General features: G+C 65.7%; 60 protein-coding genes and 1 tRNA gene (2 of these 61 cut by a window edge). 24 read left to right on the forward strand and 37 right to left on the reverse strand.

What is annotated here, in order from left to right; translation table 11 throughout:
- The 3 genes from AC1ROX_RS22205 to AC1ROX_RS22215 form a co-directional block, all read left to right on the forward strand.
- A protein-coding gene (locus AC1ROX_RS22205; protein ID WP_493129183.1) for an enoyl-CoA hydratase crosses the window boundary here: on the forward strand, positions 1-125 show its end. 673 nt of this gene lie to the left of the window's left edge; only the last 125 of its 798 coding nucleotides appear in the window; the start codon falls outside the window, past its left edge; the stop codon is at positions 123-125.
- Positions 126-259: 134 nt separating this feature from the next.
- Entirely contained in the window at positions 260-874 is a 615-nt protein-coding gene (locus AC1ROX_RS22210) for a hypothetical protein (RefSeq protein ID WP_493129185.1), read from the forward strand.
- 101 nt (positions 875-975) lie between these two features.
- Positions 976-1,944: a Bug family tripartite tricarboxylate transporter substrate binding protein gene (locus tag AC1ROX_RS22215; protein ID WP_493129187.1), complete on the forward strand. Its 969-nt coding sequence runs from the start codon at positions 976-978 to the stop codon at positions 1,942-1,944.
- Positions 1,945-2,017: 73 nt separating this feature from the next.
- Here the strand turns inward: AC1ROX_RS22215 and AC1ROX_RS22220 are convergent, their stop codons facing one another.
- On the reverse strand, positions 2,018-2,779 hold the full coding sequence (locus AC1ROX_RS22220) for a class II aldolase/adducin family protein (protein ID WP_493129189.1): 762 nt from the start codon (positions 2,777-2,779) through the stop codon (positions 2,018-2,020).
- Positions 2,780-2,945: 166 nt separating this feature from the next.
- Here AC1ROX_RS22220 and AC1ROX_RS22225 point away from each other — a divergent pair, with 166 nt between their 5' ends.
- Genes AC1ROX_RS22225 through AC1ROX_RS22245 form a run of 5 tightly spaced genes read left to right on the forward strand, consistent with a single transcriptional unit; the run spans position 2,946 to position 8,217 of the window.
- Positions 2,946-4,262: an NtaA/DmoA family FMN-dependent monooxygenase gene (locus tag AC1ROX_RS22225; protein ID WP_493129191.1), complete on the forward strand. Its 1,317-nt coding sequence runs from the start codon at positions 2,946-2,948 to the stop codon at positions 4,260-4,262.
- Positions 4,263-4,289: 27 nt separating this feature from the next.
- On the forward strand, positions 4,290-5,393 hold the full coding sequence (locus AC1ROX_RS22230; protein ID WP_493129193.1) for an ABC transporter substrate-binding protein: 1,104 nt from the start codon (positions 4,290-4,292) through the stop codon (positions 5,391-5,393).
- Between the two features lie 4 nt (positions 5,394-5,397).
- Positions 5,398-6,522: an ABC transporter ATP-binding protein gene (locus AC1ROX_RS22235; protein WP_493129195.1), complete on the forward strand. Its 1,125-nt coding sequence runs from the start codon at positions 5,398-5,400 to the stop codon at positions 6,520-6,522.
- Positions 6,515-7,411: an ABC transporter permease gene (locus tag AC1ROX_RS22240; protein WP_493129197.1), complete on the forward strand. Its 897-nt coding sequence runs from the start codon at positions 6,515-6,517 to the stop codon at positions 7,409-7,411. The genes AC1ROX_RS22235 and AC1ROX_RS22240 overlap by 8 nt, the downstream gene beginning before the upstream one ends.
- On the forward strand, positions 7,408-8,217 hold the full coding sequence (locus AC1ROX_RS22245; protein ID WP_493129199.1) for an ABC transporter permease: 810 nt from the start codon (positions 7,408-7,410) through the stop codon (positions 8,215-8,217). Before AC1ROX_RS22240 ends, AC1ROX_RS22245 begins: the two co-directional genes overlap by 4 nt.
- Here AC1ROX_RS22245 and AC1ROX_RS22250 read toward each other — a convergent pair.
- Together AC1ROX_RS22250 and AC1ROX_RS22255 are read right to left on the reverse strand one after the other, a co-directional pair.
- Positions 8,195-8,734 (reverse strand): peroxiredoxin, encoded by a 540-nt coding sequence (locus tag AC1ROX_RS22250; protein ID WP_493129201.1) that lies wholly within the window; start codon positions 8,732-8,734, stop codon positions 8,195-8,197. The genes AC1ROX_RS22245 and AC1ROX_RS22250 overlap by 23 nt on opposite strands.
- Positions 8,735-8,818: 84 nt before the next feature.
- Positions 8,819-9,979: an NADH:flavin oxidoreductase/NADH oxidase gene (locus AC1ROX_RS22255; RefSeq protein ID WP_493129203.1), complete on the reverse strand. Its 1,161-nt coding sequence runs from the start codon at positions 9,977-9,979 to the stop codon at positions 8,819-8,821.
- A 13-nt stretch (positions 9,980-9,992) separates the two neighbouring features.
- Between AC1ROX_RS22255 and AC1ROX_RS22260 the strand changes: the two genes are divergently transcribed.
- On the forward strand, positions 9,993-10,481 hold the full coding sequence (locus AC1ROX_RS22260) for a CoA-binding protein (protein WP_493129205.1): 489 nt from the start codon (positions 9,993-9,995) through the stop codon (positions 10,479-10,481).
- Positions 10,482-10,800: 319 nt separating this feature from the next.
- Here AC1ROX_RS22260 and AC1ROX_RS22265 read toward each other — a convergent pair whose 3' ends face one another.
- Positions 10,801-12,312: a DegQ family serine endoprotease gene (locus AC1ROX_RS22265; protein WP_493129207.1), complete on the reverse strand. Its 1,512-nt coding sequence runs from the start codon at positions 12,310-12,312 to the stop codon at positions 10,801-10,803.
- A 133-nt stretch (positions 12,313-12,445) separates the two neighbouring features.
- Between AC1ROX_RS22265 and AC1ROX_RS22270 the strand changes: the two genes are divergently transcribed.
- Complete coding sequence (locus AC1ROX_RS22270) at positions 12,446-13,120, forward strand: winged helix-turn-helix domain-containing protein (RefSeq protein ID WP_493129209.1); 675 nt, start codon at positions 12,446-12,448, stop codon at positions 13,118-13,120.
- The gene (locus tag AC1ROX_RS22275) at positions 13,098-14,477 is read left to right on the forward strand and encodes a sensor histidine kinase (RefSeq protein WP_493129211.1); all 1,380 of its coding nucleotides are present in this window, start codon (positions 13,098-13,100) and stop codon (positions 14,475-14,477) included. Before AC1ROX_RS22270 ends, AC1ROX_RS22275 begins: the two co-directional genes overlap by 23 nt.
- Before the next feature lie 134 nt (positions 14,478-14,611).
- Here AC1ROX_RS22275 and AC1ROX_RS22280 read toward each other — a convergent pair whose 3' ends face one another.
- From AC1ROX_RS22280 to AC1ROX_RS22300, 5 genes are read right to left on the reverse strand one after another with little or no spacing between them, the layout of a single operon-like run.
- On the reverse strand, positions 14,612-15,325 hold the full coding sequence (locus AC1ROX_RS22280) for an ABC transporter ATP-binding protein (RefSeq protein ID WP_493129213.1): 714 nt from the start codon (positions 15,323-15,325) through the stop codon (positions 14,612-14,614).
- Entirely contained in the window at positions 15,322-16,077 is a 756-nt protein-coding gene (locus AC1ROX_RS22285; RefSeq protein WP_493129215.1) for an ABC transporter ATP-binding protein, read from the reverse strand. The genes AC1ROX_RS22280 and AC1ROX_RS22285 overlap by 4 nt, the downstream gene beginning before the upstream one ends.
- A 1-nt stretch (position 16,078) precedes the next feature.
- Positions 16,079-17,086 (reverse strand): branched-chain amino acid ABC transporter permease, encoded by a 1,008-nt coding sequence (locus AC1ROX_RS22290; protein WP_493129216.1) that lies wholly within the window; start codon positions 17,084-17,086, stop codon positions 16,079-16,081.
- Positions 17,087-17,092: 6 nt separating this feature from the next.
- Entirely contained in the window at positions 17,093-17,995 is a 903-nt protein-coding gene (locus AC1ROX_RS22295) for a branched-chain amino acid ABC transporter permease (RefSeq protein WP_493129218.1), read from the reverse strand.
- A gap of 30 nt (positions 17,996-18,025) precedes the next feature.
- Positions 18,026-19,297 carry an ABC transporter substrate-binding protein gene (locus AC1ROX_RS22300; RefSeq protein ID WP_493129220.1) on the reverse strand — a complete coding sequence of 424 codons (1,272 nt, stop codon included), beginning with the start codon at positions 19,295-19,297 and terminating at the stop codon, positions 18,026-18,028.
- Positions 19,298-19,402: 105 nt separating this feature from the next.
- Between AC1ROX_RS22300 and AC1ROX_RS22305 the strand changes: the two genes are divergently transcribed.
- Both AC1ROX_RS22305 and AC1ROX_RS22310 read left to right on the forward strand, forming a co-directional pair.
- Positions 19,403-20,317 carry an EamA family transporter gene (locus AC1ROX_RS22305; RefSeq protein ID WP_493129222.1) on the forward strand — a complete coding sequence of 305 codons (915 nt, stop codon included), beginning with the start codon at positions 19,403-19,405 and terminating at the stop codon, positions 20,315-20,317.
- 32 nt (positions 20,318-20,349) lie between these two features.
- Positions 20,350-21,414: a lactonase family protein gene (locus AC1ROX_RS22310; RefSeq protein ID WP_493129224.1), complete on the forward strand. Its 1,065-nt coding sequence runs from the start codon at positions 20,350-20,352 to the stop codon at positions 21,412-21,414.
- A 6-nt stretch (positions 21,415-21,420) separates the two neighbouring features.
- Here the strand turns inward: AC1ROX_RS22310 and AC1ROX_RS22315 are convergent, their stop codons facing one another.
- Positions 21,421-22,923 carry a tripartite tricarboxylate transporter permease gene (locus AC1ROX_RS22315; RefSeq protein WP_493129226.1) on the reverse strand — a complete coding sequence of 501 codons (1,503 nt, stop codon included), beginning with the start codon at positions 22,921-22,923 and terminating at the stop codon, positions 21,421-21,423.
- Between the two features lies 1 nt (position 22,924).
- Complete coding sequence (locus AC1ROX_RS22320) at positions 22,925-23,374, reverse strand: tripartite tricarboxylate transporter TctB family protein (protein WP_493129228.1); 450 nt, start codon at positions 23,372-23,374, stop codon at positions 22,925-22,927.
- 260 nt (positions 23,375-23,634) lie between these two features.
- Here AC1ROX_RS22320 and AC1ROX_RS22325 point away from each other — a divergent pair, with 260 nt between their 5' ends.
- From AC1ROX_RS22325 to AC1ROX_RS22340, 4 genes are all read left to right on the forward strand, one after another.
- Complete coding sequence (locus AC1ROX_RS22325; RefSeq protein WP_493129230.1) at positions 23,635-24,927, forward strand: O-acetylhomoserine aminocarboxypropyltransferase; 1,293 nt, start codon at positions 23,635-23,637, stop codon at positions 24,925-24,927.
- A gap of 28 nt (positions 24,928-24,955) precedes the next feature.
- Positions 24,956-26,290 carry a Rieske 2Fe-2S domain-containing protein gene (locus AC1ROX_RS22330; protein WP_493129232.1) on the forward strand — a complete coding sequence of 445 codons (1,335 nt, stop codon included), beginning with the start codon at positions 24,956-24,958 and terminating at the stop codon, positions 26,288-26,290.
- Complete coding sequence (locus AC1ROX_RS22335; RefSeq protein WP_493129234.1) at positions 26,290-27,624, forward strand: Rieske 2Fe-2S domain-containing protein; 1,335 nt, start codon at positions 26,290-26,292, stop codon at positions 27,622-27,624. The genes AC1ROX_RS22330 and AC1ROX_RS22335 overlap by 1 nt, the downstream gene beginning before the upstream one ends.
- Positions 27,625-27,693: 69 nt before the next feature.
- Entirely contained in the window at positions 27,694-28,302 is a 609-nt protein-coding gene (locus AC1ROX_RS22340) for a glutathione S-transferase family protein (RefSeq protein ID WP_493129236.1), read from the forward strand.
- Between the two features lie 2 nt (positions 28,303-28,304).
- Here AC1ROX_RS22340 and AC1ROX_RS22345 read toward each other — a convergent pair whose 3' ends face one another.
- Complete coding sequence (locus tag AC1ROX_RS22345; protein ID WP_493129238.1) at positions 28,305-29,561, reverse strand: MFS transporter; 1,257 nt, start codon at positions 29,559-29,561, stop codon at positions 28,305-28,307.
- Positions 29,562-29,669: 108 nt separating this feature from the next.
- Here AC1ROX_RS22345 and AC1ROX_RS22350 point away from each other — a divergent pair.
- Positions 29,670-29,746: transfer RNA gene (locus tag AC1ROX_RS22350), tRNA-Pro, on the forward strand.
- 167 nt (positions 29,747-29,913) lie between these two features.
- Positions 29,914-30,288, forward strand: coding sequence for a hypothetical protein (locus AC1ROX_RS22355; protein WP_493129240.1), 375 nt, complete (start codon positions 29,914-29,916; stop codon positions 30,286-30,288).
- A gap of 16 nt (positions 30,289-30,304) precedes the next feature.
- Here AC1ROX_RS22355 and AC1ROX_RS22360 read toward each other — a convergent pair whose 3' ends face one another.
- The 8 genes from AC1ROX_RS22360 to AC1ROX_RS22395 all read right to left on the reverse strand — a co-directional run bounded on the left by AC1ROX_RS22360 (position 30,305) and on the right by AC1ROX_RS22395 (position 35,299).
- Positions 30,305-30,616, reverse strand: a complete 312-nt coding sequence (locus AC1ROX_RS22360) for a hypothetical protein (RefSeq protein ID WP_493129242.1) — start codon at positions 30,614-30,616, stop codon at positions 30,305-30,307.
- 185 nt (positions 30,617-30,801) lie between these two features.
- Entirely contained in the window at positions 30,802-31,332 is a 531-nt protein-coding gene (locus tag AC1ROX_RS22365; protein WP_493129244.1) for a MerR family transcriptional regulator, read from the reverse strand.
- A 23-nt stretch (positions 31,333-31,355) separates the two neighbouring features.
- Positions 31,356-31,667, reverse strand: coding sequence for an integration host factor subunit alpha (locus tag AC1ROX_RS22370; RefSeq protein WP_068193962.1), 312 nt, complete (start codon positions 31,665-31,667; stop codon positions 31,356-31,358).
- A gap of 123 nt (positions 31,668-31,790) precedes the next feature.
- Entirely contained in the window at positions 31,791-32,762 is a 972-nt protein-coding gene (locus tag AC1ROX_RS22375) for a beta-ketoacyl-ACP synthase III (RefSeq protein ID WP_493129246.1), read from the reverse strand.
- The gene (gene plsX, locus AC1ROX_RS22380; RefSeq protein ID WP_493129248.1) at positions 32,759-33,835 is read right to left on the reverse strand and encodes a phosphate acyltransferase PlsX; all 1,077 of its coding nucleotides are present in this window, start codon (positions 33,833-33,835) and stop codon (positions 32,759-32,761) included. The genes AC1ROX_RS22375 and plsX overlap by 4 nt, the downstream gene beginning before the upstream one ends.
- 52 nt (positions 33,836-33,887) lie before the next feature.
- Positions 33,888-34,106: a 50S ribosomal protein L32 gene (gene rpmF, locus AC1ROX_RS22385; protein ID WP_493129250.1), complete on the reverse strand. Its 219-nt coding sequence runs from the start codon at positions 34,104-34,106 to the stop codon at positions 33,888-33,890.
- Positions 34,107-34,210: 104 nt separating this feature from the next.
- Entirely contained in the window at positions 34,211-34,795 is a 585-nt protein-coding gene (locus tag AC1ROX_RS22390) for a YceD family protein (RefSeq protein ID WP_493129252.1), read from the reverse strand.
- Between the two features lie 9 nt (positions 34,796-34,804).
- Positions 34,805-35,299, reverse strand: coding sequence for a ubiquinol-cytochrome C chaperone family protein (locus tag AC1ROX_RS22395; protein ID WP_493129254.1), 495 nt, complete (start codon positions 35,297-35,299; stop codon positions 34,805-34,807).
- Positions 35,300-35,400: 101 nt separating this feature from the next.
- Between AC1ROX_RS22395 and AC1ROX_RS22400 the strand changes: the two genes are divergently transcribed.
- The gene (locus AC1ROX_RS22400; protein WP_493129256.1) at positions 35,401-35,892 is read left to right on the forward strand and encodes an outer membrane protein assembly factor BamE; all 492 of its coding nucleotides are present in this window, start codon (positions 35,401-35,403) and stop codon (positions 35,890-35,892) included.
- Between the two features lie 74 nt (positions 35,893-35,966).
- Here AC1ROX_RS22400 and AC1ROX_RS22405 read toward each other — a convergent pair whose 3' ends face one another.
- From AC1ROX_RS22405 to AC1ROX_RS22485, 17 genes are all read right to left on the reverse strand, one after another.
- Positions 35,967-38,072, reverse strand: coding sequence for a sodium-translocating pyrophosphatase (locus tag AC1ROX_RS22405; RefSeq protein ID WP_493129258.1), 2,106 nt, complete (start codon positions 38,070-38,072; stop codon positions 35,967-35,969).
- A gap of 150 nt (positions 38,073-38,222) precedes the next feature.
- The gene (locus AC1ROX_RS22410) at positions 38,223-39,404 is read right to left on the reverse strand and encodes an MFS transporter (RefSeq protein ID WP_493129260.1); all 1,182 of its coding nucleotides are present in this window, start codon (positions 39,402-39,404) and stop codon (positions 38,223-38,225) included.
- Positions 39,405-39,532: 128 nt separating this feature from the next.
- Positions 39,533-40,519, reverse strand: coding sequence for a thiamine-phosphate kinase (gene thiL, locus AC1ROX_RS22415; protein ID WP_493129262.1), 987 nt, complete (start codon positions 40,517-40,519; stop codon positions 39,533-39,535).
- 6 nt (positions 40,520-40,525) lie between these two features.
- The gene (gene nusB / locus AC1ROX_RS22420) at positions 40,526-40,996 is read right to left on the reverse strand and encodes a transcription antitermination factor NusB (RefSeq protein WP_493129264.1); all 471 of its coding nucleotides are present in this window, start codon (positions 40,994-40,996) and stop codon (positions 40,526-40,528) included.
- Entirely contained in the window at positions 40,993-41,481 is a 489-nt protein-coding gene (locus AC1ROX_RS22425; RefSeq protein ID WP_493129266.1) for a 6,7-dimethyl-8-ribityllumazine synthase, read from the reverse strand. Before AC1ROX_RS22425 ends, nusB begins: the two co-directional genes overlap by 4 nt.
- 2 nt (positions 41,482-41,483) lie before the next feature.
- Positions 41,484-42,638, reverse strand: a complete 1,155-nt coding sequence (gene ribB / locus AC1ROX_RS22430) for a 3,4-dihydroxy-2-butanone-4-phosphate synthase (RefSeq protein WP_493129268.1) — start codon at positions 42,636-42,638, stop codon at positions 41,484-41,486.
- Positions 42,635-43,237, reverse strand: coding sequence for a riboflavin synthase (locus AC1ROX_RS22435; RefSeq protein ID WP_493129270.1), 603 nt, complete (start codon positions 43,235-43,237; stop codon positions 42,635-42,637). Before AC1ROX_RS22435 ends, ribB begins: the two co-directional genes overlap by 4 nt.
- A 9-nt stretch (positions 43,238-43,246) precedes the next feature.
- Complete coding sequence (gene ribD / locus AC1ROX_RS22440) at positions 43,247-44,338, reverse strand: bifunctional diaminohydroxyphosphoribosylaminopyrimidine deaminase/5-amino-6-(5-phosphoribosylamino)uracil reductase RibD (RefSeq protein ID WP_493129271.1); 1,092 nt, start codon at positions 44,336-44,338, stop codon at positions 43,247-43,249.
- A 5-nt stretch (positions 44,339-44,343) separates the two neighbouring features.
- Positions 44,344-44,811: a transcriptional regulator NrdR gene (gene nrdR / locus AC1ROX_RS22445; protein ID WP_216966051.1), complete on the reverse strand. Its 468-nt coding sequence runs from the start codon at positions 44,809-44,811 to the stop codon at positions 44,344-44,346.
- A 32-nt stretch (positions 44,812-44,843) separates the two neighbouring features.
- Positions 44,844-46,151 (reverse strand): serine hydroxymethyltransferase, encoded by a 1,308-nt coding sequence (gene glyA / locus AC1ROX_RS22450; protein WP_493129274.1) that lies wholly within the window; start codon positions 46,149-46,151, stop codon positions 44,844-44,846.
- 5 nt (positions 46,152-46,156) lie between these two features.
- On the reverse strand, positions 46,157-46,597 hold the full coding sequence (gene rpiB, locus AC1ROX_RS22455) for a ribose 5-phosphate isomerase B (RefSeq protein WP_493129276.1): 441 nt from the start codon (positions 46,595-46,597) through the stop codon (positions 46,157-46,159).
- 458 nt (positions 46,598-47,055) lie between these two features.
- On the reverse strand, positions 47,056-48,168 hold the full coding sequence (locus AC1ROX_RS22460; RefSeq protein ID WP_493129278.1) for a branched-chain amino acid ABC transporter substrate-binding protein: 1,113 nt from the start codon (positions 48,166-48,168) through the stop codon (positions 47,056-47,058).
- A gap of 57 nt (positions 48,169-48,225) precedes the next feature.
- The gene (locus AC1ROX_RS22465; RefSeq protein WP_493129280.1) at positions 48,226-48,588 is read right to left on the reverse strand and encodes a DUF6867 family protein; all 363 of its coding nucleotides are present in this window, start codon (positions 48,586-48,588) and stop codon (positions 48,226-48,228) included.
- Positions 48,585-49,313 (reverse strand): ABC transporter ATP-binding protein, encoded by a 729-nt coding sequence (locus AC1ROX_RS22470; RefSeq protein WP_493129282.1) that lies wholly within the window; start codon positions 49,311-49,313, stop codon positions 48,585-48,587. Before AC1ROX_RS22470 ends, AC1ROX_RS22465 begins: the two co-directional genes overlap by 4 nt.
- A complete protein-coding gene (locus tag AC1ROX_RS22475) occupies positions 49,306-50,124 on the reverse strand; it encodes an ABC transporter ATP-binding protein (protein ID WP_493129284.1) in 819 nt (272 codons plus the stop codon). The genes AC1ROX_RS22470 and AC1ROX_RS22475 overlap by 8 nt, the downstream gene beginning before the upstream one ends.
- Positions 50,121-51,542: a high-affinity branched-chain amino acid ABC transporter permease LivM gene (gene livM, locus AC1ROX_RS22480; RefSeq protein ID WP_493129286.1), complete on the reverse strand. Its 1,422-nt coding sequence runs from the start codon at positions 51,540-51,542 to the stop codon at positions 50,121-50,123. Before livM ends, AC1ROX_RS22475 begins: the two co-directional genes overlap by 4 nt.
- A gap of 4 nt (positions 51,543-51,546) precedes the next feature.
- Positions 51,547-52,461, reverse strand: a complete 915-nt coding sequence (locus AC1ROX_RS22485; protein WP_493129288.1) for an ABC transporter permease subunit — start codon at positions 52,459-52,461, stop codon at positions 51,547-51,549.
- Between the two features lie 156 nt (positions 52,462-52,617).
- Here AC1ROX_RS22485 and AC1ROX_RS22490 point away from each other — a divergent pair, with 156 nt between their 5' ends.
- The 4 genes in view from AC1ROX_RS22490 to AC1ROX_RS22505 are tightly spaced (at most 17 nt apart) and all read left to right on the forward strand, a layout consistent with a single transcriptional unit that may run on beyond the window.
- Positions 52,618-53,487 (forward strand): NAD(P)/FAD-dependent oxidoreductase, encoded by an 870-nt coding sequence (locus tag AC1ROX_RS22490; protein ID WP_493129290.1) that lies wholly within the window; start codon positions 52,618-52,620, stop codon positions 53,485-53,487.
- 17 nt (positions 53,488-53,504) lie between these two features.
- Positions 53,505-54,023, forward strand: a complete 519-nt coding sequence (locus AC1ROX_RS22495; protein WP_493129292.1) for a UGSC family (seleno)protein — start codon at positions 53,505-53,507, stop codon at positions 54,021-54,023.
- On the forward strand, positions 54,020-55,057 hold the full coding sequence (locus tag AC1ROX_RS22500) for a hypothetical protein (RefSeq protein WP_493129294.1): 1,038 nt from the start codon (positions 54,020-54,022) through the stop codon (positions 55,055-55,057). Before AC1ROX_RS22495 ends, AC1ROX_RS22500 begins: the two co-directional genes overlap by 4 nt.
- A 10-nt stretch (positions 55,058-55,067) precedes the next feature.
- Positions 55,068-55,295, forward strand: the 5' end (the start) of a protein-coding gene (locus AC1ROX_RS22505; RefSeq protein ID WP_493129296.1) for a hypothetical protein. 744 nt of this gene lie beyond the right edge of the window; 228 of the gene's 972 nt are visible here — the first part of the coding sequence; it begins with the start codon at positions 55,068-55,070; its stop codon lies off the right edge, out of view.

Genomic DNA, 55,295 nt, shown 5'->3' on the forward strand with positions numbered 1-55,295 from the left:
ACGTCGAGCAGGCCTATGCCTATGCCACCGACTTCATGGCCGGCGCGATCCAGCGAGAAGACGCCCAAGCCGGCATCGACGCCTTCGTGAACAAGAAGCCCAAGCCGGACTGGACGGGGCGATAGGCCTTCTTCCCACAGGCGATCCTTGCCCTCGGTGATACCCCCCTCGGCAACACGTCCAGGCGCTTCCAGCCTCGGTATTGCCCGAAAGCCGGCGCAGAGCTTGCCCCGAGAACCGGGCCTGATCGATGTTCTTTATGATCTTCGTTCGTTTGGTGATCTTCTGGGTCATTGTCGCCGGGGGATTGCTGACTGGAGTTGTTGGGGTCCTGCTATTCGGCATTGCCGTTGCGATGTTCCGAGACCATCCGGAACACCAGGAATTCCACACCGCCTTTAGCGAGGCACTTTGCGACGTCAGCGCCTCGATTGAAGACCCTGCAGGGATTGGCCTGGCGCGTCGCCTTACCTCTCGGAGCGTGGTCGATCCGGGAAATACCATCGACTTTCGCGCTCTGCCCGAGCGTTGGCGCACGGTCTGCCTCGCTTCGGTGAACAGTGGCCAACTAACTCTGTCCCGGATCGCCGATGACGCGCCCTATTTCAGGCAGCAACGTCAATTGTGCTTTGACTGGTCGGCCTACACGATTGCCGTCGTGGTCGTCGACGAGCACAACGTGGCGTTTCCCTTTCAATTGAAAGTACGCGACACCTCCGACAAGGCCATCAGCAAGGCGTCCATTGCCTTCTCAAGAAAAGACTTCGCTAAGTGCGCTCCGCGTGAGGCAGCATTGGCTCGCTGTGTAGCGTTCTCACATAGTGACCAAAGCTGCGATTTCGCCTTCCCACGCCCATCAGGCGACCTTCGATGAGTGGAAGGGGAAGCGGCCATCGGTATTGACGCCCCGGGACACGAGACCGTTAACTCTCACTGACAACAAGAAAAGTCAGTGGGAGGAAGCTAATGCGGGTTATGAAATTATCCCGGCGTGCGGCTGTCGCGTCGGCAATGGCGAGTGTGGCGGCCGCGGCCGTCCCGGCGAGCGCACAGGATTTTCAACAGGGCAAACCCATCACGATCGTCGCGCCGTTCGGCCCCGGCACGACCAACGACATCATCGCGCGGCTGCTCGCCCAGGACATGACGGCCACCCTGGGCCAGAGCGTCATCGTCGAGAACCGGCCCGGCGCCACGGGCAATATCGGCGCCGACTATGTCGCGAAATCACGGCCCGACGGACATACGGTGGTGATCGCCTCGCTGAGCAACATTCTCAACCAGGCGACCGGCAACACCACGGCCAACCTGCTGAACGACTTCGTGCCCGTCAGCTTCACCGGCGGCGTGCTCTATTCGATGTTCGTTCCCAACGAGCTGCCGGCCAAGAACGTCGCCGAGCTCGTCGAGCTTGCCCGCCAGCAGCCCGGCAAGATCAACTTCTCGGGCTTCGTCGGCGGCGTGCCGCAGTTCCTGGGCGAGATGCTCAATCGCGCGGCCAAGATCAACATGGTGATGGTGCCCTACAAGAGCACGACCGACGCGCTGAACGACCTGCTGACCAACCGCATTCAGGTCTGGTTCACGCCCGTCGCCTCGGGCGTGCCGATCTACAATGCCAAGCAGGCCCGCCTGCTGGCCGTCACCGGCGAGAAGCGGGCCGCGGTGTTTCCCGACACGCCGACCTTCAAGGAGCTGGGCCATCCCGACATCGTGGCCGACGTCTCCTTCTACATGCTGGCACCGAAGGGCACGCCGCAGCCGATCGTCGAGAAGCTCTACCGCGCCGCCGACAAGGCAATGGACAATCCCAGGACAAAGGAATCCTTCCGCGCCCAGGGAATCGAGGACCGGCGCGGCGGTCCCGCCGAGCTCGGCGCCTATATCGCCAACGAGCTCAAGCGCTGGACCGAGATCGTGAAGCTTTCGGCGCCCGCGAAGTAGGGAGCGCCCTCCCCCCGAATCAGAAGAGCGCGCCTCGCGGCGCGCTCTTTCGTTTGGCCCTGAGGCTGGAGGACTACTGGCGCCAGTCGGTGCCCTTGCCTTCGATCTGGCGGAGCGCTGCCTTCCAGTAGGTCATGCCGTATTCCGGGTTGGCGCGCTGCTGCTTCGCGCGCGCGCCGTACTGGCGGATGACGTCTTCCTCGATCGGCGCCGGCTCCTCGTCGAGGCTGCGGGCGATGACCTCGACCTCGCAGGCCCGCTCGAGCATGTACATGCGCCGCAGCGCACCCTGGATCGTGCCGCCGACGGTCAGCAGGCCGTGATTGCGCAGCACCACCGAGTTGCCGTGCTGGCAGGAGACACCCAGCGCATCGCACTCTTCCTGCGACGTCGGCATGCCGTACTCATGGTAGACGAGGTCGTCATAGACCGAGAGGGCGTCCTGGCTGATCGGGCGGATGCCCTTCTTCAGGACGGAGACGCCGGTGCCGGCGCGGGTGTGCGTATGCATCACGCAGTTTGCATCCGGCCGCGCCTTGTAGACGCCCGAGTGGATGGTGAAGCCCGCGGCGTTGAACTTGCCGTCCTTGGCGTAGACGTTGCCGTCGATGTCCATCTTCACGAGGCTCGAGGCGGTGATCTCGTCGAACAGGTCGCCGTAATTGTTGATCAGGAAGCACTTGGGCTCGCCCGGGATACGCACCGTCATGTGTGTGTCGATCGTGTCGGTCCAGCCGAACTTGTCGGTGATCCGGTAGAGCGCCGCGAGGTCGCAACGCGCCTGCCACTCGGCTTCGGTCATATCGAGCTTGTCGGGTTGCACCACCGTGTCCATCTCGCGCTCCTGCTTGTGTGTCGGTCCACGCCGCAGGCGTCATCGTAACGCAACTTGCGCGAGGGTGCGACGTACTCTTGTCCCTGCGGCACGCAGAGCCGCCCTGCGAATTGTCGGCACAGTATTTGCGTCTCCCCCGCCATCTGGGCGGCAGCGGAGGGCGTTTGTGGCGACCAACCCATTTCATCTCGCGTGGTTCTTGCAGGGCTCCAGTGTTCAGGCCTGGGGGGAGCCCTGGACAGGGCATATCGGGACGACATGGGAGCAACCGGAGCTGTTCCTCGACATGGCGCGCAGCCTGGAGCGCGCCTGCTTCGACTACATCCTTCTCGAAGACTCCTCCTACGTAGGTGAAAGTTTCGGCGGCTCGACCGAGATCTACCTGAAGAAGGCCATCGCCGTGCCGCGGCAGGATCCGTCCGTGGTCGCCGCGCTGATGACCCAGGTGACCTCGCGCATCGGCATCGTGCCGACCTTCGGAACCTACGCCTACCACCCCTATCTGCTGGCCCGCCTCATGGCGACGCTCGACCAGGTGTCGGCCGGCCGCGCCGGCTGGAATGCCGTCACCGGCAGCTCCGACTTCGCGGCGATGAACTTCGGCATGCCGGGAATGCCCGAGCACGACCTGCGCTACGACATGGCCGACGAATACATGGAGGTGGTGCGCGGCCTGTGGGGTTCATGGGAGCCCGGCGCCATGATCGCCGACCGCAAGAGCGGCAACCTGATCGATCACACCAAGGTTCACGGCGTCAATTACGAGGGCAAGTATTTCAAGACACGCGGGCCGCTCAACTCCGGGCCCAGTCCGCAGGGTCGACCGGTGATTGCCCAGGCCGGCGGCTCGCCGCGCGGCCGACGCTTTGCCGCCGCCCATGCCGACACGATCGTCGTCAACGCCAAGGGCATAGACGCCATGCGCGCCTACCGCGACGACGTGCACAAGCACATGATCGCGCAGGGCCGCAAGCCCGGCGACTGCAAGGTGCTCTACCTGATCAATCCGATCCTCGGCGAGACCATGGAAGAGGCACTGGAGCGCAAGAAGAAGCGCGAGTGCATGGCCCAGGCCAACATCCAGGAGCGCCTCGCCCATTTCGGTAAGGTCACCAACATCGACTTCGGCAAGTTCGACCTCGACAAGCCGCTGCCCGACGACGTGACCACCAACGGCCACCAGCTCAACCTCGAGCAGTTCCGGACCCTGGCCGGCGGCCGCTCGATTCGCCAGACCATGGCCTCGTTCAACGCCGTCGACCTGTCGATCGACCTTTGCGGCACTTGCGATTCGGTGGCCGCGCGCATGGGCGAGGTCATGCAGGAGGTGGGCGGCGACGGCTTCCTCTTCTCCATGCCCAACGTCAACCGCCGCACCCTGGCCGAGATCGAGGACGGGCTGGTCCCCGCCCTGCAGGACCGCGGCCTGGTGCGCAAAGCCTACGAGCACAAGCAGTTCAGGGACAATCTCCTCGCTTACTGATCCAGTCGAACAGGAAGGAAGGCATCCATGGGCAAGAAGACAATCGGCAGGCGCTCCACTTTGGGTCTCATCGGCGCGGGCCTCGTCGCCGCGCCCTTCATCCGGCCGAGCTACGGCCAGGCGGCGTGGCCCGAGCAGACGACGGTGCCCGACATCCTGAAGGGCAGCGGCGAGGTCCGCATCGCCACCTTCGGCGGCACCATGCAGGAGACGCAGCAGAAGGCCTATTTCGAGCCCTTCGAAAAGATCACCGGCATCAAGGTCCGTGCCTTCCCGGGATCCGACCCGACCAAGATCAAGGCGATGGTCGATACCGGCAATGTCGAATGGGACATGGCGCAGCTCAGCCGCGGCTCGATCATGAACCTCCAGAAGCGCGGCGATTACTTCGAGAAGATCGACTACGACATCGTCGATCGCGGCGTCGAGAAACAGTACCGCTTCGAATACGGGCTCGAGATGCTGGTCTGGGCGCAGGTCCTCGCCTATCGCACGGATGCCTTCAAAGGCGCCGTGCCCTCGGGCTGGGCCGACTTCTGGGACACCAAGAAGTTCCCCGGCGACCGTGCCCTGTACGGCACCGGCAGCGGCGGCTGGCCCGAGATGGAGTTCGCGCTGATGGCGGCCGGCGTGCCGGCCGACAAGATCTACCCGATCGACGTCGATAAGGCGCTGGCGAGCTACAGCAAGATCAAGAAAGACGTCTTCAAGTGGTGGGATACGGGCGCCGTTCCGATCCAGCTCCTGACCGACCGTGAAGTCACGATGACCTCGGTCTGGAACGGCCGCATGGCGGCATTGCAGGCGGCGGGCGTTCCGGCGGCGGTCAGCTGGAACCAGGGCCTGTCGAAGCGCGACGCCTGGGGCATTCCCAAGGGCGCCAAGAACAAGGCCAACGCCATGAAGTTCGTGGCCTACTCGACCATGGCGATCCCGCAGGCCCGCGTCTGCCTCGGCATCCCCTACGGTTCGGTCAACGCCAAGTCGAACGAGTATATCCCGCCGGAGCGTATGTCCGTCCTGCCGAGTTCGCCCGAGATCGCCAAGCAGCTCGTCACCTATAACTACGATTGGTGGATCGAGAATCGCGAAACGGTCATCGCGAAGTTCAACAAGTGGCTTTTGAGCTGACGCGATGACCGGCACCGGCACGAACGGAGCGAGTTCAGTTAGGGGAGCGTCGGTAACGCTCTCCAACCTGGAGAAGACCTACGATCGCGCCAACGCCGCCAAAGCCGTGGATGGCGTGTCGCTCGACATCCGCTCGGGAGAATTCCTGACGATGCTGGGGCCCAGCGGCTCGGGGAAAACCACGACCCTGATGATGATCGCCGGCTTCGAGACGCCGACCGCCGGTGACATCGCGATCGACGGCAAATCGGTCGTCGCCATGCCGCCCTACCGGCGCAACATCGGCATGGTGTTCCAGAACTACGCCCTGTTCCCTCACCTCACCGTCGAGGAGAATGTCGGCTTCCCCCTGAAGCAGCGCGGGGTGCCCAAGGCCGAGCGTGCCAAGCTGGTCGCCGAGGCGCTGGAGCTGGTGCACTTGCCGGGCTACGGCGCGCGCTATCCGCGCCAGCTCTCGGGCGGCCAGCAGCAACGCGTCGCCGTCGCCCGCGCCGTCGTCTTCAAGCCGCGCCTGCTGCTGATGGACGAGCCGCTGGGCGCGCTCGACAAGCAGCTCCGCGAGAATCTTCAGCTCGAGATGCGGAGGCTGCACGCCGATCTCGGCATCACCTTCATCTACGTGACGCACGACCAGGAAGAAGCGCTCACCATGTCCGACCGCATCGCCGTCATGAACGACGGCAAGGTGGCGCAGGTCGGCAGTCCCGAGGATCTCTACGACCGGCCCAACAACCGCTTCGTCGCGGGCTTCATCGGCGAATCGAACTTCCTGCCGGCGATCGTGCGGGGCCTGGAAGACGACGTCGTCGTCGCCGAATGCGAGGGCACGCTGATCCGCGCGCTCTGCCCCAACCGGCCTGCCAGTGGCGAGAAGGTGACGCTCACCACGCGGCCCGAACGCCTGCGCTTCGCCGACAGTGCCTGGGCTGGTGCGGAGACGCAGCATAATCGTCTCAGCGTCACCGTCACCGAAGCCGTCTTCGCTGGCGAGCGTTGCCGCTACATGCTGCAGGCCGGCGACGGCACCTCGATCGTCCTCAAGGAACCGTCCAGCGCCGCCATCCGCCGCCGCGCCGTCGGCGAGCGCGCGGAGATCGCCTGGTCCGTCGCGGACACGATTCTTGTCTGAGTTCGTGCAGCCCGCCTCCCTCGCCGTTGCGGTCAGCCGGCCGAAGGCGGCACCGCTCGACTGGCGTCGCGCCGTGCCTTTGCTGCTGGCGGCGCCGCTGCTGATCTACATGCTGGTCTTCTACGCGCTGCCGGTGGTCGCGATGCTGCTGCGCAGCGTGAACGACCCGACCTGGACGCTGGCGCACTACGCGACCCTGTTCGACGATGTCGTGTTCCAGAAGACTTTCTGGATCACCATCAACACCTCCGTGACGGTCACGCTGGGCTGCCTGATCCTAGGCTATCCGGTGGCGATGGGACTGGTGCGCGCCAAGTCGATGGCGCCGTTCATCCTGGTGATCATCCTGCTGCCCTTCTGGACCAGCGTCCTGGTCCGCAGCTACGCCTGGATGGTGCTGCTCGGCCGCCACGGACTGGTCAACGAGGCGCTGCTGGCGCTGGGCATGATCGAGCGGCCGATCCGGATCCTGAACACGCCGCTCGCGACCCAGATCGCGATGATCCACATCCTGCTGCCCTACATGATCCTGCCCATCGCCAATGCGCTCAGGCAGATCGACCCGTCGCTGATCCGCGCCGCCTCGGGCCTCGGCTCGACGCCGTTCATGACCTTCCGGCAGGTGATCCTGCCGCTCTCCATGTCGGGCGTAGCGGCTGGCACTCTCCTCACCTTCGTGCTGGCGCTGGGCTTCTACATCACGCCGGCCATGGTCGGCGGGCCGCGCGACATCACCCTGTCGATGCTGATCGCGCAGCAGGTCGACCAGCTCAACTGGGCCTATGCCGCGACGCTCTCAGCGATCCTGCTGGCGACGGCGCTCGCGATCCTCGCGGTGGCGCGCAAGCTGCCGGGCGTCGGCAGCGCCTTCAAGACGAGCATGCGATGATACTGGGGCGCATCCTTCCGGCCAGCGTCGTCGGGCTCATCCTGTTCTTCCTCGCCTTCCCGATCGTCGTGGTGGCGATCGTCTCCTTCTCCTCGGCGACCTATCTCACCTTCCCGCCGCCGGCTTTCGGCTTGCGCTGGTACGAGGCCTATTTCAGCAATCCCGACTGGCTGAAGCCGACCTGGGTCAGCATCTGGGTGGCCTGCGCTGTGGTCGTGCTGGCGACATTCCTCGGCACGCTTGCAGCGCTCGGCATCGCGCGCCTGCCCAAGGCGATGCGAGTCGTCGCGGCCGGCCTGATCCTGTCGCCGCTGATCGTGCCCGGCATCGTCGTGGCGATCGGCATCTACTACGCCTATTCGCGCTACGGCCTTGTCGGCACGCCGATCGCGATGGTGCTGGCCCATACCTGCCTCGCCGTGCCCTTCGTCGTGACCAGCGTGACGGCCAGCCTTTCCGGCATCGACCCGCGCCTGGAACAGGCCGCACTCAGCCTCGGCGCGACGCCCGGCGCCACCTTCTTCCAGGTGACCTTGCCCCTGATCCAGCCCGGCGTGCTTGTCGGCGCGCTGTTCGCCTTCATCACCTCGTTCGACGAGCTGATCGTGGCGCTCTTCATCTCAGGAACCGGCGCGGTCACCCTGCCGCGACGCATGTGGGACGACCTGCGCTTCCAGATCGATCCCACCATCGCCGCCGTCTCGACCCTGACGATCGTCCTGACGGCCGCGTTGATGGGCGCCGCGCATCTTCTGCGCAAGCGCGCCGAGCGGAACCGGACGGCTACTTCTTCTGCAGCTGCTTGACCGCCGCCATCGTGTTCTCGACATGCTTGTCGGGATTGCGGTCGGAGAAGGCGTAGACAATCTTGCCGTCGGGCGCGATGACGTAGGAGATGCGGTCGGCGATGCCGGCGCTGCCGACCCGCACCAGCGCGGAATCATATGCCTTGATGACCTTGAGGTCCGGATCGGCAGCCACCGGGAACTTGCCCGAGCAGGCCTGAGTCGAGAACTTATGCAAGGTCTCCATGTTGTCGGCCGACATGCCGATCAGCGACGCGCCCATCGCCTTGAACTGCTCCGCCGCCTCGGCAAACTCATGCGCCTCGGCCGTGCAGCCGGTCGTGAAGGCCTTGGGGAAGAAGTAGAGCACCACCGGCCCCTTCTTCAGCGCATCGGCCAGCGAGAAGGTGTAGTCCTTGCCGTCGAGCGCGGCCTGCGCCGTGAAGTCCGGCGCCGCGTCGCCGGGCTTCAGGGCCGCCCAAACGGGTGTTGCGATGACACAGGCAAGCGCCAAAGCCGTTGCCGCAATCCGCTTCATGATCTTCTCCGCCAGCATTCGAGGGGACGGAGACCATAACGCACGATGCGGTGCGGTGGTGTCACGTCGGAGTGAGTTAGAGCCTCACTCGGCGTGCAGTCCCTTCATGTAGGTCGACGGTGTGACCGTCTTCACAGATTGCGCGCGCTTGGCCAGCCAATAGGCCTGCGCCGGCGGCACCGAAGCGAATTTCGCGTCGACGCCCAGCTTCTGCGCGGCATCCATCGGCCAGTTCGGATTGTAGAGAAGCTCACGCGCCAAGGCGATCAAGTCGGCGCGGCCTTCCTGCAGGATCTTCTCCGCCTGGTCGGCATGCACGATCAGGCCGACAGCCATGCTGAGAATGTCGGCGTCGTTCTTCAGCCGGTCTGCATAGGGCACCTGGTAGCCATAGGTCACGGGCCCGGTGCTCACGACCGGCGCGCCCCGCATGCCGCCCGAGCTGCAGTCGATCACGTCGACGCCCTTCGTTTTCAGGATCTTGGCGAGCGCCACGCTCTGGTCGGGGCCCCAGCCGGAATCGTCCTCGACCGAGAAGCGCACGAACAGAGGCTTCGAGGCCGGCCAGTGCGCGCGCACGCTCTCCACCACCTCGATGGCGAAGCGCATGCGGTTCAGCTCGCTGCCGCCATACTGGTCGTTGCGCACGTTGGAGAACGGCGAGAGGAATTGATGGATCAGGTAGCCGTGCGCCATATGGATATCGAGCACGTCGAACCCGGCCTCATGCGCGCGACGTGCCGCCTGCCCCCAGCGCTCCACGGCCTCCGGGATTTCCGCAAGCGTCAGCGCGCGCGGCGTCGGATCGGTGTCGGGCGAATTGATGCCGCTCGACGAGACCAGCTCCCAATCATCCCAGTCGTCGATCTCGGGCGACGGCTTCAGGGGCGCGCCGCCCTCCCACGGGCGGAAACGGCGGGCCTTGCGGCCGGAATGGCCGAGCTGGATGCCCGGCACGGAATTGTGCAGCCGGATGAAGTCGACGCAGCGCTTCAGGCCCGGAATGAACGCATCGTCCCACAGGCCGAGATCGCCGACCGTACCGCAACCGCGCCGCTCGACCTTGGTGGATTCCATGATGACCAGCCCCGCGCCGCCGGCGGCGTAGCGGCCGGCATTCACCAGGTGCCAGTCGGTCGCGAAGCCCTTCTCCGCCGCATACTGGTGCATCGGCGCCACGACGACCCGGTTCTTCAGGGTGACGTCGCGGATCGAAATCGGCTCGAACAGCATCGGACCGGCCATGTATAATCCCCCCATGCAAGCCGCCTTCAGCGACCGTTATGACGATCTGTACCTGCGCAAGATCCTGCGCGAGACCAAGACTATCGCCATGGTCGGCCTGTCGGCCAACTGGAATCGGCCAAGCTTCTTTGCAGCGAAATATCTGCTGGACCGCGGCTACAAGGTCTTCCCGGTCAATCCCGCCGCCAAGGGCCAGGAAATCCTGGGCCAAAAGGTCTACGGCTCGCTCGACGAGCTGCCGGTGAAGGTCGACATGGTCGACATCTTCCGCAACTCCGAGGCGGCCGGCCCGATCACCGACGAAGCCATCAAGCATGGCACCAAGGTCGTCTGGATGCAGCTCGGCGTGGTGAACATGGAGGCCGCGGCGCGCGCCGAAAAGGCCGGCCTCAAGGTGGTGATGAACCGCTGCCCCAAGATCGAACACTCCCGCCTCGCCGGCACCATCGAATGGCACGGCATCGCCAGCGGAGTCATTTCGTCGAGGAAGCGCGCCCTGTGAATTCGCGCCACTGGAGTGGCGCGCCCCGGCAAACGGCATTCTGAAAAAGGTTTGGAGGTCCGCAGCACCGCCACACCAGGCTGCAGACCTCCGCTCCCCCTCATGATCGCGCCTTCCCGGTCTTCGCCGGGAATGGCACGGCCCCCCTGAGAGATTTGGAGAGGCGTAAGAAAGCCGGCGATGGTGGGGCCACCGCCGGCCTCTTACTGAGGTTCTGCTGACCGCCCGGGGAGAGATAGCGGCTTCGCTTCGACCTCGAAGACTGAAAGCTTGAAGGTTTCGGTCGGAGCCCTAAGGCTCCGACCGGTCGAGAGGTTTGCTAGGCCGCCCGGGGAGAGATAGCGACGAAGCGCGTCATCCCCTCTCGAAACACCTTCATCAGCACCGGCTTGCCGGTGGTCTTGGCTTCCTTGAGCTTCTCGGCAGCCGCCTTCGGGCTGTCGACGGCGTCCTTGCCGACCTGCTGGAGGATGTCGCCGGCCTTGAGGCCCTGGTCGTCGGCGGGGCTACCCGGCTCGACCGTGGCGACAACCACACCCTTCACGTCACCGTCCAGGCCGAGCTGCTTGCGCGCCTCCGCAGAGAGCGGCGCCAGCGAGACGCCGTAGGACATGGGCGCCGGCTTCACGGCGTCCTTGCCGTCGGCGCTGGCCTTGACGATCGCGTCGTCCTTCTGACCGCCGACCTTGGCGGTCAGGCTCATCTCCTTGCCGTCGCGCCACACACCCAGCTTCACCGAGTTGCCCGGCTTGACCGCGGAGATCGTGCGCGTCAGCTCCTTGATGCCGTCGACCTTCTTGCCGTCGACGCTCATGATCACGTCACCCGACTGGACACCGGCTGCGAGCGCCGCACTGTCCGGCTGGACCATCGCCACCAGGGCACCCTTCTCGTCCTTGAGCGACAGGCTCTCGGCGATCTCCTTCGAGACCGGCTGGATCTGGACACCGAGCAGGCCACGCTCGACCCGGCCGCTGTCCTTCAGCTCCGCCACCACCGGCTGCGCCAGCGAGGACGGGATGGCAAAGCCCAGGCCGATGCTGCCGCCGGTCGGCGAGTAGATGGCCGTGTTGATGCCGATCACGTTGCCGTCCATGTCGAACAGCGGGCCGCCCGAGTTGCCGCGGTTGATGGCCGCGTCGGTCTGGATGTAGTCGTCGAACGGACCGGAGTGGATGTCACGGCCGCGCGCCGACACGATGCCCGTGGTCACGGTGCCACCGAGGCCGAACGGGTTGCCCACCGCCATCACCGGCTGGCCGACGCGCACCTTGGTGGCGTCGCCGAACGAGACGAACGGGAGCGGCTTGTCGCTCTCGACCTTCAGCACGGCCAGATCGGTCTTCTCGTCGCCGCCCAGCATCTTGGCCGGCAGCTTGGTGCCGTCCGCCATGGTGACGGTGATCGAGTCGGCCTTGCCGACGACGTGGTAGTTGGTGACGACCACGCCCTTGGCGTCGATGATGAAGCCCGTGCCGACCGCCTGGGCCTTCTCCTTCGACTGCGGACGCGCCTGCTTGCCGTCCGGGCGACCCGGCTGCATCGGCTGGCCGAAACGCTCCGAGAAGCGCTTCATGAACTCTTCCATCTGCTTCTGCTGCGAGTCCGACATGCGGGTCTCGTCGCCGTCGTCGGCGCCGGCCTTCATGGTCACGGCGACATTGACGACCGCCGGGGTTACCTTGGCAGCCAGGTCCGAGAAGTCCTGAACGGGCATGGTCTGGCCGGCGATGGCCGCGGGAGCGGCGAACATCGGGGCGATCAGCGCAGGCGCCGTCAGGGCGGTGGTGAGCGCCAGGGCGGTCAGGATACGGGACTTGGTCTTGGTCATGATTTACAGCCTCCTCCTTGGGGGGTGCTCGGAATATGGGGGGAGCCCTGTAGCGCCGGGATGGCCGCAGGATTGAATGTTTGTATAGTTGGGGAACGTTGCGCCGGAGGCCGGCGCCGGATAGACGGGCGCCGTGAAAATCCTCCTCGTCGAAGACGACAAGCAAACCGCCGACTACATCGCCAAGGGCCTGCGCGAGCACGGCCACGTGGTCGATCATGCCGACAACGGCCGCGACGGCCTGTATCTCGCCACCGGCGAGAAATACGACGTGCTGATCGTCGACCGCATGCTGCCGCAGATGGACGGGCTGTCGCTCGTCAAGGCGGCTCGCGCCTCGGGGATGAAGGCGCCGGTGCTGTTCCTCACCACCATGGGCGGTGTCGACGATCGCGTCGCGGGACTCGAGGCCGGCGGCGACGATTATCTCACCAAGCCCTTCGCCTTCGCCGAATTGCGCGCGCGCATCGGCGCCCTCTCCCGCCGTCCGCCGATCGTGGCCGCGACCTCCCTCGCCGCCGGCGACCTCGAGATGGACCTGCTCGCCCGCACCGTGACGCGCGCCGGCAGGCGCATCGAGCTGCTCGCCCAGGAGTTCAAGGTCCTGGAATACCTGCTGCGCCATGCCGGCGAGGTGGTGACGCGCACCATGCTGCTCGAGAAGGTCTGGGACTTCCATTTCGATCCCAAGACCAACATCGTCGAGACGCATATCAGCCGGCTTCGCTCCAAGATCGACAAGGGCTTCGACAAGCCGCTGCTCCATACGATCAGGGGGGCAGGCTATGTCATCCGCGCGCCTGATTAGGATCCTGCGCTCGGCAAGCTTCCGCCTGCCGTTGATCTACGCGGTCCTGTTCATCCTGTCGGCCGCCGTGCTGTTCGTGACCGTCTACTGGACGGCGACGGCGGCGATGCAGAACGACATGGCAGCGGTCCTGCGCTCCGAGGCCTACCAGCTGGCCGAAGTCCATCGCCGCAGCGGGCTTGCGGGCCTGGCCGAGCAGATCACGCGGCGCATCAACTTCCGCACCAAGGGGCCGATCTTCTACCTGCTGCAGGCGCCGAACCGCCGCGTCGTCGTCGGCAACCTGCCCGGCATGCCGCCGGTCAACGGCGCCGTCGACTTCGAGCCCCAGAGTGACCAGCCCGAAGCCGTCGATGCCAGCGGCGAGCGCCCCAAGCTCACCGGCTTCGGCCTGACGCTGGCCGACGGATCGTTCCTGCTGGTGGCGCAGGACGCCAACCGCCTGGCCGACATGCAGCGCGCGATCGTCCGCGCCTTCGTCTGGTCGGGCGGCGTCACGCTGCTGCTGGCCATTGCCGGCGGCGCGCTGCTGGGCACCAACTTCCTGCGCCGCATCGACACGATCACGCGCACCAGCCGTGCCATCATGGAAGGCGATCTCTCGGCCCGCATTCCCGTGCGCGGCACACACGACGAGATCGACCAGCTCGTCGCCAGCCTCAACGCCATGCTGGCGCGCATCCAGCAGCTCATGGACGGGCTGCGCCAGGTGTCGAGCGACATCGCCCACGACCTGCGCACGCCACTCGGCCGCCTGCGCCAGCGGCTGGAGGATGCCCGTGAACGCGCCACCACGACCGCCGACTACAGCGCCGCCACCGATGCCGCCATCGAGGAGGCCGACGCCCTTCTGGAGACCTTCTCCGCCCTGCTGCGTATCGCGCAGGTCGAGGCCGGCGCGCAGAGAAGCGCCTTCGCGCCCTTCGACGTCTCGGCCCTGCTGAAAAGCCTGGGCGAAACCTACCAGCCAGTGGCTGAGGATTCCCATCGCGCCCTCGATGTGCAGGTCGAGCCTGGCGCGACCCTGACCGGCGACCGCCAGCTCATCGCCCAGCTCGTCTCGAACCTGCTGGAAAACGCGCTGCGCCACACGCCCGAAGGCACGCGGCTGCGGCTCGGACTGCGCCGGCAGGGCGACGGCTTCGAGATCGAGGTGGCGGACAATGGGCCGGGCATCCCCGCCGCCGAGCACGACAAGGTGTTCGACCGCTTCTACCGGCTCGACCGCAGCCGATCGACCTCCGGCAGCGGCCTGGGCCTGGCCATGGTCAAGGCGATCGCGGGCCTGCACGGGCTCACGATCCGGCTCGAGGATGCGAAGCCCGGCCTGCGGGTGGTCCTGAAGTTCGCGGCCTAACAGGCTGTTGAAACGGGCCTTTCGCAGTGATCTGTCGACGGTACCCTGACACCTGATTCAGGAGCCGCCCTTTTTCGATTCGTTTGATTCGTTTATTTCGTTTGTTTCGTTTATTTGCCAGAATTCACCGGGCATCAGACCGCCAGGTAGCGCTTCTTCACGTCGTCGTTGGCACGCAGCTCGTCGATCGAGCCGCGATAGACGATGTGGCCCTTGTCGATCACCGCGACGTGGCTCGCGATATCGAGGCAGAAATGCATGTTCTGCTCGGCCACGATCAGGGTCGTGCCCATGTCGCGCAGGCGCTGGATCAGCTCGCCGATCTTCTCGACGATGATCGGCGCCAGCCCTTCGCTGGGCTCGTCGAGCAGCACCACGTCGGGATTGCCCATCAGGGTGCGCGCGATCGTGAGCATCTGCTGCTCGCCGCCCGACAGACGGCCGCCCATGCGAGTGCGCATCGAGGCCAGGATCGGGAAGACGTCGTAGATCTTCTCCAGTGTCCAGTCGATCCGCCCGCCTACGCCCGGCTTGATCGCGATCTTGAGATTGTCGTCGACCGAGTGCTCCGGGAAGATCTGCCGGTCCTCCGGCACGAAGCCCACGCCCTCGCGGGCGATGCGGTCGGGTGTGAATTTCTGGACCGGCGTGCCGCGCACCGAGACCGTGCCGCGCTTGGACGGCGCGATGCCGATGATCGATTTCATGGTCGTGCTCTTGCCCGCGCCGTTGCGGCCAAGCAGCGCCAGCGACTGGCCCTTCTCCACGCCGAACGACACGCCGAACAGGATCTGGCTGGCACCGTAGAAGACGTCGATATCATCGACGCGCAGGATCTCCGCGCTCATGCCGCCGCTCCATGCGCCGACTTGCCGAGATAGGCCTCGATCACCTTGGGATTGGTCCGCACCTCGTCGGGCGTGCCTTCAGCCAGCACCGAGCCGTAGGACAGGACGCGCACCGTCTGGGCGACCTTGAAGACGATGTCCATGTCGTGCTCGATGAAGATCAGCGTCATGCCGCGCGCGCGCCACAGGCGCTGCACCGTTTCGATCATGCGCCAGCGTTCCTCCGGTCCCATGCCGGCGGTCGGCTCGTCAAGCAGCAGCACCCTGGGCTCCAGTGCCAGTGCGAGGCCAATATCGAGCAGCTTCTGGTCGCCATGGCTCAGGTTGCGGCTCAGGAGGCCCGCGACCCGCGTCAGCCCCAGCAGCTCCATGATCTCGTCGCCGTGCTTCGTCGTCGTGGCGAGCGGGAATGGCGAGCGCAGCACGGTCTCGCGGCGCTGGTGGGCCTGCGCGGCAGCCGCCAGCGCCTCCGAGACGGTGAGCGTCGGGAACAGGCTGGCGACCTGGAAGGCGCGGCCGATGCCCAGCCGCACGATCCGGCGCTGCGAGAGGCCGGCAATGTCCTCGCCCGCCAGCAGGATGCGGCCCGTGTCCGGCGGGAAACGGCCGGTGACGAGGTTGAACAGCGTCGTCTTGCCGGCGCCGTTGGGTCCGATGATGGCGCTGAGCGACCCATCGGCAAAGTCGAGCGTCACGTCGCGCGTCGCCGCCACGCCGCCAAAGGACTTCTTGAGGTTTTCGAGCTTCAGCATCTCAGGCATCCCTGCCCGTCTGCGCGGCCTTGTCGGCCGCGTCGCGCACTGCCTGGGCCTTGGCCTGTCGCCGGTTCTCCCAGCGCTCGGCCAGCAGGTCGAGCGGGCCTTTGCGCAGGCCAAGGACCAGGACGAGGATCACGATGCCCAGCACCAGCTCGGTATGGCTGGTGTAGCTGACCGTGATGTCGTTCAGCAGGCGCAGGATCACGGTGCCCACCAGCGGACCCAGGAAGACGTTGGATCCGCCCAGCAGGATCATGAAGATCGCCTCGCCCGAGGTCGTCCAGAAGCCGAAATTGGGATAGGCGCCGGACACGAACAGGGTGAGCAGGATGCCGCCCACGCCCGCCACGCAGGCCGAGATGATGAAGCAGGCGAGCTTCACCAAGGGCACGTTGATGCCCAGGAAGGCCGCGCGCTCCTGGTTGTCGCGGATCATGCGCAGCGTGTAGCCGAACGGCGACGTCACGATCTGGCGCAGGACGGCGATGCAGACGATGAAGGCCACGGAACAGAAGATGTAGAGCTGCGTCCGGTCCGCGAGATCGATGCCCAGAAACTTCGGCCGCGGGATGCCGCCCATCAGCCCCTGGTCGCCACCGGTGAACGACACCCAGCCCAGGATGATGTTGTAGAACAGCATCTGGAAGGCGAGCGTCAGGAAGGCGAAATAGATCTCGTTCAGCCGCACGCAGATGGCGCCGACAATCAGGGCCATCGTCGCGGTGAACGCCATCGCCAGCACGAAAGCGCCCGGGATCGAAAACTTGCCGGACTGCATCGCGAGGCCAAACGCATAGGCGCCGGCTGCGAAGAACATCGCGTGGCCGAACGACACCAGTCCGGTGTAGCCGATCAGCAGGTTGAGCGACATGGCGAGCAGGCCGTAGGCCATGCCGAACATGATGAAGTCGCGAATCGCCGGCGGCGCGCCGAACACCGGCACCAGCAGCAACAGCAAGAGCCCCAGCGCAGCGAGGCCGAGATCGCGCCAACGTCCCGCCATCGCCGCCTACCGGTGTGGGCGGCCGAACAGGCCGCTGGGCTTGAAGATCAGGACCAGCGCCATGATCAGGAACATCACGCCGTCGACGAACAGCGGGAAGCCGATGCTGCCGAAGGAGCGCGTGAGGCCGATGATGATCGAGGCTACGAAGGCGCCGACGATCGAACCCATGCCGCCGATCACCGTCACGATGAAGGACTCGATCAGGATCGAGAAGCCCATGCCCGGCGTCAGCGAGCGGACAGGCGCCGCCAGGGCGCCCGCCGCGCCGGCCAGGGCACTGCCGATGCCGAACACGGCGGCGTAGTAGAGGTTCACGCGGATGCCCAGCGCCGACACCATCGGGCCGTTGATGGCCGCGGCCCGCACGATGCTGCCGAAGCGCGTGCGCACGATGACCAGCCACAGCAGCAGCCCGATCGCCATCGCCGCCAGGATCATGAAGAGATAGAACGGCGGGATGACGCCGCCCATGAAACGGATCGGCGGCAACCTGAACTCGGGCGGCATGCCCATCGAGAGCGGCACCGGCCCCCAGATGATCTTGATGAGATCGTCCGAGATCAGCACCACGGCGTAGCAGACCAGGAGCTGCATCAGCACGTTGGAGCCGTAGACCTTGCTCATCAGCACGCGCTCGAACAGGACGCCCAGCACGCCGACGGCCACGGCTGCCCCCAATGCGGAGACGAAGTAGCTGTTGGTGAGCTGATAAAAGGTCCACGCCGCGTACGCCCCGATCATGTAGAGCGAGCCGTGCGCGAAGTTGATGACGTTCAGGACGCCGAAGATCAGCGTCACGCCCGACGCGATCAGGAACAGCAGCATGCCGATGATCATGCCGCTGGTGAGCTGCGTGACGACGCATGACGTCGTCCCGACGCAGCGTAGCAACGCGTCGAGATCCACCTGTTTACCCTACTCGAAAGCGGTGCGCGGTCAGGAGATGTAGCCCTGCTTCTTCTTCCACTGCTTCTCGAGTTCGAAGATCGGCTCCCAGGCCGAGGACTGGAAGTCGGCCACGTAGGGTTCCTTGGAGAGCGAGACGCCGTAGCCGATGATGTAGTCGACCAGGGTGTTGTCCTCGGCCCGCATCGTCACCGATCCCTTGGTGCCGAACTGGGTCTTGAGCGTCATGCCCTTGACGACCTCGGCCATCTTCTTGCCGTTGGTGTCGCCGTTGGTCTTCTTCAGCGCCTCGACGATGAACTCGGCGGCGACGGCATTCTCCCACGACCAGTTGGTCGGCTTGTGCTTCTGCGTCTTGACGTAGTTCTGGTACCATTCCTCGTTTTCCTTGGTCGCCGGCACCGTGCGGTTGTAGCGGCCGCCCGAGTAGACGCCCTGCGGAAACTGCTTCACCTGGTCGACGACACCGTAGTCGCCGAGGTTCACCATGAACGAGGCCTGCTTGTCGAACAGCCCGTAGAGGTTGGCCTGGTCGATGAAGGCCACGAGATCGCCGCCCCACAGCGCCGAATACATGGCATCGGCCTTGGCGTTGAGCAGCTTCGTCACGACCTCGGTGTAGTCCGGCTGGAACAGCTTGGGCCACGACTCCTCGACGATCTGGATGTTGCCGTCGAAATGCTTGGCGTATTCCATGAACTCGGCCGTGTTCGAGCGGCCATAGGCATAGTCCGGCGAGCAGGTCGCCCACTTCTTCAAGCCCTTGGCCTTGGCGATCTTGGCAGCGTAGTCGCCGCCGCCGATCGCATCGTGGATGCCCTGGCGCGCCGTGCGGAACGCCGTTGGCACATGCAGCTTGGGATCGGCCGTCAATGAAGAGGTCTCGGAATTGGAGTGGATGCAGAACACGCCGACTTCGCGGATGACCTCCTGCACAGCGAAAGCGCCGCTCGACGCCTCGGCATCGAGGATGATCTCGCACTTGTCGTTGTTTATGAGATCGCGCGTCACCTTGGCGGCTTCCTGCGGCGCGCCCTTGGAGTCGCGGACGACCATCTCGATCTTGCGGCCGTTGATGCCGCCGGCCTCGTTGAACTTGTCGAACACCACTTTCAGGCCGCCGACGCTGGTCTGGCCGAGGATGGCGACACGGCCCGACAGTACGGTCGGCACGCCGATCTTGATGGCGCCGGTCTGGGCCTTGCTGATGGCAGGTGCGCCGATCAGCCCGGCCGCAGCCACGGCTCCCGCGCCCTTGAGAACTTGACGACGACTCGCGCGACGTGACTCGATGGACGTCATGGTGTTCGCTCCCGAAAATTCTTTTGCGGTCTTTGACCGATTGCTTCGATCCTATGGTCAATTGTTCGAGATGGTCAAACGACAACCCTCCCTAGAGTCAGGGATATGATCCCTCCTTCCTGGCTCTGGATTCCTCTCACCGTCTTTGCCGCCACCGCCCAGACCGTCCGCAACGCCACGCAACGTCATCTCACCACCGAATTGGGGACGCTCGGCGCAACGCTGGTGCGTTTCCTCTACGGCATGCCCGTACTGGCGCTGTGGTTGGGCCTCGTCCTCACGGTCGGTGGCTTTCCTCACCCCACCCTCACCTGGGCGTTCGGCGGTTGGGTGATCGTCGCGGCGTTGAGCCAGATGGCCGGCACGGCCCTCCTGCTGCGGGCGATGGAGGAACGCAGCTTTGCGATCGGCCTCGTCTACTCCAAGAGCGAGGTGATCCAGGTGGCGCTCTTCTCCGTCCTGTTCCTCGGCGAGACCCTGTCGGCGCTGGCGGTCGCGGCCATGGTCGCGGCGACCCTGGGCGTCGTGCTGCTGACGCCGCGCCCTCCCGCGCGCGACGGCGTGAAACGAAGCTGGGCCGATCCGGCCGCCTTCTACGGCCTCGCCTCGGGCTCCTCATTCGCCATCTCGGTGGTCGGTTATCGCGGCGCCAACCTGGCGCTGCACACACCGTCTCCCTTTCTCGCCGCGGCGGAGACGCTGTTCTGGAGTCAGCTCCTGCAGGCTGTCCTGCTCTGTGCCTGGCTGCTGATGCGAAACCCCGCCGTCGTGCTGGGCGCACTGCGACAATGGCGAGTCTCGATGTTCGCCGGCATCGCCGGTGCCTCTGCGTCACTGGCCAACGTGACCGCGCTGGCGCTCGCCCCGGCCTCCCAGGTGCGCACGCTGATCCTGATCGAGGTCGTGTTCAGCTACTTCGTCTCGCGCCGCGTCTTCCGCGAATCGATGAACCGCCGCGAACTGGCTGGCATCGTCCTGGTCATGCTGGGTGTCGTTCTGATCGTCTCCAACGCGCGTTGACCTTGCATGCGGTCGGCGCAAACAATGGCGCCATGAAAACAGATCAGCTTTTCGCCTATGTCGGCAGCTACACCTCGCCCGAGCGCAACGGCCACGGCAACGGCATCAACGTCTATCGTGTCGATCCAAAGAGCGGCGCCTTCCGGCACATCCAGCATCTCGGCGGGCTGGAGAATCCGTCGTTCCTGGCGCTGAACGCCGCCGGCACCCGCCTCTATTCCGTGCACGGCGATCGCAGCGAAGCGACGTCCTATACGGTCGATCGCGAGACCGGCCATCTGGCTGTTCTGAACCGCCAGCCGACGGGCGGCTACAATCCCATCCATCTCGCCTTCGATGCCGCCGAGCGCTTCCTGGTGGTGAGCAACTACGGCTCGGACTCGCTGGCCGCGCTGCCGATCGCGAAGGACGGCACTCTCGCTCCCTACTCCACCCTGACGGCCGTGACCGCAGCGCTGGGCCCGCACCGCATCGAACAGAAGAACGTGCGGCCGCATCACAATCCACTCGATCGCACCGGCAAGACCTTCTACCTGCCCTGCAAGGGTTCGGACTGCGTGATCGGCTACCGCCTCGATGCAAGGCGCGGCGTGCTGGTCGAGACCAGCCGTGTTGCCTCCCGACCGAGCGCGGGTCCGCGCCACATCGACTTCCATCCGCGCAAGCCGTTCGCCTACGTCATCAACGAGCTCGACTCGACGATCACGAGCTATCGCCAGGATGTGTCGAGCGGTGCGCTGACGCCGTTGCAGACCGTGCCGTCGACACCGTCGGACTTCACCGGCTACAGCACCGGCGCGGAGATCTGGGTCGATGGCGCGGGACGCAACGTCTACGTCTCGAACCGTGGCCATGACAGTATCGGCGTGTTCGGCATCGATGCCGCCAAGGGCACGCTCTCGCCGCGTCAGTGGGTGCCGACCAAAGGTGGCGTGCCGCGCTTCTTCGCCTTCGATCCGGCGGAGCGTTTCCTGTATGTCGCCAACCAAGGCGGCGATTCGATCATCGCCTACAAGGTCGGCCGCAACGGGCTGCTAGCCCCCACCAGGCTGCGGACCAAGGTCGGCAGCCCGGCGTGTATCGTGTTCTCGCGGTAGAGGGAATCAGCCCTCTTCCACGAAGGCTTCCTCGCGGGCTTTCTTGATACTCGGCAGAGCCATCAGGATCAGCAGCAGGCCGGTCGTGATGAGCAGACCGAGGCTGATCGGACGTTCGAGGAAGACCATGGCGTCGCCGCGCGAGAGCAGCATGGCACGCCGGAAGTATTCCTCCATCTGCGGTCCCAGCACCAGGCCCAGCAGGAACGGCGCGCCTTCGCAGCCCAGCCGGACGAACACGTAGCCCAGCACGCCGAAGATCGCGACCTGCAAGACGTGGAAGGTACTGTTCTGCAGGCTGTAGGCGCCGATGCAGCAGAAGAGCAGGATGGCCGGTGCCAGGAAGCGGTACGGCACGGTCAGCAGCTTCACCCACATGCCGATCATCGGCAGGTTGATGATGACCAGCATGGCGTTGCCGATCCACATCGAAACGATCATGCCCCAGAACAGGTCGGGCTTCTTGGTCATGACCTCGGGGCCCGGCTGGATGCCCTGGATGATCATGGCGCCGACCATCAGCGCCATGACGGCGTTGGACGGGATGCCGAGCGTCAGCATCGGGATGAACGAAGTCTGGGCCGCGGCATTGTTGGCCGCCTCGGGCGCCGCAACGCCCTCGACCGCTCCCTTGCCGAACTCGCCCGGGGTCTTCGACAGCTTCTTCTCGAGTGTATAGGCCGAGAAGGCGCCGAGGGTCGGACCGCCGCCCGGCAGCACGCCGAGCAACGATCCCAGAAGGGTTCCGCGCAGGACGGCCGGGAAGGCGCGGCGAATCTCCTCGCCGGTTGGCCATAGCGACCCGACCTTGATGGCCCCGGATCTCTCCATGTGTTTTTCGAGATTGACCACGATCTCGGCGATGCCGAACAGGCCCATCGCGATCGGCGCGAAGTCGATGCCGTCGCTCAGCTCCGGAATGTCGAAGGTGAAGCGTTGCGCACCCGTGTTCACGTCGGTGCCGACCAGGCCGAACAGCAGGCCGAGGAAGATCATCGCGATCGCCTTCATCACCGAGCCGCTGGCCAGGACCACCGCGGCGACGAGGCCGAGAGCCATCAGCGAGCAGTAGTCGGCCGGGCCGAACTTCTGCGCCATGCGCGTCAGCGGTTCGGCAAAGACGACGATGATGATCGTGCCGACGGTGCCGGCAAAGAACGAGCCGACGGCGGAGATCGACAGCGCCGCACCGGCACGTCCCTTCCGCGCCATCTGGTAGCCGTCGAGACAGGTCACGACCGAGGAGGCCTCGCCCGGCAGATTGACCAGGATCGACGTCGTCGAGCCGCCGTACTGCGCGCCGTAGTAGATACCGGCCAGCATGATCAGCGAGGCGGTCGGCGGCAGGTGGAAGGTGATCGGCAGCAGCATGGCGATGGTCGCCACGGGGCCGATGCCGGGAAGAACGCCGATCAGCGTGCCGACCATGCAGCCCAGCAAGGCGTAGGTCAGGTTCTGGAGCGTGAAGGCGACGCTGAGGCCGAGGCCGAGATTTCCAAGGAGATCCATCTTACCAAATCCCCTGCACGACAGAGATGTTCATACCCAGCCCGACCTTGAAGACGATCGTGCAGAGGACGGAGAGCACGACGATATTGCCGATTACTTCAATGAGCTTGAATTCCTCACCGGCAAGGGAGGCAATCATGATCAGCACGACCAGCGCCGGGATCAGTCCTGCGCGCTCGAACAGCAGCGCGAAGCAGACGATGCCGAGCGTCACCAGCGTGATCGGCTTCCACTTCGGCTTCTCGACTGGCTCGCTGCCGCTCACCACGGCGACGATGCAGATCAGCACGCCCAGGGCGAGCATGATCAGGGACAGCATGCGGGGCACGTATCCCGGTCCCATGCGGACGGGAGTGCCGATAGCAAGATGCTGGCCGACATAGAGAGCGCCCAGACCAAAGGCGACAAACATCAACCCGGACAAGAAGTCCTTGGTCAGAAACCGTTGCACGGTGTTTCGCTCCCTAAACGTTTACGCTGTGCTGCGACGGCCATAATCGCGAAACACAGCCAAGGACCGTACCTTCCGATACTTACGCCAAGCTGACGCCCGCACCGGCCAACCCCGCTCTCCGGAATGAAGGAGCATTCACCGGAAGTCTGTGCGGAAGTTCACACAGGTCCTGAAAGTTCACTCTTCATGAGGCGTTTGACGGGACGGCGCCGCAATGGGCGGAATAGGTCCGTGAATTGCGCGCAAGGGAGAGCTTCGTGAGCGACAAGACCTACGGTTTCGAAACACTGGCACTGCACGCAGGCGCGGCCCCCGACCCCACGACCGGGGCGCGCGCCCAGCCGATCTACCAGACGACGGCTTACGTCTTCGAAGACGCCGACCACGCCGCGGCGCTGTTCAATTTGCAGACCGTGGGATTCATCTATTCGCGGCTCACCAATCCGACCAATGCCGCGCTCGAGACGCGGTTGGCGACCTTGGAAGGCGGCCGTGGCTGCACCGTCGCTTCCTCGGGCCACGCCGCGCAGGTTCTCGCCCTCTTCCCGCTGATGGGTCCCGGCGCCGAGATCGTCGCCGCCTCGCGCCTCTACGGCGGCTCCCTGCAGCAGATGAAGAACACCTATCCGAAGTTCGGCTGGGCGGCGAACATCGTCGACGCCGACACGCCGGACAATTTCAAGCGCGCCGTCACCGACAAGACCAAGGCCTTCTTCATCGAGAGCCTCGCCAACCCGGGCGGCGTGGTCAGCGACATCGAGGCAATCGCCCGCATCGCCGAGGATGCCGGCGTGCCGCTGCTGGTCGACAACACGCTGGCGACACCGTGGCTCTGCAAGCCGATCGAGTATGGCGCCACGCTGGTCGTGCACTCGACCACCAAGTTCCTGAGCGGCACCGGAACCTCGATGGGCGGCGCGGTCGTCGACTCCGGCAAGTTCGACTGGTCGCGCGGCGGCAAATTCCCGAGCCTCGCCGGTCCCGAATCCGCCTATCACGGGCTGAACTTCTACGAGACCTTCGGCGACATGGCCTACACCTTCCATAGCCACGCCGTTGGCCTGCGCGACCTCGGCCCCACGCAGGCGCCGTTCAACGCCTGGCTCACCATGCTCGGCATGGAGACGCTGGGCCTGCGCATGGAGCGCCATTGCGCCAATGCGCTGGCGGTCGCGCAGCACCTCGAGAAGCATCCGGCGGTGGCCTGGGTGAATTATGCCGGCCTGCCCTCGAACAAGTACAATGCGCTGGCAAAGAAATACCTGCCCAAGGGCGCCGGCTCGATCTTCACCTTCGGCGTGAAGGGCGGCTACGAGGTCGGCATGAAAGTCGTCGACAGCGTCGAGCTGTTCTCGCACCTCGCCAATATCGGCGACGCCAAGAGCCTGATCATCCATCCCGCCTCTACCACGCATCGCCAGCTCTCCGAGGAACAGCGCGTAGCCGCCGGCGCCGGCCCCGACGTGTTGCGCCTGTCGATTGGCATCGAAACGGTTGCAGACATCATCGCCGATCTGGATCAGGCTCTGGAAAAGGCAACGAAGAAATAATGAGACCGTTTTCCGGGATGGAGGAGACATGCTCAGCAAGGCGGACAATGAGTTCCTGACCCGCGCCGGCAAGGGCACGCCCATGGGCGAGATGCTGCGGCGCTTCTGGATGCCGGCGATGCTGTCCGAGGAATTGCCCGAACGCGACGGGCCGCCGAAGAAGATCAGGATCATGGGCGAGGACCTCCTCGCCTTCCGCCAGACCGACGGACGGGTCGGCATCGTCGAGCCGCATTGCCCCCATCGCGGCGCCAATCTCTATTTCGGGCGCAACGAGAATTGCGGCCTGCGCTGCTCCTTCCATGGCTGGAAATTCGATGTCGACGGCAACTGCGTCGACCTCCCGACCTCGCCGCCGGAATCGACCTACAAGGACACGATCAAGCTCCTCGCTTATCCGACGCGCGAATGGGCCGACATGATCTGGGTTTATATGGGCCCGCGCGAGACCATGCCCGAGCTGCCGCAGCTCGAGCTTGGGCTGGTCCCCGCCACCTCGCGCTTCGTCACCAAGAAGTGGCAGGACTGCAACTGGGTGCAGAGCCTCGAGGGCGCGATCGACACCTCGCACTTCTCCTTCCTGCACAAGGTACTGGCGACCGACGACGAGACTGCGCGCCGCGCCATGAGCCGCGCCGCCCTCGCCGATCAGGCCAAGCCGGACGACCGCGTGCGCTGGGTGCAGAACGATCCGCGGCCAAAATTCAGCGTGCTGGGTCACGATACCGGCCTGGTGATCGCCGGCGGCCGCAAGACCGACGGCGCCGACCTGTACTGGCGAATCGCACAGTTCCTGATGCCCAACCACGCCTACACGCCCGCCGCCTTCCCGGGCGAGATCTACTACGGGCAGTCGTGGGTGCCGGTCGATGACGTGAACTGCTGGATCTACACCTACTGCTGGCAGCCCGACCGGCCGCTCAGCAACTCCGAGCGCGCCAAGTATCGCGGCGGCTTCAACGTCCATTCCGAGGTCGATGCCGACTACAGGCCGCTGCGCAACAAGGACAACGATTACCTGCGCGACCGCAGCGTCCAGCTCAGCGAGAACTTCACCGGCATCACCGGCGTCTCCGAACAGGACGCCGCCATCCAGGACAGCCAGGGCCCGATCCAGGACCGCACCAAGGAGCATCTCGGCCCGACCGACATCGGCATCGTGGAGTTCCGCAAGCTGGTGATGGGCACGGCCCGCCGCCTCGCCGCGGGCGAAGCGCCGGCCGCGCCCCACAAGGCGCATCGCTATGCCGTGCGCTCGGGCGGCTGGATCGCCGCACCGGACAAGGATCTCGCCACTGTGATGGCCGAACGCTTCGGCCACGATCGCGGCTATATCGGCAACCAGTACGGATTGGGTGACTGATGCTCAGCTCCGACAACGAATTCCTGACGCAGAGCGGCCCGGGGACGCCGATGGGCGACCTGCTGCGCCACTTCTGGATGCCCGCCCTCCTCTCCGAGGAACTGCTCGAACGCGACGGACCGCCGAAGAAGATCCGCATCCTGGGCGAGGACCTTTTGGCCTTCCGCCAGACCGACGGAAGGGTCGGCATCGTCGAGCCGCACTGCCCGCATCGCGGCGCCAATCTCTATTTCGGCCGCAACGAAGAGTGCGGCCTGCGCTGCGCCTTCCATGGCTGGAAGTTCGACATCGACGGCAACTGCGTCGACCTGCCGACCTCACTGCCGGAATCGACCTACAAGGACACGATCAAGCTCCTGTCCTATCCGGTGCGCGAATGGGCCGACATGATCTGGGTCTATATGGGCCCGCGCGAGCACATGCCCGAGTTGCCGCAGCTCGAACTCGGCCTCGTTCCCGCTGGGCATCGCTTCGTTTCGAAGAAGTGGCAGGATTGCAATTGGGTGCAGAGCCTGGAAGGTGCGATCGACACCGCGCACTTCTCCTTCCTGCACGCCATCCCGACCAAGGACGAGTCAGCGCGCCTCGATATCCTGCGCAAGACCTCGGCGATCGGCCAGGAAGGCGGCCTCGCCGACCGCAGCCGCTGGGTCACCGACGATCCGCGGCCCAAGTTCAGAATCGAGGGCCACGATGCCGGGCTGGTCATCGCCGCCGGCCGCAAGACCGACACGACCGACATCTACTGGCGCATTGCGCAGTATCTCGCACCCAACCATGCGCTGGTGCCGGTCGCCTTCCCCGGCGAGGTCTATCACGGCCAGACCTGGGTGCCGGTCGATGACACGAGCTGCTGGATCTACACCTATAGCTGGGTGCCCGACCGGCCGCTCACCAACGCCGAGCGCGCCAAGTATGCGTCGGGCCTCAGCCTCCATGCCGAGATCGACGAGCATTACGTCCCCAAACGCAACATTCGAAACGACTATCTGATCGACCGCGAGCTGCAGAAGACGCTGAGCTACACCGGCATCAGCGGCGTGTCCGACCAGGACGCCGCCATCCAGGACAGCCAGGGCGCGCTCCAGGACCGGACCCGCGAACATCTCGGGCCGACCGACGTCGGCATCGCCGAGTTCCGCAAGCTGGTGATGGCCGCCGCCCGCGCGCTGCAGCAGGGCGAGCCGCCGCGCGCGGCTTCGGCGTCGCCCCGCTACGCGGTCCGGGCCGGCGGCTGGATCGCCGCGCCGGAGAAGGATCTCGCAACGGTCATGACGGAGCGCTTCGGGCACCGGCACGGCTATGTCGGCGGCGAATACGGCCTCGCGGAATAGAGCGTTAGACCGTCACGAGGCCCTGCATTATCGTCGGCACCGATATCGGGTTTGGGGAGAGACTGTAACGTGACCATCAAGATTTATGGGCCGACGGCCTCGCGCGCAGCGCGCGCCCTCTGGATCGCGCATGAGCTCGGCATTCCGTACGAGCACATCGCCGTCGAGATGAAGGACCTCAAGAATCCCGAGTATCTCAAGGTCAATCCCAACGGCAAGGTGCCGGCGCTGGTCGACGGCGACTTCAAACTGTTCGAATCGATGGCGATCAACCTCTATCTGGCGGGCAAGCACGGCAAGGATGGCTTCATGCCGGAGAGCGCCGAGGACCGGGCGCTGTGCAACCAGTGGAGCTTCTGGGGCATGACGGAGCTGGAGAAGCCCCTGCTCACGATCCTGATCGACATGTTCATGACCGCGCCGGACAAGCGCAAGCCGGAGGCCGTCGCCGAGGCGCAGAAGGCGCTGCCCAAGCCGCTGGCGGTGCTGAACGGCGCGCTCGAAGGCCGCGACTACCTGCTGGGCTCGACCTTCACCGTGGCCGACCTCAACCTCGCTTCGATCATGAGCTGGGCCAAGCCGATCAAGATCGATTTCACCGTGTTTCCAAACGTCAGCGCCTGGCTCGACCGCTGCCTGTCGCGCCCCACCTACAAGGCGGCGCGCGGCGCCAAGTAGGACTACTCCGCGGGCGCGACCTGCGGGGCCGGCAACGAGGCATCGCGCTCGTTGCCCGGCAGCAGCAGCGCCACCAGCGTGATCACGACCGAGACGGCAGCAAGGCCGAGGAACAGCAGCTCGAGGCTGCCCGTCGTCTCGCGCACCCAGGCGATCAGCAGGATCGCCAGCGGCCCTGCCCCGAAAGCCACGACGAACTTCGCGCCGAAACCGAGGCCGTGATAGCGGCTGGGCGTGTAGCGCGCGATCAGGATGTTCTCGATCGGGCCGGCTGCCGAGCTCAGCACCGCCGAGCCGATGGCGCCCAGCAGCGCCACGTAGCCATTGCCCATGGCCAGCGCCAGCATCGCGATCACCTGCAGCGCCGAGGCCACGACATAGGTCGCCTTCAGCGGATAGCGGTCGATGATGCGCCGGCCCATCGCATACTGGGCGATGCCGGAGACCACGTAGATCATCGAAGTGGCCAGGCCGACCCACAGCACGATCTGGGTGACGACGCCCCAGGAGGCCAGCCCGTCGCGCAGCGCCGAGATCTCGGGCGCGAGCTTCACCTGGAAGACCATCGCGGCGCCAAACATCACCGCCTGCCAGATGACGCCTTCCAGCGCCATGGTGACGGAGAGCACCGAGAAGACGCGCCAGAAGTCACGGCGGCCGACCTGGGTGCCCTTGGCCTGCGGCATCGGCCGGTCGCCGACCTTGCCCTGGCGGATCTGCACCCAGAGGACGGCGCCGACGACCAGGCAGATGATGCCCGGAACGATGAAGGCCGCGCGCCACGAGGCCAGCGTGATCAGCACGCCGGGCACGATCCCATAGAGCGCCAGCCCCGCGCTGCCCCACAGCCCGTTCACGCCCATGGCATGGCCCTGCTCCTTCGCCGTGCGGATCACCCAGCCGATGCCGACCGAATGGTAGAAGGCGGCGAACGTGCCGATGCCGCACAGGGCCAGCGACAGCGCCAGCGTGTCGCCGGTCGGCACCAGGCCGCAGGCGATCGACGACAGGCCGAGGCCGAGGAACATCACGACCATCATGGCCGGCGCGCCGAACTTGTCCGAGGCCCAGCCGGCCGGCAGCGACATGACGCCCAGCAGGACCGTGGCCGGCGCGTAGAGGCGCAGCAGATCCTCGGCCGGCAGGTTCCAGGAAACCGCAAGGGTGAGCACGATCACGGCGTAGAACGCCGCCATCATGTGCATCAGCGCGTGGCCGATGGAGGAGAAGAGCAGGACGCGCGGGCCGTAATCGATCATGGCGCCTGTATCCTTTGTCGCCCGTTTCGGCGCAAGCGCAGCTTGCGGCAACGCTGTCATTCGCGCTAAAGCCCCGGTGCCGCGGGCCCACCGGCCGGCGGCACCGGTCGGGGCGTAGCGCAGCCTGGTAGCGCATCAGTCTGGGGGACTGGGGGTCGCAGGTTCAAATCCTGTCGCCCCGACCATTAAATCCTTTGAATATGGCTCTCCGGCCCTTCCACGGCGGGGATGATCGGACTCTCGGGCCGGACCGCGCGAAACCTCTTCCGGATCGATTCGCATTTGACTCGCGCAACGGTTGGGCGCGAAGGTTCTTACTCAACTCCTTTCCCACTCCAGGAGAGGTTGCAGCATGCTCAGTCCTTCCGTTATCCGGCGCATGTGCTTCTCGGTTGGGCTCATTGTCGTCGCCGCTTCCGCAAATTCGCAGACGCCCGCGCCTGCTTGGGCGGTAGGCTCCTGGACGGGCGCCCTTCAGAACTATCGCAACGATCCGAACGGAGCAGACCGTGTCTTCATTGTTGCGCCCGATGGCGGATGTCGATGGGATTATCCCTCACGGGCGGCAAACGCCGCCAGGCAGGTTTGTACCTTTTCCGGCAACGCCGTCAGCTTTACGACCGGAGCCGGCTCCGCCGTCCAGCTTCAGCATAAGGACGGCAAGCTATCGGGTACCTTCCAGAATAGAAACGGCAACTCCTTCGTCGTCTCGATGACGAAGCAGTAACGCGCGAGTTATTCCCCTACGGCGCAGACGCGACCTGCCGTCCCAGCTCCGTGAGCTTGCAGACGAGCCAGTCCGGCTTCAGCGGATTCTTGAACCAGGGCTGCGCCCAGCCCGCCTCGAGGCATCGCTTGACGACGTCAACATCAACATCCTGACCGTCAAGATCGAACAGCGGCAGCTTGCCGCCCGGCTGGGTCAGGCCACGGCGCAGGTAAAGAAGTTCGTGCAAGGTGGGAAGATCAACTTCCAACCCATTGTCATTAAATGAAGTTAAGTCGAATGAACGCGCGTGATGGCGCGCGAAATCGCGGTTAACAAGCACGGTCACGTCCCCCTTTGACGATACCGTTGAAGGCCCCTCGCCGGGCACGATACGCCTGCCCGGGCAAAAACCAAATAAAATCAGTGACTTGATACACTTTCTTACAAAGGCCACCCGATCTGGTGGCCCGCAGACGCGGCACCTGCAAGCCCTTGAGCGCCGCCCCCCGGCGGTGCTCAAGGGTTGAAGGGCTAGTTTTGCGTCTTCAGCGTGCTGCGCAGTTGCGTCAGCGCCTGTTCGAGATCTTCCAGCACCGATTCGATCTCACGGCGCTTGTGGAGGTCGAGAACCGCCGCGCGCGGTGTCGTGGTCGAAGGCTGCGGGCCGGTCCGCGGCAGCGGCTGGCGGGTACCGCCGGCGGCCATCGCTTCGGCACGGGCGGAAACGATGCGCAGGCTCTCCAGCGCGCTCTCGGCGGCGAGGTCGAGGCGCTGCGGCGGCAGGCGGCCACGGCCTTCCTTCAGGAGGCGCTGCACGCCCCTGATCGTGTAACCCTCTTCGTAGAGCAAGGTGCGGATGCGGCGCAGGAGGTCGATGTCTTCGGGCCGGTAGTAGCGACGGCCGCCGCCCCGCTTCAGCGGACGAACCTGGGAGAACTTGCTTTCCCAGAACCGCAGCACGTGCTGCGGCACGTCGAGCTCGGTCGCGACCTCGCTGATCGTGCGGAACGCCTGCGCCGACTTCTCGACCCGTCTTTCGACGGTCTGAACCGAAACGGCCATCTCTGATCCCCTCGTGTTCCCAACTACCCCTTGTTCTCGCCGGGCGCCCCGTTGATCAGTGATTTCAGGACATTCGACGCTCGAAAGACGAGGACCCGCCGCGGCAGGATGGGAACTTCCTGCCCGGTCTTCGGGTTGCGGCCGACCCTTTGCCCCTTATCGCGAACCGTGAAACTCCCGAACGAGGAGATCTTCACCGATTCGCCGCGCGCCAACGCCTCCACCACCTCGCCGAGGATCGTCTCGACAAGATCGCTGGATTCGTTGCGAGACAGGCCCACTTCCTGGAACACTGACTCGCTCAGATCGGCGCGCGTGATAGTCCGGCCGTCCACTCCGGTACCTCTTCTTCCCCCAGTTAAACCTTACTGTAAGGTGGGAAAGCGGTCAATATCAGTGGGATAGCGGCTGGACTTGAATCGCCGCCTGTTCACGTTCCGTTGGCTATTATTCTCGCATTACCAGCGAACGAGGCTCGCGCCCCACGACAGGCCGCCGCCGATCCCCTCGAGCAGCAGCAGGTCGCCCTTCTTGATGCGGCCGTCCTTGACCGCAACGTCGAGCGCCAGCGGGATCGACGCCGCCGACGTGTTGGCGTGCTTGTCGACCGTCACCACGACGCGCTCCGGCGGCAGGCCTAGCTTGCGACCCGTGCCGTCGATGATGCGCTTGTTGGCCTGGTGCGGCACCAGCCAGTCGATGTCCTTGGCCTCGAGCCCCGCCTTCTCCAGCACCTCGCCCACCACGGCGGCCATGTTGACCACCGCGTGCTTGAAGACCTCCTTGCCTTCCATGCGGAGGAAGCCGGTGGTCCGGGTCGAGGAGGGTCCGCCGTCGACGTAGAGGATGTCGTGGTGGCGGCCGTCGGAGTGCAGCGCGTTGGCGAGGATGCCGCGATCTGCCGGGGTGCCGGCGCCCTGCTCGCCCTTGAGCACGATCGCGCCCGCGCCGTCGCCGAACAGCACGCAGGTGCCGCGGTCGTCCCAGTCGAGGATGCGCGAGAAAGTCTCCGCGCCGATCACCAGCGCCGTCGAAGCGACGCCGCTCTTGATCATGCTGTCGGCGACCGAGACGGCGTAGACGAAGCCCGCGCACACCGCCTGGACGTCGAACGCCGCGCCACCGGTCATGCCGAGTTCGGCCTGCACCTTGGTCGCGGTGGCCGGGAAGGTCTGGTCGGGCGTCGCGGTGGCGAGCACGATCAGGTCGAGATCGGACGCCTTGAGGCCGGCATGGTCGAGCGCGCGCTGCGACGCCTTGACCGCCAGGTGGGAGGTGAATTCGCCGTCGGCCGCGAGGTGACGCTGACGGATGCCGGTGCGCTGCTGGATCCACTCGTCGGTCGTGTCGACGGTCTTCGACAGTTCTTCGTTGGTGACGACACGCTCGGGCAGATACGAACCACAGCCTTGAACGACAGAACGAATCACGCAGTTCCTCCGGTGGCCTGCAGCGATGCGGCCGGCGTTTCGGCCGCCGAGGTGATCTCATGCAGCCGGGCAAGTCCCTCGACGAGCTTGCTCTTGTATTCGTAGCGGACCAGGTCGACCGCCACGCCGATGGCGTAGGCGAAGCCCAGCGCGTCCGTGCCGCCGTGGCTCTTCACGCAGACGCCGTCGAGACCCAGGAACACGCCGCCATTGTAGCGGCGCGGATCGACCCGCTTGCGCAGTTTCCGCCAGGCCCCTGCCGCAAACAGGTAGCCGATCTTGGCGAACGTAGAAGTGCGGAAGGCGTCGCCCACGAACTGGAAGGTGAGCTTGGCGGTCCCCTCGATCGCCTTCAGCGCGACGTTGCCGGTGAAGCCGTCGGTGACCACGACGTCGGTCACGCCGGCGCCGATGTCGTTGCCCTCGACGAAGCCGTGGAAGTTGACCGGCGAGCCTTCGCGGCGCAGCCAGGCCGCCGCCTGGCGCAGCTCCTCGTGCCCCTTGAGCTCCTCCGAGCCGACATTCAACAGGCCGACTTTCGGAGAGTCGAGGCCGAGCAGCGCCTGGGCGAACACGCTGCCCATCACGGCAAACTGCGCGAGATTTTCGGCATCGCATTCGAGGTTGGCGCCGAGATCCAGCATCACCGTCTCGCCGCGCGAGGTCGGCATGAACGACGCCAGCGCTGGCCGGTCCGCGCCTTCGAGCATGCGCATCGCGAACATCGAGATGGCGAGCAAGGCGCCAGTATTGCCGGCCGACACCACCGTGTCGGCCTGGCCCTGGGCGGCCGCGTCGACGGCCATCCACATGCTGGACTTGCGGCGGCGGCGCAGCGCGAAGGACGGCTTGTCCTCGGCCAGCACCGCGTCTTCCGACGGCACGATCTCGAGCGCCTGCGCGAGACCCTTTCGCTTGTCGACGAGCGCCTTCAGCCGCGCCTCGTCGCCGAACAGCAGGAAGGACGTGCCGGGATAGCGCTCGCGGGCGATATCGGCGCCGTTCACGATGACGTCGGGGGCGTGATCGCCACCCATGCCGTCGAGTGCGAGTACGATCTTCTTCGTACTCACCGTCGCGCCCCGCCTGTCGAATGCCAGCGCATTGCCGGCGGCGTGCTTCTGACTACTTCTCGGCCGACGCGGCGTCGGCCAGGACGGGCATGTCCTCGCGGTAGTAGCCGCAATGCGAGCAAACCATGTGCGGGCGCTTCAGCTCGCCACAGTTCTTGCATTCCATGAACGCCATGGTCGGCAGCGCGTGATGCGAGCGACGCATGTTGCGACGGGACTTCGAAACCTTTTTCTTGGGAACTGCCATGACGATCTCCACGACGAGGGCCACTCCCGCTTTCCCAAGCAGGGCACGCCCCCAAAAATGCTGCAGCCGCGCTCTATAGGCGCGGCGGGCGGCCTTCTCTAGCCAAATCGTCTCACCGCCGCAACAAATTACCGGCCGCGGCGGGGTTTGTCCTTCAGCACCGCCAGGCCGGCGAAAGGATGGCGGCGCTGGTCGGGCGCGGACCGGCGGGCGCCGCCCTTGGGCTTCGGCAACACGTCCTCGAGCTTGATTCCAGGCCGCCGCGGATAGGGATCGGCCGTCAACGAGAGCTGCTCGGCGACGATTTCGCCGACATCGAGCATATTTCCGCTCAGGGGTTCCGGAGCGTCGCCCTGGGCATTCAGCAGCGCCTCCCCGCTTTCGGGGTCTTTGTCCTCGGTCACGTTCTCGGCGAAGACCAGCCGGAAGGCATCGTCCAGTTCCTGGGTCACCGGATCGAGGCTCAGGATGCAGGCCTGGACGATCCGGCCCTTGAACCTTCCCTCGACAACGACCTGTCCGCCGGCGCGCCGATCCACCGTCACCCGCGCCGAAAAGGCCGGCAGGCCGAGAAAGCCGAAGCGCTTGGCCAAGGCGGCCCGCTCGCTCTCGGTGGTGGAAATCTCGAGCGCCGTGCCGTTGTTGCCGAGCTTTTCCAGATCGACCATGCGTTCGATCTCTGATTTGACAATTTTATCAGTGCCTTGAGACATTTTATTAATTCACTTCATCAAGTCGTTGCGGGCCGTTGCATCCAGCGATCGCACATAATCCCGAACATAGGCCTCGAGCCGAACGACACTTTCGGAGTCCTGCGGCGACCTACCGCCATAGGCGTTGCGGCGCAAGACCTCGGCAAGCGGCGTCAGGCCATCGTTGAGCGCCTCGCGATAGGCCAGCCCACGGCCGTGCAACCCCTCTGCCATGATCTTGATGCGCCGGCCGATACCGAGATCCTGGATGCCGATCTCGCGCAGGGTCAGGTCGAGATGGCGGAACATGGCGTCGAAGAAGGCCTGGGCCAGCGCCTCGCCATCGGGCTCGCGGCGCAGGCGGTCGATCATCAGGGCGGCGTGAAGCGCCAGCGCATCGAAGCGGCCATCGAGCGTGTCGGGAATGCCGCAGGCCTCGTACAGCTCGGCCGTGCGCGCCTGCTCGGCCACGCGCTTGTAGAGTGCGGCGGCGAAATCATCCTCGGGCTTGCGGCGGCGGAACACGAACGACTCCCTCCCCAATAGATCGCGGGACAGGCGGTTGACCCGGCCCCTTCATCGCGACATCTTGCAGTCCCTCTTCCCGCAAAGCCAAGAAGCAGTCCATGCGTCGCACCGCCCCGCTCGCCCTCGTTGGCGCCCTTGCCCTATCCGCCGTCGCACTCGGCGGCTGCGAGAACACCGTGGACCAGCGCGGCTTCGCCGCGACCCCTGGTTCGGTCGAAAAGCTCGAGGTCGGCGCGCAGAGCCGCGAGGACGTGGTCCGCCTGATCGGATCGCCCTCGGCCGTCGCGACCTTCAATCCGAACATCTGGTACTACATCAGCGAGACCCAGGAATACTGGGCCTACACCAAGCCCAGGATCAGCTGGCAGAAGGTGATGCAGATCACCTTCAACGATTCCGGCCGTATAGAGGGCATCAAGAACTACGATCTCAAGGACGGGCAGGAAATCGAGATGGTCGCGCGCACCACCCCGACTTCGGGCAAGGGCCTCACGATCCTCGAGCAGGTCCTGGGCAATGTCGGCCGCTTCAGCGGACCAAAGAACCAGAACCAGAACCCCGGCGCTCCGACCAGCGGCGGCGGTATCTAGCAAAAGCCAGAGAGCCAAAGAAAAAGCCCCGGTCCTTCGACCGGGGCTTTTCCTTTTGGGTGTCTTGCCTCTGCTCAGTGCGCCAGGACGGCGAGGAGCAGCAGCGCCACGATGTTCGTGATCTTGATCATCGGGTTGACGGCCGGGCCAGCCGTATCCTTGTACGGGTCGCCGACGGTGTCGCCGGTCACCGCCGCCTTGTGGGCGTCGGATCCCTTGCCGCCGAAATGGCCTTCCTCGATGTACTTCTTGGCGTTGTCCCAGGCACCGCCGCCCGCCGTCATCGAGATGGCGACGAAGATGCCGGTGACGATCACGCCGAGCAGCATGGCGCCGACCGCCGCGAAGGCGTCGGAGCGTCCGGCGATCGCCGAGATCACGAAGAACAGCACGATCGGCGACAGCACCGGCAGCAGCGACGGGATCATCATCTCCTTGATCGCCGACTTGGTGAGCATGTCGACGGCACGGCCGTAGTCCGGCCGATCCGTGCCCGCCATGATGCCGGGCTTCTCCTTGAACTGCCGGCGGACTTCCTCGACCACCGACTGGGCGGCGCGGCCGACAGCCAGCATCGACATGCCGCCGAACAGATACGGCAGCAGGCCACCGACCAGCAGGCCGACCACGACGTAGGGGTTCTTCAGCGAGAAATCGACCGCCTTAACGCCGAGCTTGCCCGCGGCGATGAAGTAGTCGAGGTCCGAGGTGTAGGCTGCGAACAGCACCAGCGCACCGAGGCCGGCCGACGCAATCGCGTAGCCCTTGGTGACCGCCTTGGTGGTGTTGCCGACCGCGTCGAGCGCGTCGGTGTTCTTGCGCACTTCCTTGGGCAGGCCCGCCATTTCGGCAATGCCGCCGGCATTGTCGGTGACCGGACCGTAGGCATCGAGGGCGACGATCATGCCCGCGAGCGCCAGCATGGCGGTCGTGGCGATGGCGATGCCGAAGAGGCCTGCCAGGATGTAGCAGGTCACGATGCCGGCGCAGATCAGCAGCGCCGGACCGGCCGTGGCTTCCATCGACATCGCGAGGCCCGCGATGACGTTGGTGCCGTGACCGGTGACCGAGGCCTGCGCCACGGCCTTCACCGGGCGATATTCGGTGCCGGTGTAGTATTCGGTGACCCAGACGATCAGGCCGGTGATGGCGAGGCCCACCAGCGAACACCAGAACAGCGACAGGCCGGTGAACGAACGATCGCCCACCGTCATCACCGTGCCAATGCCGACCAGGCGGTCGGTGGCGAAGTAGATGGCCGGGATCGACAACACGGCGGCCGCGATCACGCCCTTGTACATCGCCCACATGATGTTTCCGTCGGAGCCGAGGCGGACGAAGTAGGTGCCGATGATCGAGGTGATGATGCAGGCGCCGCCGATGACCAGCGGATAGGCCATCAACTTGCTGACGAGGACCGGATCGGCCGCGAAGAAGATCGAGGCCAAGACCATGGTGGCGACAGTCGTCACCGCGTAGGTCTCGAACAGGTCGGCGGCCATGCCGGCGCAGTCGCCGACATTGTCGCCCACGTTGTCGGCGATGGTGGCCGGGTTGCGGGGGTCATCCTCCGGGATACCCGCTTCGACCTTGCCGACCATGTCGCCGCCGACATCCGCACCCTTGGTGAAGATGCCGCCGCCGAGACGGGCGAAGATCGAGATCAGCGAGGCGCCGAAGCCGAGCGCGACCAGCGCGTCGATCATGTCGCGGCTGCCGCCGGGAACGCCCATGTTGAGCAGGACGAAGTAGTAGCCACCGACGCCGATCAGGGCGAGGCCGGCCACCAGCATGCCGGTCACCGCCCCCGCCTTGAAGGCGAGGTCGAGACCCGAGGCCAGGCTCTTTTGCGCAGCCACTGCGGTACGCACGTTGGCGCGGACCGAGACGTTCATGCCGATGAAGCCGGTGACGCCCGACAGGATGGCGCCGATCAGGAAGCCGATGGCGGCGAACTTGCCCAGCAGAAGAGCGAGGACAACGAGGACGACGACGCCCACGATGCCGATGGTCGTGTACTGGCGGCGCAGGTAGGCAGCCGCACCTTCCTGGATGGCTTGCGCAATTTCTTGCATGCGCGGCGTACCCGCATCGGCCGCCATGACCCGCGATGCGGTAATAACGCCATAAAGCACGGCAATTAAGCCGCACCCGATGACACCCCAAAGAACGGTGGACATATTTCCTAACCCATTGTTTTTAAAACGCTTCTAGCGCGTCGCGACCTGAAGCGTGTACTCCCCCGGTGCGAGGCGCGCAAAAAATGACATGATGGCCGTGTTGGCGCAACTCACGGATGGGAAAAGCCCCGTCGCCTCAAGGGCTTGGCGTCACGCGCGTGACGGATTCCGCAACCGGAAGATGCCGATGACCAGCAGCGCGACCAGCACCAGGGCGAGCGCCACGTAGTTCAAGGCGGCCCACCCCTTCAGCTCGAGCACGACGCTGGCCATCAGGCTGGCCACGGTGGTGACGCCGAAGACCATGAAGTCGTTGAAGGCCTGCGCCTTGCCCCGCTCCGCCGGCCGGTAGGTCGTGGTGAGAAGCGTCGTGGCGCCGACGAACAGGAAATTCCAGCCCACCCCGTTCAGGCTGAGCGCGCCGCGGAAATGCCACTCGGTGACACCCATGAGCGCCACGCCTACCCCGGCCACCAGCAGTACGATGCCGGCGATCATGATGTTGAAGACGCCGAAGCGCGCGATCAGGTGCCCGGTGAAGAAGGACGGGATGAACATGCCCATGACGTGCACGAAGATCGTCACCGGCGCCTCGGTCGCCTTCAGGCCGCACTGCACGATGGCCAGCGGCGAGGCCGCCATCACGAAGGACATCACGCCGAAGGCGATCATCGCACCGGCGCAGGCCACCATGTAGGCCGGCTGGGTGACGATCTGGGAGAGCGGACGCTGCGGGCCGGACGAGTCCTCGACCTTGACCTGCGGAAACTCGATGAAGCCCAGCACGATGAAGACGAGGATGTGGATGACGACGACGGCGCAGAAGCTCGCCTGGAAGAGCGGCTGCCAGAGATCGGGCGTGAAGCGCGCCAGGCTCGGACCGAGGATGCCCGCCAGCACGCCACCCGCCGTGACATAGGAGATCGCCTGCGCGCGATGATGGGCTGGGGCCAGCTCGACGGCGGCAAACCGATAAAGCTGCATGTTCGCGATGCCGTAGCCCAGGAACAGGCCGCCCAGACACATGACCGGGAAGCTGCCGAGGCCAAGCCCGATGGCGGCGAGCAACGAGCCGATCATGCCCATCACCGAGCCGCTGCGGAAACCGAACTTGCGGCCGCGCCGCATCATCAGCATCGAGGCCGGGAACACCGACAGCATGACGCCGAGATGCTGCATGGTGACCGGCAGGTTGGCCCACATGCGCATGTCCGACGAGACGATGGTGAGCACCGCCAGCGCCGACGAGGCGAACATCAGCGTGTTGCTGCTTTGCGTCAGCGCCTGGCATATCGCCAGCAAGGCGATGTTGCGCATCGACCGACGCGGCATGCCACCGTCGGACGCTGCGGGCGTTTCCTGTACCCGTGTCGATCCATCCATTGGGCCGGCACTCTAGTCGGGTGCCCTGCCCGCGCCATGGCGGCCGGCGCAGTGCAGCTATGAGCAGGTGTGCTTCGCTAGAAGTGAACGTATCCCTTGCGCGGGGCTGCGATGGCCCTGCCGGCCGCCGTCACCGTGACGCCATTGCCTCGGGCAAAGCGGCCGATGCGCGTGACGTCGATGCCGGCGGCGCGTGCGGCAGCCAGGAGCGCCGACCGCTTGCGGGACGGGACTGCCATCACGAGCTCGTAATCGTCGCCGCCGCCCAGGACGTTCGCCCACAGGCGCGGATCGGCGGCCACCGCCGCGCGGGCTGCCGCAGACAGGGGCACATCATCGCGCTCGATGGTCACGGCCAGGCGAGAGGCGTCGGCGATGTGCCCGGCATCGGCCAGCAACCCGTCGGAGACATCGGCCGTAGCCGTCACGATACCCACCAGGTTTTGCCCGAGCGATGAACGGGGCCGCGGCAGCCGATAGCGATCCTCGAGAAAGGCGCGTTGCCGGGCCGTCAGGTCCTGGAGTCCACCCTGCGCCGCCAGCAGGCCCAAAGCGCCATCGCCGACGGTACCGCTCACCCAGAGTTCGTCCCCTGCCCGCGCGCCACCGCGGGTCAGGCCCTTGCCGCGCGCGACCTTGCCGAAAGCGGTGATCGTCACGGTGAGCGGCCCCGGCGTCGTTACCGTGTCGCCGCCACACAGGACGATGCCGTAACGGCGCTGGTCGGCGGCGAGCCCCTTGGCGAAGCCCGCGAGCCATTTCTCGGTCCACTGCGCCGGCAGCGCCAGAGAGAGCTGATAGACAAAGGGCGCCGCGCCGCCGGCCGCGAGGTCGGACAGGCACACGCGCAAGGCCTTGGCGGCAACCCGCTGCGGCCGCTCATCGGCCAGGAAATGCACGCCCGCGACGATCGTGTCCGTCTTGACGACGAGGTCGCGGCGCGGATCGGCGGGGAGGAAGGCGTTGTCGCTCTTGAGGTTGCCCGCACCGCCGAACCCGCGGGCGAGTGGCGCGAAGTAGCGGGCGATCAGTTCGAACTCCCCGATCCGCCGGCGCCGCGCCATGGCGGCCTACTTCTGGTCGGCCGGCCGCGCCTGACGCGCCACGCGGTCGAGAACGGAGTTGATGAAGCTCGGCTCGCCCTTGTCGTAGAAGGCGTGGGCGATCTCGACATATTCGTTGATGACGACGCGCAGCGGCACGTCACCCCGGTGCACGAGCTCATAGGCGCCGGCGAGCAGGATGGCACGCACCAGGCGGTCGACGCGCGCCCAGGTCCAGTCCTGCGCCAGCGAGGCGGTCACGATCGCCTCCAGAGCATCCCGGTTGGTCGTCGTGCCCTCGACCACGTCCTTGAACAGCGGCTTGTCGGCGTCGCGGCGCATGCCGCCCTCGCCCGCCTCGCCGGTCCGCACCTTGAGGAACTGCTCGATGATCTCGGCCGGGGCGTCCTGCCCCTCCTGCCACTGATAGAGTGCCTGCACGGCCGCCAGCCGGGCGGCCTGGCGACGGCTGGGGCCCACTGGCTTGGCGTCGCTCACGATTTCTTCCAGCGACGGCCCAGCGCCACCATGGCGAGGCAGGCATGGGCCGCGTCGCCGCCCTTGTCGCCACGGTCGGTGAAGGCGCGCGCCCGCGCCTGCTCGATGTTCTCGACCGTGACGATGCCGTAGCCGATGGCGAGCTTCTTCTGGACCGCAAGATCCATCAGGCCGCGCGCACTCTCGCCGCAGACATAGTCGTAGTGGGTGGTCTCGCCGCGGATCACGCAGCCCAGCGCGACATAGCCGTCATAACGCCGGCCCTTCTTGTCGGCCGCCAGCGCGATCGCGCCGGGGATCTCGAAGGCGCCCGGCACGACGATGCGGTCAACCTTGGCGCCGTTCTTCGTAATCTCATGCTCGGCGCCCTGGATCAGCGCATCGGCGATATCGGCATAGTAGCGCGACTCGACGATCAGGATACGCGCGCCCTTCACACCATCGACCGCCGGCCGGGCCGTCGGGTTCTCCGTCCGTGTCGACATGATCAGGCCTTCGTTGCACGGCCGGGAACCGGCTTCTGGGCGACGATCTTCAGGCCAAAGCCTTCGAGACCGACGACGCTTTTTTGCGAATTGCTGAGCAGCACCATTTCCTTCACGCCGAGATCGATCAGTATCTGGGCGCCGACGCCGTAGTCGCGCAGCTCCTGCCCGGCCGGCTCGATCGGCTCGCCGGCGCGGCGGCGCTGCTCGGCCAGCACGACGGTGAGCGGCTCGCGGATCAGCACGATGACGCCGCGGCCTTCCTTGGCGATCTCGCGCATCGAGGCCTCGATCTCGCCGCCGCGGCCGCCGCTGCGCTGGCCCAGCGTGTCGGTGAAGAGGTTGACGGCATGCATGCGCACCATGACCGGGCCACCCGCCGCGGGGTCGCCCTTCACCAGCGCGACGTGCTGGGCCATCGTCACCTTGTTCACGTAGACGACGCAGCGGAAGTCGCCGCCCCAGGTGCTGTCGAGCTTGGTCTCGCTGATGCGCTTGACGATCGAGTCGTAGCGGCGGCGATAGGCGATCAGGTCGGCGATGGTGCCGATCTTGAGCGCGTGGCGCTGCGCGAAGGTGATGAGGTCGTTGCGGCGGGCCATCGTGCCGTCGTCGTTCATGATCTCGCAGATCACGCCGGCCGGGTTGAGACCCGCCAGGCGCGCGAGATCCACCGCGGCTTCGGTATGTCCGGTGCGCTCCAGCGTGCCGCCGTCGCGCGCGACCAGCGGGAAGACGTGGCCCGGCGTCACGATGTCATGCGGCCCGCACGAAGGATCGATCGCCACGGCGACGGTGCGCGCGCGATCGGCCGCCGAGATGCCGGTCGTCACGCCCTCGCGCGCCTCGATCGACACGGTGAAGGCGGTCGAGTGACGGGTGCGATTGTTCTGCGACATCAGCGGCAGGCCGAGCTGTTCGACCCGCTCACGTGTCATGGCGAGGCAAATCAGGCCGCGCGCATGCTTGGCCATGAAGTTGATGGCCTCCGGCGTCGCCCACTGGGCGGGGATCACCAGGTCGCCCTCGTTCTCGCGGTCCTCGTCGTCGACGAGGATGAACATCCGGCCCTTGCGGGCTTCCTCGATGATGTCCTCGGCAGCGGCCTTCACTTCGCTGAAGGTGATCCGCCAAGCGTCCTTTTCGAGCGCACTCATGATTTCTGATGCTCCAACAGTCGCGCAACGTAACGCGCGAGCATATCCACCTCAAGGTTGACCCTCTGCCCAACCTTGGCCTGTCCCAGCGTGGTAACCGCCTGCGTATGTGAAATCACGTTCACGCCGAAGCGATTGCCGTCCACTTCATTGACGGTGAGCGAAATCCCGTCGATGGCGACCGAGCCCTTGGACGCGACGAAGCGCGCCAGTTCGGGCGGCGCCTCGAACACGAAGCGCACGCTGCCGCCTTCCGGCGTCATCGAGACGATCTTCCCCATGCCGTCGACATGACCGTAGACGAGATGACCACCCAATTCGTCGCCGAGCTTCAGCGACAATTCGAGGTTGAGGCGGCCGCCGACCTTCCAGTCGCCGAGATGCGTCTTGTCGAGGCTCTCGGCTGACACCTCGACGGCGAACCGGCCGGCGCTCTTCTCGATCACGGTGAGGCAGCAGCCCGAGCAGGCGATCGAGGCGCCGATGGCGATCGGCGCCATGTCGTGCTTCGTGGCGATCACGAAGCGACGGTCGCCTTCCTGGCCGCCGGGGTCGACCGAGACGATCTCGCCGATATCAGTCACGATGCCTGTGAACATGGCCGCTACTTAGTCCTCTCGCCGCCAGGTTTCCAGCGTGTCGCCCTGCAGTTGCCGCGCCGAAACCAGCTTGAACCGGGGCGCGGAACCCAGACGTGCAAATTCCAGGCCCCCGACCGCAGAGCGGCCATCGGCCCCCAGGATCAGCCCGGCGCGATAGCTCGAGATACCGTCGACGAGGCCCGCTTTCAGGAAGGAAGCGGCCACCTGCCCACCGCCCTCGACGAGAACCCGGGTCAGACCGCGCGCGCCCAGCGCCTGCGCGGCCGCCGAAACGTCGATGCGACCATCGCTGCCGCCATCGACCTCGACGATTTCCACGCCGAGCTTGTTCAGCGCGTCCCGCCGATCTGCCGGCGCCGACTTCGTACAGACCAGCCAGACCGGTGTCACCTGTGCCGACGTCGCAAGCTTCGACCGGGGCGACAGACGCGCCTGCGAATCCAGCACGATGCGCACCGGCGAGTGCGAGCCCAGGCCCGGCAGGCGGCAGGTGAGATCGGGGTCGTCGGCCGCAGCGGTCGCCGCGCCGACGAGGATCGCATCATGGATGGCGCGCAGGCGATGGCCGTCGCGTCGCGCCGCCTCGCCGGTGATCCATTTGCTCTCGCCGGAAGCGGTGGCGATGCGGCCGTCGAGCGAGCCGGCGATCTTGAGATGGAACAGCGGCCGGCCTTCACGAACCCGTAACAGGAAGCCGGCGTTGATCTCGGCCGCCTCGGCAGCGCCCTCGCCGACCTCGACGACGATACCGGCCGCCTTCAGGCGTGCATGCCCCTGCCCCTTCACCCGCGGATCGGGATCCTCGAGCGCGGACACCACGCGCGCGATGCCGGCCGCCACCAGAGCGTCTGCACAGGGCGGCGTGCGGCCGTGATGCGAGCAGGGTTCCAGGGTGACGTAGGCTGTGGCGCCCGTCAGCGACAGGCCGGATGCCGTCGCCTCGGCGATCGCGTCGGCCTCGGCGTGTGGCCTGCCACCGTCGCGCGTGCGACCGCGCGCGATCACGTGGCCGTCGCGCACGATCACGCAGCCAACCGCGGGATTGGGCCAGGTCCGTCCAAGTGATCGTCGCGCCAGCGCGAGCGCTGCGCGCATCATCGGTATCAGTCCTTGAAGTGGGCGGTGTCGGCGAGATCGGAGATGAACTCCTCGAAGTCGCGGGCCTCGCGGAAATTGCGATAGACCGAGGCGAACCGCACATAGGCCACCGGATCGAGCGCGCGCAGCGCGTCCATCACCAGCTCGCCGATCTGCGTCGAGGGAATCTCGCTTTCGCCCGAGCTTTCGAGGCGGCGCACGATGCCGTTCACCACGCGCTCGGTGCGGTCGGGATCGACCGGCCGCTTGCGGCAGGCGACCTGTATGGAACGCGCCAGCTTGTCGCGATCGAACTGCACCCGCTGTCCGTTCTTCTTCACCACCGTCAACTCGCGCAGCTGCACGCGCTCGAAGGTCGTGAAGCGCGATCCGCAGGACGGGCAGTAGCGCCGCCGGCGGATCGCCGAGTTGTCGTCGGTCGGCCGCGAGTCCTTAACTTGTGTGTCCTCGTGACCGCAGAATGGGCAGCGCATCTAGTTCCCCTGTTTTCCGGCTTTGCGCCTTATCAGTCGCGGTAGATCGGGAAGCGCGCGCAAAGGGCATGGACCTTGGCGCGAACCTGGGCCTCGACCTGGGCGTCGCCGTCCGGGCCGTTCTTGGCGATGCCGTCGAGCACGTCGGCGATGAGATGGCCGATCTGCTGGAACTCCGCGACGCCGAAGCCGCGCGACGTTCCCGCCGGCGATCCGAGCCGCACGCCCGAGGTCACGGTGAACTTCTCCGGATCGCCCGGGATGCTGTTCTTGTTGGTCGTGATGCCGGCGCGGTCGAGCACCTTCTCGGCCGACACGCCGGTTGCCTTCTTCGGCCGCAGGTCGACCAGCATGACGTGGCTGTCGGTACCGCCCGAGACGATCTTGAGGCCGCGCTCGGTCAGGGTCGCCGCCAGGGCGCGCGCATTGTCGATCACCTGCTGGGCATAGACCTTGAAGTCGGGCTTCAGCGCCTCGCCGAACGCCACCGCCTTGGCCGCGATGATGTGCATCAGCGGGCCGCCCTGCAGGCCGGGGAACACCGCCGAGTTGATCTTCTTCCCGAGCTCGGCGTCGTTGGACAGGATCATGCCGCCGCGCGGGCCGCGCAGCGTCTTGTGCGTCGTCGTCGTCACGACATGGGCGTGCGGCAGCGGGCTCGGATAGACGCCGGCCGCGACAAGTCCGGCATAGTGCGCCATGTCGACCATGAAGTAGGCACCGATCTCGTCGGCCACCTTGCGAAAGCGTGCCCAGTCTATGTGACGCGAATAGGCGGAGGCGCCTGCGATGATCAGCTTGGGCTTCTCGCTACGGGCGACGGCCTCCATCTGCTCGTAGTCGATCAGGTGCGTGTCGGGCTTCACACCATAGGACGTGACCTTGAACCACTTGCCCGACTGGTTGGCCGGCGAGCCGTGCGTGAGATGGCCGCCTTCGGACAGCGACATGCCGAGGAACGTGTCGCCCGGCTGCAGCAGCGCCATGAAGACGGCCTGGTTGGCCTGCGCGCCGGAGTGCGGCTGCACGTTGGCGAAGGAGCAATCGAAGAGCTTCTTGGCCCGCTCGATCGCCAGGTCCTCGGCCTTGTCGACCCCCTCGCAGCCGCCATAGTAGCGGCGACGCGGATAACCCTCCGCATACTTGTTGGTCAGGACCGAGCCGGCCGTTTCGAGGACGGCGCGCGAGACGATGTTCTCCGACGCGATCAGTTCGATCTGCTCCTGCTGGCGATGCAACTCGCCCTTCAGCACCGCGTCGATCGCGGGATCGGCTTCGGCGACTCCGGTGGTGAACATCGGCAACGGCTGATCGCTCATCTTGGCAGCGGCTTGGCTCATGACACTCAACCCTTTGAAAGCTTGTCGACGCGGCCGACATGGCGCCCGCCTTCGAACTTGGTCGCGAGGAACACCTTCAGCGCCTCGCGCGCGATCTCGATGCCGGTCAGGCGCTGGCCGAAGGCAATGACGTTCGCATCGTTGTGCTCGCGCGACAGGCGCGCCGAGGTCACATCGTGCGCGTGGACTGCGCGAACCTTGGGATTGCGGTTGGCGGCGATCGAGATGCCGATGCCGCTGCCGCAGACCAGCACGCCGCGCTCCGCCTTGCCCGAGGCGATGGCGTCGCCCATGGCCTTGCCGAAGTCCGGATAGTCCACGGATGCGGTGGAATTCGTGCCAAGATCCAGCACTTCGTGACCCGCTTCCTGCAGGTCGCGCTTCAGGATTTCCTTAAGGTCGTAGCCGGCATGATCCGACGCGACCGCGATGGCGCCCCCCGGCATATCGACGATCGATCCCCTCTAGCTATTGAGCCCCCCGATACCATATCCGGGGCCGCGATGTCACGGTTCCGCAAAATCGTGGAAGGTGACCCACAAGACACTGAATTGACTTGGGAAATAGCCGGGCGGTCGTGCCGATCACCAGGGACGGCGGCACAGCACCCTGAGTTCGCGCCGGGTTTCGTATTTCGCCATTCTCGAAGGCCAGTCGCATCAATCGACGCATCAGTCGGGCTGCGCGTTGCGGCTTTGCTCTGGCCATCAAGGACGTCGCCTTACCGATCCTCGCAGTGTCCAAGCCACCAAAACCCGGGGAATCGCTCCCCGGCCGGTCGAATCGTTTGTTTCGTTTATTGCGCTTATTTCGTTTATGCCCCCGACGATGATGCCCCTGAGCGATGCACAAAAAGAAAAGGCCCGGCTGACGCCGGGCCTTTCCTCAATTGGTACTTGTTCGCCTACTTCTTCATCGGGGCCGACTTGCCGTCCTTCCAGACGTAGATGTCGTACACCGCATCCTTGATGTCGCCCTTGGCGTCGAACTCGAGCACGCCGACGGCCGAGTCGTACTTGCCAGTGCGGAGCTGCTTGGCGACGGTCGCGGCATCGACCGACTTCGCCTTGTTGGCGGCGTCGGCCCAGGCCTTCACGGCGGCGTAGCTGAACAGCGTGTAGCCTTCCGGATTGTACTTGGCGTCGCGGAACTTCTTCACGAGGGCGGCATTCTTGGGGTCGTCCTCGGCCTTGGGCGGGAACGACATCATCACGCCGTTGGTCGCCGCGCCGCCCAGCTGGGCGAACTCGGCCGTCTCGAGCGCGTCGAAGCCCATCATGTTCGCCGCGAGGCCCTGCTCACGCGCCTGCTTGATGATCAGCGCGCCCGCGGTGTGGTAGCCGCCCAGCACGATGATATCGATCTTCGCCTGCTTCATCTTGTTGATGAGGGCAGCGAAGTCCTTGTCGGTGTCGTTGTAGGCCTCGTACATGGTCTCGCGGAGACCGCCCTTGTTCAGGGCCTTCTTGGTCTCGTCGGCCACGCCCTTGCCGTAGGGCGACTTGTCGTGAAGGATCGCGACCTTGGCGGTCTTGTTGTTCTTCAGGATGTAGTTGCCGACCGTCGTGCCCTGCACGTCGTCACGGCCGCAGGTGCGGAACACCGTGGTGTTGCCCTTGCCAGCGGCGTCGTCCGTCAGCTTCGGGTTGGTCGAGGCCGGCGTGATCTGCAGGATCTTGCCTTCCTTGTAGATGTCCGAGGCCGGGATCGACGAGCCTGAGCAGAAGTGCCCGGCCACGAAGACGACCTTGTCCGACACCATCTTGTTGGCGACCGCGGTCGCCTGCTTGGGGTCGCAGGCATCGTCGCCGATCACCAGCTCGAGCTTCTGGCCGTTCACGCCGCCGGCGGCGTTGATGTCCTCGACCGCCATCTGCGCGCCGCGCCGCAGCTGCTCGCCGAACGCGGCATTGGAGCCGGTCATCGGGCCGGCCGAGCCGATCTTGATCTGGGCGAACGCGGGCGTCGCCATCAAGGCAACGGCTGCGACGGCCAGTGCGCCGTACATCTTCTTCATCCGAAGTCTCCCTGTTCGTTGAGCCCCCTCCGCCGCATGCGGAGCATGACAGTTACATTAGTGCCGCTCGTCCCAGCCCAGCAAGCCTTTGCGCCGATAGAGCCAGGGATACTGGCGCACCATATGGCGCGCCCGCGTGAGTCTGAAGGCAAAGGCCGCGATCGCCAGTTGTACCGCCCAGCCCAGTACAAATCCCGCCAGCGACCACAGCTCGCCGTTGGCCAGCGCGTAGTCGAGGAAGCGCAAGGTCGCCGACAGGAGCGCGGTATAGAACACGATCTGCGGCCACGGCCGCCAGGTGAGCGCCACCGCGTGTCCAGCCGCAAACGACGCCGGCCCGATCAGGACGAGATTGAACAGCACCACGTTGAACAGCGTGTCGCCGAACCAGTCGAACATGAAGGTGTCGAGCGGGCTCATCCGTGGCCCCCTTCGAGATAGGCCGCGCGGACTTCCTGGTTGGCTAAAAGCTCCTTGCCGCTGCCGCTGAGGCGTACCCTTCCATTCGCCAGCACGTAGCCACGGTCGGCCAGGCGCAGCGCGTGGAAGGCGTTCTGCTCGACCAGGAAGATGGTGACGCCCTCCTCCCGTGCGATGCGGCCTATCGAATCGAAGATCTGCCGCACGATCAGCGGGGCGAGACCGAGCGACGGCTCGTCGAGCAGCAGGAGCCGCGGCCGGCTCATCAGCGCGCGGCCGATCGCCAGCATCTGCTGCTCGCCACCCGACAGCGTACCGCCGCGTTGATCGCGCCGCTCGGCCAGACGCGGGAACATCGCGAAGACCCGGTCGAGGTCAGACTTGAAGTTGGCGGGATCGCCCAGGATCGCGCCCATCTGCAGGTTCTCGTAGACGCTCATGCGCGCGAAGATGCGACGCCCCTCCGGCACCTGCGCCACACCACGCCGCACGATCTGGTGGGTTGGCAGCGAAGTGATGTCCTCGCCGTCGAGCAGGATCTGGCCGCTGCGCGCGCGGGGATTGCCGCAGATCGTCATCAGCAGGGTCGACTTGCCCGCCCCGTTGGCGCCGATCAGGGTCACGATCTCGCCCTTCGCCACGTCGAGATCGACGCCATGCAGGGCCTGGATGGCGCCGTAGAAGGTCTCGACGCCCTTCACCGACAGGATCGAGGGCTCAGCCATCGATCGCCTCCTCGTCCGTGCCGAGATAGGCGCGGATCACGGCCGGATCGTTGCGCACCACCTCCGGATCGCCCTCGGCGATCTTGCGGCCGTAGTCGAGCACGACGATATGGTCGGAGATCTTCATCACGACGCTCATGTCGTGCTCGATCAGCAGCACGCCGATCCTGTCGCGATCGCGGATCGAGACCAAGAGCTGGTTGAGCTCCGCCGACTCGCGCGGATTGAGGCCCGCCGCCGGCTCGTCGAGACAGAGCAGAACCGGCTCGGTGCACATGGCGCGGGCGATCTCGAGCCGCCGCTGGGCGCCGTAGGGCAGCTCGCCGGCCGGCCGGTCGGCATCGGCCACCAGTCCGATGCGCTCCAGCCACAGGCGCGCCAGTTCGACCGCCGCGGCCTCGGCCTGCCGGAAGCTCGCCACGCCGAGAAGACCCAGCAGGCTCCAGCCCGAGGCGCGCATCAGCTTGTTGTGCTGCGCCACCATCAGGTTCTCGAGCACCGTCATGCCGGGAAACAAGCGGATGTTCTGGAAGGTGCGCGCCACCCTGGCCTTCTGGCCGATCTCGTGGCCGCGCATGCGCTCCAGCAGGAATTCGCCACCGCCGCCGCGCAGGGTCAGCCGGCCGATGGTCGGTTTGTAGAAGCCGGTGATGCAGTTGAAGACCGTCGTCTTGCCTGCGCCGTTGGGACCGATGACGGCGGTGATGGCCTGCGACCGCGCCGTGAACGAGACATCGTCGATCGCGACCAGCCCGCCGAAGCGCATGGTGAGATGCTCGACCTCGATAAGCGGCACGGTGGGCACCGTCATCCGCCGCCTCCCGAGCCGGCGGGATGCAACCTGATCGACGGCTCGCGATGGGAGATGAGGCCGCGCGGCTTGAACACCATGATCAGCACCATGGCGAGGCCAAAGGCCAGCATGCGGTAGTTGCCGAGATCGCGGAACCATTCGGGCAGGCCGATCAGCAGCACGGCCGCCAGCACAACGCCGATCTGGCTGCCCATGCCGCCCAGCACGACGATGGCCAGGATGATCGCCGATTCGATGAACACGAAACTCTCGGGGCTGACGAAGCGCTGCTTGGCGGCAAAGAAGGAGCCCGCGAAGCCCGCGAACATGGCGCCGATCGCGAAGGCCGTGAGCTTGGTGTTGGTAGGATTGATGCCGAGCGCCTGGCAGGCCGTCTCGTCCTCGCGCAGCGCTTCCCAGGCGCGGCCCACCGGCAGGCGGCGCATGCGCTGGGTGAAGAGGTTGGTGATCAGCGCCAGGCCGAGGATGATGTAATAGAGGAAGATCAGCCGGTGATTGCCATTGAAGGCGATGCCGAGCATCTCCGACACGGTCTGCTTGCCCGGCGGCGGCGTCTCGGCGAACACGGCGCCGAACAGGGTCGGCCCGGGGATAGAGCCGATGCCGGCCGGCCCGTTGGTCAGATCGAACCAATTCAGCAGCACGAGGCGGATGATCTCGCCGAAACCCAAGGTGACGATGGCGAGATAGTCGCCGCGCAGGCGCAGGACCGGGAAGCCCAGCATGATGCCGAACAGCGCCGCCATCATCCCGGCGAGCGGCAGAACGGTCCAGAAGCCCAGCCCGTACTGCGTGCTGAGCAGCGCATACGAATAGGCGCCGACCGCGTAGAAGGCGACGTACCCCAGGTCGAGCAGGCCCGCGAGCCCGACCACGATGTTGAGCCCCCAACCCAGCATCACGTAGGTCAGGATCAGCACGCCGAGATCCATCGTCTTCTGGTCCGCGAACGGCGTGAACGGCATCAGCACGGCCGCGGCCAGAAGCAGCCAGCCGAACCATTTCGAGCCGGCCTTGCCCAGTGCCACGCCCGACGGCGTCCGTGCCGCCGCCCCCATCGCGTCGTTTGCCCACGGCCAGACCGCGCGGATCACCAGCAGCACGCCGCCCAGCGCCACGAACCAGTGCAGGAAGCCCGACGGCAGCTTCATCGGCGCCGCGCCGGCCGCGATCATCGCGACGCCCAGCACGATCGCCGGCCAGCGCAGGCCGTTCGCCGCCATCGAGAGGCCGAGCCGCCCTATGAAGATGACGACCACGGCCACGGCGAGGTCGACGAGGTGATAGTCGAAGCCCAGCCCCTTGCCGCCGCCCATGTCGACGGTGCGAAAGCCCACGATGAAAATGCCGAGCGCTGCGGCCACGAACGCAGTGAGGCCCGCGTCCTTCAGCATGAGAGGGAGACGCTGGCCCATCCGGTCAGACCTTCTCGATCTCCGGTTTGCCGAGCAGTCCGCTCGGCCGGAAGATCAGCACCAGGACGAGGATCGCGAAGGCCGCGACGTCCTTGTATTCGCTCGAGAAGTAGCCGGCCCAGAAGACCTCGATCAGGCCGATCAGCAATCCACCCAGCATGGCGCCCGGCAGCGAACCGATGCCGCCCAGCACCGCCGCGGTGAAGGCCTTGATGCCGGCCAGGAAGCCGATGAAGAAATCGATGACGCCGTAATACATCAGGAACAGCATGCCGGCGACGGAGGCCAGCGCCGCGCCCAGCACGAAGGTGAGCGAGATGGTGCGGTCGACATTGACCCCCAGCAGCGACGCCATCTTCATGTCCTGCTCGCAGGCGCGCTGCTGGCGTCCCAGCGAAGTCCTGGCGATCACCCAGGTGAAGCCCGCCATCAGCACGACCGTCACCAGGACGATGATGATCTGCAGCCAGGTGACGCGGACGTCGAAGCCGTCGGCGGTAAAGAGGTTGAAGCCGCCGGATACGACCTGTCCGCCGGGTTTCGGCCGCGCGCCCTGCGCCAGCTGGACGTAGTTCTGGAGGGCGATCGACACGCCGATGGCGGAGATCAGCGGGGCCAGCCGGAACGAGCCCCGCAACGGTCTATAGGCCGTTCGTTCTATCGCCCAGCCGTAGACGGCCGAGAACGACATCGCCAGGAGCAGCACCAGGACGATGGCGATGGGCGCCGAACTGATGCCGAGGCTGCCGCAGATGATGAAGCCGATCAGCGAGATGAAGGCGCCGATCATGAACACTTCGCCATGCGCGAAGTTGATCATGCCGATGATCCCGTAGACCATCGTGTATCCGATGGCGATCAGCCCGTAGATGGCGCCCAGCGTGATTGCGTTGATCAGCTGCTGCGTGAAATACGCCATGCCTTGTTTCTGTCTCCCTGCCCTTGCGACCTACGATGCTTTCTCGGGGACTGGCAAGCTCAAGATATCCGGTGTGCAAATCGCGGACCACAACAGGGCCGGCCGGGCCGAAATGCCCCTTGCGCTCCGGGCCCCGAGTGCCGATTAAAGACGGCCATGGACACCCCTTCCTACGACGTGATCGTCATCGGCGCCGGCCCGGCCGGCCTCACCGCCGCCACCGAAGCCGCCCGTGCAGGCCTGAAGGCGCTCTGCCTCGACAAGCTCGCGCCCGGCGGCGAAATCATCAACCTCGGCGGACTCCACGATTTCGAGGAGCCCTTCGACGGCACGACGATGGCCGCACGGCTCACCGACGACGCCGTCGTCGCCGGCGTCGAGATCGGCTTCGGCGAAGTTTCGGCGATTTCCGGCAGCGGCCCCTTCGAGGTCGAGACGACCGACGGCGAGCGCCACAGCGCGCGCTCCCTCGTGGTTGCGACCGGCATGAACAAGGGCAAGCTCGGCGTTCCGGGCGAGGACGAGTACGAAGGTCGCGGCCTTTCACACTGCGCGAACTGCGATGGCCCGCTCTATGCCGGCCAGCCCGTCATCATCGCCGGCGCCACCGGCTGGGCGCCGTATGAAGCCGAAGTCCTGGTCGGCGTCGCCGGCAGCATCACCGTGCTCGGCACGCCGAACGGCAAGCTTCCCGAAGGCGTGACCGCCATGCCCGGCCGCATCATCGGCCTCGAAGGCAGCAACGGCCTCGAGGCGGTGACGATCGAGAATGACGGCCAGCGAAACAAGGTTTCGACGAATGCCGTGTTCGTTTACGTCGGCCAGTCTCCCGCTGCGGAATTCCTGCCGGATTCCCTTGCACGCGACGCCACGGGGCATATCGTTGTCGACGAAGAGGGCCAGACCGGCCTGCCGCTGGTGTTTGCCGCCGGCGACGTCAGGTCCGGTTCGACGGAATATCTGGCCAACGCCATCGCCGACGGCCAGCGCGTCGCCAAGTCGGTGGTCGCGGCCCTGAACAAGTAGCGTGGAGGAAAGTCAGAATGCGTATCTTCAATCCGAGCTTCGGCACGTCGGCGGCCAGTGCGGCCAAGGTGACCCTGCAGCCGGTGAACTGGGCGACCGACCCGATCGCCCTGATCTCCAATTCCAAGCCGAACGCCCGCGAGCTGCTGGAAGGCGTCCGCGCCATGCTCGGCGCGCACCGGCCGGTGGACAACATCCACTTCCATGCCAAGAACAGCGCCAGCCAGCCGGCTCCGAAGGAGCTGATCGCGCACGTCGCGCAGAACTACAAGGCGGCCCTCGTCGCATTAGGTGATTGAGGAAGCTGTTCATCGTGGAGTTTCCACGACAGCCTCGAACTCGAGAAGCTCGGCATCACCGCTTTCGTGATCGCCACTGAGACATTCAAGCCGCTGGTCCTGGCCCAGGCGAAAGCCCGCAAGGTCGAAGCGCGTCTGATCGTAGTGAAGCACCCCGTCGGCGGCCTGAATGCCGAGGAACTGCGGGAACGCATCGAAGCAGCGACCAAGGGACTGACCGAGGCGACGACGAAATGAAGGACATCGCCGAACAGGAAGTGATCGACATCGGCGACATGGATGTCGAGGCCTTCAACGAGTACGCCACGGAACAGGGCTGGAGCGACGGGATGCCGCTCTTCGTCCCCACCGAGGCCAAGGTCGCGAAGTTCGTCGAGACCGTCCGTGGCGACAACCGGCCCTATGCGCCGGTGCCGCCGCGCCAGATCGTCCCCTCGATACAGGCGCTTGCCGCCAATGCCGTGATGGCGGGCTGCAAGGCCGAATACTTCCCGGTCGTGACCGCCGCTCTGCGCGGCGTGCTCGACCCGGACTATAATCTGCACGGCACGCTGGCCACGACGCACTCCTGTGCGCCGATGGTCATGGTGAGCGGCCCGATCCGGCACGAGCTCAACATCAACTGCGGCACCAACTGCTTCGGCCAGGGCCGACAGGCCAATGCCACGATCGGCCGCGCCCTCGGCCTGATGCTGCTGAACGTCGCCGGCGCCAAGCCGGGCGAGATGGACCGCTCGACCCAGGGCAATCCCGCCAAGTTCACCTTCTGCTTCGGCGAGAACGAGGAAGAGAATCCCTGGGCGCCCTATCACGTGCAGCGCGGCTTCGCGCCCACGGATTCGGTCGTGACGGTGATGTCGGGCGAAGGCCCGCATAACCTCAACGACCACGGCTCGACCACGGGCGACGGCCTGCTGACGACCTTCGCCGGCGGCATGGCCAACCCGGGCGCCAACACGGTCTACGGCAAGGGCCCGATGTTCGTCATCATCGGACCCGAGCATGCCGCGACCCTGAAGCGCGACGGCTTCACGATCGAAAGCATCCGCGAGGAGTTGTGGAAGCGCTCGCGCATCCATCTGTCGCGCGTCTCGAAGGAAAACCTCGTGACGTATGAAACCACCGGCCACAAGCCGGACGGCGACTGGCTGACGATCGGCCGCGATCCGAACGACATCCACATCACCGTGGCGGGCGGGCCGGGCAAGCACTCGGCCTTCATCCCGTCGTTCGGCGGCACCACGGTCGCCTGCACGCGCATCGCGCGATGAGCGACCGGTCGTGAGTGAATGGTGCGGCTGGCCGGTCGTCGATGAGTCGACGGACTGGGAAAGTGCACAGCAGATCCTGACGGAGGCCGAACTCTCGGACGGCCTCCCTCTCGTTCCTCCCACCCAGAAGCGGCTCGACGCCATGATCGCCGGCGTCGCCAACCGCACCGAATCGGTCGGTATGATGCCGCCGATGTTCGGTGACATCACGCCCGAGTCGGTCGCCTATCAGTGTGTG

The sequence above is a fragment of the Reyranella sp. GW821-FHT14A01 genome, from assembly GCF_058803965.1.

Excerpts from the sequence above, each read along its gene's own strand:
- rpiB (WP_493129276.1), bottom strand. The coding sequence starts at position 46,597 with ATGCCGGGGGGCGCCATCGCGGTCGCGTCGGATCATGCCGGCTACGAC.
- AC1ROX_RS22220 (WP_493129189.1), bottom strand. The coding sequence starts at position 2,779 with ATGGACACGGTGGTGCAACCCGACAAGCTCGATATGACCGAAGCCGAG.
- AC1ROX_RS22330 (WP_493129232.1), top strand. The coding sequence starts at position 24,956 with ATGCTCAGCAAGGCGGACAATGAGTTCCTGACCCGCGCCGGCAAGGGC.
- AC1ROX_RS22435 (WP_493129270.1), bottom strand. The coding sequence starts at position 43,237 with ATGTTCACAGGCATCGTGACTGATATCGGCGAGATCGTCTCGGTCGAC.
- AC1ROX_RS22255 (WP_493129203.1), bottom strand. The coding sequence starts at position 9,979 with ATGGCCGGTCCGATGCTGTTCGAGCCGATTTCGATCCGCGACGTCACC.
- AC1ROX_RS22390 (WP_493129252.1), bottom strand. The coding sequence starts at position 34,795 with ATGTCTCAAGGCACTGATAAAATTGTCAAATCAGAGATCGAACGCATG.
- livM (WP_493129286.1), bottom strand. The coding sequence starts at position 51,542 with ATGGGCCAGCGTCTCCCTCTCATGCTGAAGGACGCGGGCCTCACTGCG.
- ribB (WP_493129268.1), bottom strand. The coding sequence starts at position 42,638 with ATGAGTGCGCTCGAAAAGGACGCTTGGCGGATCACCTTCAGCGAAGTG.
- AC1ROX_RS22460 (WP_493129278.1), bottom strand. The coding sequence starts at position 48,168 with ATGAAGAAGATGTACGGCGCACTGGCCGTCGCAGCCGTTGCCTTGATG.
- AC1ROX_RS22305 (WP_493129222.1), top strand. The coding sequence starts at position 19,403 with ATGATCCCTCCTTCCTGGCTCTGGATTCCTCTCACCGTCTTTGCCGCC.
- AC1ROX_RS22465 (WP_493129280.1), bottom strand. The coding sequence starts at position 48,588 with ATGAGCCCGCTCGACACCTTCATGTTCGACTGGTTCGGCGACACGCTG.
- AC1ROX_RS22260 (WP_493129205.1), top strand. The coding sequence starts at position 9,993 with ATGCAAGCCGCCTTCAGCGACCGTTATGACGATCTGTACCTGCGCAAG.
- AC1ROX_RS22485 (WP_493129288.1), bottom strand. The coding sequence starts at position 52,461 with ATGGCGTATTTCACGCAGCAGCTGATCAACGCAATCACGCTGGGCGCC.
- AC1ROX_RS22490 (WP_493129290.1), top strand. The coding sequence starts at position 52,618 with ATGGACACCCCTTCCTACGACGTGATCGTCATCGGCGCCGGCCCGGCC.
- nrdR (WP_216966051.1), bottom strand. The coding sequence starts at position 44,811 with ATGCGCTGCCCATTCTGCGGTCACGAGGACACACAAGTTAAGGACTCG.
- glyA (WP_493129274.1), bottom strand. The coding sequence starts at position 46,151 with ATGAGCCAAGCCGCTGCCAAGATGAGCGATCAGCCGTTGCCGATGTTC.
- AC1ROX_RS22345 (WP_493129238.1), bottom strand. The coding sequence starts at position 29,561 with ATGATCGATTACGGCCCGCGCGTCCTGCTCTTCTCCTCCATCGGCCAC.
- AC1ROX_RS22355 (WP_493129240.1), top strand. The coding sequence starts at position 29,914 with ATGCTCAGTCCTTCCGTTATCCGGCGCATGTGCTTCTCGGTTGGGCTC.
- ribD (WP_493129271.1), bottom strand. The coding sequence starts at position 44,338 with ATGATGCGCGCAGCGCTCGCGCTGGCGCGACGATCACTTGGACGGACC.
- AC1ROX_RS22275 (WP_493129211.1), top strand. The coding sequence starts at position 13,098 with ATGTCATCCGCGCGCCTGATTAGGATCCTGCGCTCGGCAAGCTTCCGC.
- AC1ROX_RS22470 (WP_493129282.1), bottom strand. The coding sequence starts at position 49,313 with ATGGCTGAGCCCTCGATCCTGTCGGTGAAGGGCGTCGAGACCTTCTAC.
- AC1ROX_RS22315 (WP_493129226.1), bottom strand. The coding sequence starts at position 22,923 with ATGGATCTCCTTGGAAATCTCGGCCTCGGCCTCAGCGTCGCCTTCACG.
- AC1ROX_RS22365 (WP_493129244.1), bottom strand. The coding sequence starts at position 31,332 with ATGGCCGTTTCGGTTCAGACCGTCGAAAGACGGGTCGAGAAGTCGGCG.
- AC1ROX_RS22425 (WP_493129266.1), bottom strand. The coding sequence starts at position 41,481 with ATGTCGACACGGACGGAGAACCCGACGGCCCGGCCGGCGGTCGATGGT.
- AC1ROX_RS22210 (WP_493129185.1), top strand. The coding sequence starts at position 260 with ATGATCTTCGTTCGTTTGGTGATCTTCTGGGTCATTGTCGCCGGGGGA.
- AC1ROX_RS22405 (WP_493129258.1), bottom strand. The coding sequence starts at position 38,072 with ATGTCCACCGTTCTTTGGGGTGTCATCGGGTGCGGCTTAATTGCCGTG.
- AC1ROX_RS22235 (WP_493129195.1), top strand. The coding sequence starts at position 5,398 with ATGACCGGCACCGGCACGAACGGAGCGAGTTCAGTTAGGGGAGCGTCG.
- AC1ROX_RS22245 (WP_493129199.1), top strand. The coding sequence starts at position 7,408 with ATGATACTGGGGCGCATCCTTCCGGCCAGCGTCGTCGGGCTCATCCTG.
- AC1ROX_RS22280 (WP_493129213.1), bottom strand. The coding sequence starts at position 15,325 with ATGAGCGCGGAGATCCTGCGCGTCGATGATATCGACGTCTTCTACGGT.
- AC1ROX_RS22310 (WP_493129224.1), top strand. The coding sequence starts at position 20,350 with ATGAAAACAGATCAGCTTTTCGCCTATGTCGGCAGCTACACCTCGCCC.
- AC1ROX_RS22250 (WP_493129201.1), bottom strand. The coding sequence starts at position 8,734 with ATGAAGCGGATTGCGGCAACGGCTTTGGCGCTTGCCTGTGTCATCGCA.
- AC1ROX_RS22230 (WP_493129193.1), top strand. The coding sequence starts at position 4,290 with ATGGGCAAGAAGACAATCGGCAGGCGCTCCACTTTGGGTCTCATCGGC.
- AC1ROX_RS22335 (WP_493129234.1), top strand. The coding sequence starts at position 26,290 with ATGCTCAGCTCCGACAACGAATTCCTGACGCAGAGCGGCCCGGGGACG.
- thiL (WP_493129262.1), bottom strand. The coding sequence starts at position 40,519 with ATGGCGCGGCGCCGGCGGATCGGGGAGTTCGAACTGATCGCCCGCTAC.
- AC1ROX_RS22500 (WP_493129294.1), top strand. The coding sequence starts at position 54,020 with ATGAAGGACATCGCCGAACAGGAAGTGATCGACATCGGCGACATGGAT.
- AC1ROX_RS22285 (WP_493129215.1), bottom strand. The coding sequence starts at position 16,077 with ATGCTGAAGCTCGAAAACCTCAAGAAGTCCTTTGGCGGCGTGGCGGCG.
- AC1ROX_RS22300 (WP_493129220.1), bottom strand. The coding sequence starts at position 19,297 with ATGACGTCCATCGAGTCACGTCGCGCGAGTCGTCGTCAAGTTCTCAAG.
- AC1ROX_RS22265 (WP_493129207.1), bottom strand. The coding sequence starts at position 12,312 with ATGACCAAGACCAAGTCCCGTATCCTGACCGCCCTGGCGCTCACCACC.
- AC1ROX_RS22215 (WP_493129187.1), top strand. The coding sequence starts at position 976 with ATGAAATTATCCCGGCGTGCGGCTGTCGCGTCGGCAATGGCGAGTGTG.
- AC1ROX_RS22410 (WP_493129260.1), bottom strand. The coding sequence starts at position 39,404 with ATGCCGCGTCGGTCGATGCGCAACATCGCCTTGCTGGCGATATGCCAG.
- AC1ROX_RS22400 (WP_493129256.1), top strand. The coding sequence starts at position 35,401 with ATGCGTCGCACCGCCCCGCTCGCCCTCGTTGGCGCCCTTGCCCTATCC.
- AC1ROX_RS22475 (WP_493129284.1), bottom strand. The coding sequence starts at position 50,124 with ATGACGGTGCCCACCGTGCCGCTTATCGAGGTCGAGCATCTCACCATG.
- AC1ROX_RS22290 (WP_493129216.1), bottom strand. The coding sequence starts at position 17,086 with ATGGCGGGACGTTGGCGCGATCTCGGCCTCGCTGCGCTGGGGCTCTTG.